This is a genomic window from Companilactobacillus kedongensis (genome assembly GCF_003946625.1).
Classification (GTDB): Bacteria; Bacillota; Bacilli; order Lactobacillales; family Lactobacillaceae; genus Companilactobacillus; species Companilactobacillus kedongensis.
The window spans coordinates 1-57,671 of sequence record NZ_RHOR01000010.1 but is presented as its reverse complement, the minus strand read 5'-3'; the positions used below and the strand labels follow the sequence as shown (position 1 = coordinate 57,671).

The following is a 57,671-nucleotide window of genomic DNA, read 5'->3' as shown; positions in this document are numbered from 1 at the left end:
ATAAAGAGCGGAACAGTCTCCAAACTGTGCTACTTCATTGGAACCGTCGGCGTTATTATGGCAATGTACATTGCCTGGCCCAAGTAGTCATTCCACAGCAATCAATTGAACATTACTGATGAATTCATAACCTTTGAGCTTATCGATCAAATCATTGATAGTTCCCGTCATGTGACTAATATCAAGTGAAATTGAAACACTAGCCATATTGTGAATCGGTATATCTTGATTGATGGTAAGTACGCTGGCATTTGATTCTGAGATGATCAATAAAACTTTGGACAATATCCCAGGTTCATGATCTAGGATCATTGAGAAGACAGCTTTACGATCACTGGTACTTTCATCAGGTAAGAAGACTAGGTCCTTATATTTATAGTAAGTACCACGACTAATGTTAACTAGCTTAACAGCGTCACTTACATTTGAAGCTTTACCCGTCTCTAACAACTTACGCGCCTGAATGACTTTATCAAAGGAATCCGGCAAAATAGAACGATCTACAATGTAATACTTTTCCACAATAATCCTCCTTTTAGTAATGAGTTTATATTTACTAAATTATATCACTTAAACGGTTACAACATTAGTCCAAAAACAAATACCTAGGGCAAATACAAATGCTCTAGGTTATTTTTTTATGAAAATTTCATTTAATTTTTCATTACAAAACTATAAATTAGAAAGAACCATTCTTTGGTATAATTTATCATATAAAATGACATACTTTTAAAACAGTAGGGGTAACTAATGGTTAAATGTAGAATTGTTTATGCAATATTGATGGTAATATTGTCGGCCTTCACAGCTACTCTGGTTGTAATTACTAGAACAAATAATTTAGCTAAGGCTGAGATAGATGACGATTATAAATATGCCATATCAACAGCACCCCAAGGACTTAAAATTGATAAAAATACTTTCTATATTAGCAAGTTTCCTGAAAATAGTGCTAAAGTAGTTGCTTCAACCAATCCCAATACACATGATACTGATATCGTTCAGATAACTAATAATAGAAATCAACTGGGAGCTATTTGGAGCAAAGTTGACAATAGAAATTATATTGATATAAATAATGAGCAAACATTTTCTATGTGGATGTATTTTGGAAAACAAAATAGTCAAGCTGGAGATGGTATGGCTTTAGTACTGCAAAATGATAGCAGAGAAGCTATTGCTAAGGGGCCTGATGGTAAGCCTCTGTTTGGACAAACATTGGGAGTTTGGGGTGGAGATTTTGATAATAACCTAACTGATCCTAATGTGATCGCAAATATGGCTATAAAAAACAGTTGGGCTGTGGAATTCGATACTTTTGAAGATAAAAATATTGACTACAAGTCGATCCTAGGATTGAATAATTCCTTTGACGCGACTCGCAACGGAGATCACATTGCGTATAATTATCCTGATTCACCAGAAACTTATATGTCAAAAACTGCTATTGCACCATCTTCGGGAGTTACACCGAGACACTATTTTGAGATGAAGCATAATGTTATACGAGATAATATGAATCTTAGTGATGGAAAATGGCATCATGTTACTATGTGCTGGGACCCAACCACAAGCACTATGCAATTAGCCTATGATGATAAGGAACCTGATGGAACTGACACTAGTTGGCCTATTATTTCCACAATGCCAATTGATGTATCTCATTTTAAATTAACTGATAATAAATTACGCTGGGGATTTACTGGTGCCACAGGAACAGAGTTTGAAAATAATATGGTGGTCTTTGAATCCATCCCTGCATATGTTAAAGGTAGGACTTCAACTCAGATATTTGATGTTACCCGTAATAAGTATCTAGATTCGACCATAAAAGGAAAAGCAGTTAATAATGGTGATGATTTAGAACTTATTTATAATTTGGAATATCTTAGTGGATCTAAGGAATGGGAAGGCATCACTGCTTCAATAGACCTGCCAACTAACTTAATTTATACAGGTGGATCTATTATCTATGAAGACGGAAGTATTGAGGATATTCCGCTGTCCAAATTGAAAGATAAGCAATTAGTATATAAATTACAACGTAATTTATCAGAGAATAATTTAACCGCACAGATAAAATTAGATGGAATTGCCAATTCTGATCATTCTATTAATATTGCTAAAACACATTCGTCCTTTAAAGGAGATAGTTTTATCACATATGATGATCTTCAAGCATTCAATATTAAAGTTAATAAGCAGATTTTGATTGATTCCAAAAAAGAAAATCCTATTAAATTGGATAAACCGGCAGATATTAATATCGAAGGTACGGCTAGGTATTTAGACAACAGTTATTTTTATAATCGAATTTTTCTTTTGCATACAGTATTGAACGGGGCCTCTGAAAAAACCACTAGTATGTCCAGTGATACATTAAAAGGTGTATTCAATACTTTAATAAAATCGGGAGATCTGCGGCCTGGTAAAAACACTTTAAAGATATTTGTTACTGATTTATATGGAAATTATTCTAATGAGTTAAATTTTGAGATTCAAATCGGAAAAGGTACGGTTGCATTTGGAAATGTACAAAAAACAGTTTCTTTTCATACGATACATGGACAACTACCAGGTTCAATAATTCCTCGACAAGGTTCCTGGCAAGTAGAGGTTGTAGATGATCGACCAGCTGGTGCTTCTTGGGAGATGCAAGTTTATGCCGATTCACTGTACAAAGGAAATGATAAATTTAATGGAAATATTGTTTATCGAGATCAAGAGGGTAAGATAAATCCCATCGCTGAACCATTGTCTATTTTTAAGCAAACCAAAGATGTAAATGACTCTCAAAAAATCAATATTTCTGACTTTTGGGATTCTGATAGAGGTGTGTTATTAAAAATGGATGGTTCAAATTTGATGGGTGAATATTCGGGCCAGATTCACTGGGTACTAATTGATGGTGTTTAATATTACAAAAATGCAATGTTTTTTGTTATGCTCATTGGTAAATAAGTAATTTGAATAATTGGAAGTGAGAACGATGAAAACTTTGATAATAGTTTCTCATCCTGAGATAGATAATTCCCAGACTCAACAGTTTTTATATGAAGGGTCTAAACAAAAAAACGTTGTTTGGCACCATGTTGAAGAACTTGATAACATTGATATTATTAATGAGCAAAAACTGCTAATTCAAGCGGATCGAATAATTTTTCAGTTTCCGCTCTATTGGTATTCAGCACCCAGTGGTTTGAAGGCTTGGGAAGATACAGTCTTAACTCGGAATTTTATATACGGCGATAGGACTTATCCATTGGAAGATAAGGAATTTGGTTTAGTTATAACAACTGGATTACCCTTAAAAGATTTCAAGAAGGGTGCTGCTGAAAACTTTTCATTAGATGAATTGATGACACCTTATCGAGCTATTGCTGATAAAGCCAAGATGAAGATACTGCCTATTTTTCCGGTCCCACAGTTCTGGTATAAAACTGAATTGATGCAAATGGATCTTTTAATGGATTATCAAAGATATTTAACTCAAAAAATGCCTGACTCATTGAAGAATAAGCAGACATGGTTTGAAAAAAAGCTGCAACAATTTGATTTAGATGCCAATATTGATGATAAAAAATCAATTGAGTTAATTTTGGATAACTTTACAGCTAGAATTGAAGAATTAGATCAATTAAATGACACTTTAGAGATGATTAAAGAGAATGATGAAAGTTGATTTCTCTTTAATCATCTTTTTCTGTAAATAAAATTATGGTTATATGATTTTTCTCATTTCTTGTAAGGAACCATTATTATTATTGGTAACGCCTATTCCTTTTATTAATGTATGCTTATGTTATCTTATTATATCGAGACATAAACGAATGGGTAAATGAGGGATGTTTTATGAGGAAAAACACTACACTGAGGTATATTTGGGTTATCTCGGCGATTGTTTTATTTGGGGTATTTTTTGAAAGTAATCAGAGCCTAAAAACAGTAATTGCTGATACAGATTATCCTGTTTCTAATGCTCCGGCTGGGTTGAAGTTTTCAGATTATTTTAAAAATGGTACGGTTCCAACTAATAATGCCAGTATTATTTCATCAAATGATGGTAATACCGGTATTGTTCAATTAACAAAAAGAGCTCAAAATCAGCAAAGTTATGTTTGGTCAAATCCTGATAGTATGAACTATTTTAACCTTAAAGCAAAACAGACACTGTCAATGTGGATTTATCTAGATAACAGAGCAAACCCTGGTGATGGGATGGCTTTTGTATTACAGAATTCTGGGTTTGATGCTGCTGCCAAGTTATCTAACGGTGAAACAGCCAAGGGACAAACGATGGGTGTCTGGGGATCAGATGATAGTTATAAGAGCAGTACTACTTCAGATGATGTAGCTGCGAAGGCCATTCAAAATAGTTGGGCTCTTGAATTTGATACATTTGAAAACAATAATAATTCTGGTGCAAGTATGTTTGATAATGGGATAGCAACGGATGCCAATTATAAAAATTACAATACTAGTTTTGATGGGCAGCTTGGAATAAATTCAATTTATTCTCATATTGCTTATAACTATCCTGGTGAGGCTACCACCTACATGCAGCATAGTGATAAGACCGCAAATGATGGCAACAGCTATTATCCGAATCCTGTACAAACATACTGGTATTCAATGGCTCATAAGGGATTAAAGTCGACATCTAATAATAAGGGACTTAGTTTAAGTGATGGTATGTGGCATCATGTGGTTATATCTTATCAACCACCAGTAGAGGGTAGTAATAAAGGTCACTTATCTTATACTTTTGACGATAAGATCAAGACTGCCGATCTCTTTGCACCTAAAAAACAGCAACCAGTTTCGGATTCAAATATAGAGATTAATACTGATAATTTTTACAAAAATTCAACACAACAATTTGGTAGAGACACAGGTAAGATCCTCTGGGGATTTACTGGTACAACCGGTGCATCATATGCCAGAAATATGGTAATCTTTGAATCAATCCCATCTCTAGTTGAAGGTACTGTCAGTTCTAATATTTATGATGATTCACAGGCTGGTAAAGAGCTTACTTCAACTGATGATAAAGTTTATAACGGCGATAATATGCGCTTTGTCTACAATTTGAAACGTGATAGTGGTGAGCTAGATTGGAAGGACATTAATGCAGTGATAAATTTGCCAGATAATATGGATTATACTGGTGGTACGATTGCATACAGTGATGGAACTATCGATAATATTTCTGCAAGTGATTTGTCCAGTGGGACCTTTACTAGAACATTAAAAAATCTATTAAAATCAGGTGATCCTAACAGTGCGACAGTCACTATTAATGGTGTAACAAATGCAACGAAACCGACTGCTGATACTAATGTTGCAGCGACAACAGCCAGTTTTAACGGATCTGATTTGCTCAAAAATGTTGATCTTCAGGGATTCACTATTAAGGCAACGACTATGAAACTAGTTCCGGACTCAACAAATTTGGACCTTGGTTCCAAGGAAAGTGTCGATGCAATGGCGACGGCTTCATATATTGATCCAAGTGTAGTTATGAATAATTCAAAAGTTACTGTACACTATAAGCTCAATGATGGTACTGAAAAAACACAAGCATTGGCTAGCGGATCTAACGGTAAGATTTCAATCAATGTTGTTAAAGCAGATTTGAATGATGGTGATAATAAACTTACTGCTTATGTAACCGACTCTGATGGTAATCGTTCCAATTCAGTTACATACTCGATAAATAAACCAACGATTGCACCCATTCTGATTGATGCTGATAGCAATATGTCATTTAGGACCGTCCACTCGAATGGTAAAGATCAGATGGTTAAGCGCAATGGCAGTTGGAAGATAAATGTGGTCGATAATACTGATCCTTCTGATTGGAAACTGACCGCTTCTGCAGTGCAAGATCCAAGTAGTGATACTTTTGATGGTGATTTATTGTATGTTGATAATACTGGGGTTACTCAATCGGTATTGAATGGATCAATTGTTCAAATAGCCGATAAGTCAACTTTCCCATCCAATTTTGTTAGCGATGGAAAAACTTATCAGGTAGCAAATACCTGGGATAACGACGACGGAATACTTTTAAAAGCAAATTCAACGGCTAAAAAGGGTAACTACAAATACGATGTGACATGGAATCTAACAGATTCTCTATAAAAATTAAGACTTTCGATAACTGAACTTTTTCAGTATTGAAAGTCTTTTTTTATCTATAAATTTTTAAATGGTTTTGATATATAAAATTTAATCAAAATTTGTAATGAAAAATTACGTATTTTGAGTTTTAATTATTACGTAAAGCGTGTAATATATATTTTGTAAAGAGAAAAGTTTTATATTTAGAAATGATTTGATTATATAAGTGAGGGATTATATGACCATAAATAAAATTATAAAGGGAATTACTGTATTTTTGTTCGTATTCTTATCCGGATTCATTTTATCTTATGATCAGATCAATACACTGGATGTGAAGGCGGCAGATATACCTGTTGATAATGCACCAAAAGGTTTGAATTTTGATGATTATTTTACTAGGGGAACATTTAAGGGTAATGGAGCCAATACTAATTTTAAAAATGGTGACACTAGTATCATCCAAGTTACACCTAAAGAAGGTATGTCAATTGGTGGTGTCTGGTCTAATGACAAGGCAAATAACTACATTAATCTAAACGTTAAGCAGACTTTATCAATGTGGATGTATTTTGGATATGAAAGTGATCCGGCTGATGGATTGGCATTCGTTCTACAGAATTCTGGATATGGTGCTATATCTATGGATGGAGCTTTACCTGCAAAAGGACAAACTATGGGAGTTTGGGGGATAGATAAAGATCCCTTTAGTGGGTCAGGGCAAACTTTAGCAGATAAGGCAATTCAGAATAGCTGGGCTATGGAATTTGATACTCATATGAATCCTAATAGAAATCATTCTAGTCTTTTTAGTAATGGTGGTTGGAGTGGTAGTCTTACTGGGGTAAATAACGGCTTTGATGGAGGATTCTCAACGGAGGCAACGTCACATATTGGGGATAATTATCCTGGTGAGGCCAGTTCGTACGTTGGTTTACCCGCTTCTATTTATCAAATACCTAATCAGGGAACAATGAAAACGGTATATATATATCAATTACTGCATAGAAATTTAAAGACTCAAAGTTCTAAGGGAGACCTTAGATTAAGTAATGGTCTCTGGCATCACTTGGTAATAACGTGGACTCCGGCAGATCCTGGAAGTACGGTTGGTCACTTAACATATGAATTGGATGGTAAAATTCATACGGGTGAAGTAACTGCGGGTAATAATTCCCAACCTGTTAAAGTAGCTGATATACCAATTGATACAAGTAATTTTTATAAAAACCCTACGCAACAATTTTCTCAAAATGAAGGGAAAGTTCTTTGGGGATTCACTGGTAGTACCGGTGATCAATATGCCAGAAATATGGTTGTTTTTGAGTCGATTCCATCTATCGTTGAAGGTACAGTTGGAACGCATATTTATAATATTTCTCAAGGTGGTAAGGAACTAACTTCGACTGATAAAAGTGTTTATAATCATGATCAATTACATTTTGTCTATAATGTTAAACGTGATAGTGGTGCGATGGATTGGCAAAATATTCTAGCTTCGATAAATTTGCCAGATAATATGATCTATATAAATGGAACGATTATATATAGTGATGGTACTAGTGAGAATATAACTAGTAATGAACTTAGAGTTTCTCCACTTAAACGGACATTAAAAAATCTTCTGAAAGACAAAGACCCTAATAGCGCAACGATTACATTAAACGGAGTGGCCAATTCTCTAAACCCTAAAGTAGATACTGATGTCGCTGCTACAGATGTTGCTTTTACTGGAGACAATTTGATTAAGTACACACAACTACAAGATTTTGTCATAAAGAGAGCAGGTATGTTGTTGGATGGGGGAAACCTGAATCTTGATATTGGGGATGCTGCATCGGTCGATGCCACGGGTAAAATTTGGTACGATGATACTAGTATAAATGTGGTCAACTCAGATTTAACGGTTCACTATTCACTTAATGGTAATAATGAAGTTACTACTGGTATGGGGTCCGACACTAATGCTGTTATGAAGTTAACCATACCTAGAACTAGTTTAAATGATGGTAAAAATACATTGATGGTGTATGTAACTGATAAAAGTGGAAATCGAACTAACTATGTTACCTATACAATTACCAAACCGACTTCAGCACCGATATTGATAGACGCTGATAAGCTTATGTACTTTAGAACAGTGAGATCTAATGGTAAGAATCAGACGGTTCCGCGCCAAGGTAATTGGAAGTTGGATATTGTTGATAATGCGGTTGATACTTCTAAATGGATCTTAACAGCTACCGCTAAACAACCCGATACAAGTGCTAAATTTGATGGAGATCTAGTGTATGTTGACGATGCCGGCATATCAAAATCCATTTTGAATGGATCTATTATAGAAATTGCTAATAAGAGTACTTTTCCCAGCAATAATATTATAGACGGTTCTACTTTTCAGGTTGCCAATACGTGGACTGAAAATGATGGCATTCTCTTGAAGGCAAATTCTACCGCTAAGGCTGGAAATTATGAGTATACAATTACCTGGGGCTTAACGGACTCAGTTCGCTAAAATATGTGTTATATTGATAAGCAGATTTAGATTCGAGGTAATAATTATGGATGAGAATACAAAATGGTTATTAAAACAAATTGATGAATTATCTGCTAGACAAAATGATTATGAAAAAAGGGCTTTACTGTTAGCTTTAAAGAAAGTTGTCAGTGAGCAACAAATTAGAATTGAACAGGCTCAAGGTGAGTTAGATGGCAGACTTTGGGATCACGATAATTGGTAAAATAAAATAAGCTGATTAATTGTATTAACGTTAATAAGTTCATATAATCGGTTTTGAAAAACATGATAATAATCATTGCTTTTTATCGAAACCGGAATTTAGCTTTAAAAATTATTTAAGGATAAGATTGAGAGATAAAAGGCAATTCTAATTAGAGTTGCCTTTTTGTGTGGGAATTGATGGTTTCACAGGAGATAGTAAATATGAAGAAACTATCAATAATGTTTTTTTTTTTGATTTTGCTAGTGGCAAGTTTCTTTACAACGGATCTAACTACGGCACAAGCGGCTAATTTAAGTTATACCGTTTCTGCGGATCATCCGGATAACCAGATAGATTCAAATATTAGTTATTACGATTTAAAAGTAAAACCAGGTGATAGTCAGAAATTAACTTTTCATATTAATAACAGTGACAGTAAAGAACATAAGTATTTGATTTCGATCAATCGTGCCAGTACCAATATTAACGGTGTTGTAGATTATAGTAAGCATGGATCAGAACCTGATCCATCCGTTAAGGCAGATATTGAAAAGATGGTTCCGGAACCTAAGACAGTTACAGTTCCTGCTGATACTAATAAAGCTGAATCCTTTGAATTGAAAGTTCCAAAAAAAGAATTTGACGGAATAGTTTTAGGCGGTGTTCAGATTAAATTATTGGATTCTGCTCAAAATGCAACTAATAAAAAAGGTGTAACGATCAATAATCAATATGCCTATGTGATTGGTTTACAATTACGGGAAAATTCTGAAAAAATCAAACCTAATATTAATTTGAATTACGCTAAAACAAAACAGTTCAACTATCAGAACTATATCGTTGCTAATCTCCAAAATGATCAACCAATGCTTATTAATAAGATAAAAGCAGATGCTAAGGTTACTAAAGAGGGCAGCGGTACAACAGTTTATAGACTTGAAAAAGACGGCTTAGATATGGCACCTAACAGTAATTTTGACCTTCCAGTAAGTACAAATAATGCTCCATTGAAATCTGGAAATTATACTTTACATCTGAAGTTGTCAACTAGTGATAAGACTTGGAGTTTCACTAAGAACTTCACAATTACCACAACTAAAGCAAAGCAGATGAACAAGACTGCAGTTGGTGAAACAAATACTAAAGAAAATTGGCCAATGCTCGCAGTAGTTGCTTTCTTGATCCTAATTATCGCAGCACTTTTGGCAATTATCATTAAGAGTAAAAATAAGAAATAATATTAAATAACCCAACAAAATTTATATTTTGTTAGGTTATTTATTTATGTGCTGTTATTTTGATTACTGGGCTAAAAAGATGTATATATTAGGGCGGATAAGGGATTACTTATCCGAGATAAATCATGAACTAACGAGGGGAGCTCATGGGAAAGTTTCTTTTATGTAAGAAGATAGAGGAAAATAGTCATGATTAAATTTGTAAAAGGTTTCGCAGCTTTAGGTGCTTTAGCATTAGCTTTACCGGCTGGATTGATTACGGCTAAGGCCGCAACGACAGATACAACGGTAACGGCAACAACGCCAACTTCTCCAAGTCCATTAACCAAATCCACTGATGTTGGATTGCAACAAACTGGTTCTTTAACTTTGGATAGTGCTCCAGATATTTCATTTGGTACACAACCATTGTCTGTTGGCAAAACAACTTATACATCAAGTGCTTTTGATAGCACATTGCACGTTACAAACCCTGGCTTCCCAAGCGGTTGGTCAGTAAGTGTAGCTGGTTCAGGATTCGCAGATGCAACAAGTAAGGCTCCTTTAAAGGGTGCAACATTATCACTTGAAGCACCAACGATTGCTGCTGATGATAGTACTAACCAATCAACACCACCTACAACGGTAAGTCCCGTTACAGTTTCTAGCGCTGCATCAACACTTGTAAACGCTACGGCTGGTGAAGGTATTGGTGCATATACTGGTACATTTACAGCTGGAGATGCTTCATTATACGTTCCAGCCGGCAATATTGGCGGTAGTTATACTTCAACATTGACATGGTCATTGTTAGACGCTCCTGCTTAAACTTAAAAAATGAATAGTAATATAATTTGGAGATCGCTCTATTTTTCAAGGTAGAGCGATTTTTGTTTACTGTAACTTAAATACTGGTTGACCAATATGGTGAATTATTTAATAATTCCTAGAAGCAAATATTATTTTATTACATTTTTCATGGCATAAATACAGTTTCTAAATACTAGTTTAACAGTAAAATAATGTCCTAAATGAATAAGTAGTATTCTATTGACATGTTTGCAACCGCTTTATTTATGAAGTATGATACCTTTATCAAATGAAAAGGGGGATTGAAAATGAAGTATTTGGTTACAGGGGCAACTGGACATCTTGGTTCTAAAATTTTGGCAGAGATTAGAAAATTGATTCCCGACAAAGAGATTGTTGCTGGTGTCCACACAATTTCTAAGGCTAATGATTTGAAACGTCATGGTTTAGAAGTGGTTAAAGTGGATTATTTTGACAGAGATTCATTGGTAAACGCTTTAAAAGGGATCGATGTTTTCATTTATGTTCCTAGTAAAAGCCATGACAGTTTCACACGAATAACTGAACTAGAGTACGTTATCGATGCCGCAAAAAAGTCACACGTTGGGCATATTTTAGCAATGGGGTTCATAGCAGATCAAGTTGATGATCCATTTGCCTTATCAGCGTTTTATGGATATTTACCGAGACGATTAGCTGAATCTGGTGTGCCATACACGATTATTCGTAATTCTTTGTACGCTGATCCGTTAGTTCCTTATTTACCAGAATTGATTGAGCGAAAAAATGTTATTTATCCAATGGGTGATAAAGCTTTATCATTTATTAGTTTAGAAGATAGTGCCAAAGCTTTTGCTAAAGTGGCTGTTACAAGACGATTACGCCAAAATGGTAAAATCTATACGCTAACGCAAGAAAGAAATTATACTATGCCAGAGTTAGCTGAAGTGTTGACCAAAGTTACAGGTCATGAGATTGGGTATAAACCAGTTAGTTTAGATGAATTTGGTTCACTCTATGATGAAAATGGTGAAGGTCATATGTTGAGCTCAATGTATGATGCTGGTTCTCGTGGGATGCTGCAAGAGTTATCTAATGACTATAAGACAATTATGGATCATGAAGCCACGCCGTTAATTGAATTTTTAAAGAGTAGATTATCATAAACCGGTTTTCCAAGTCTTAAAAGATAACTGTGATATAACTATTCTTGTCTTAAATATGTAGCATAAACGTATAATAAAATATAGCTTTTTACGTTCAAAATAAATGGCTCCAGTAATCCAAAGTTGGATTACTGGAGCCATTTGCCTTAATGTTTTAAAGTTGACCATGTTTTGGCGAACTTTCTTTTAGTATAAATTAAATTCTTGCAAGTGTTTCTTGAGATATTTACCAGTGATACTATTGCTGGCACAAATTTCTCTAGGGCTTCCAGATGCAACGATATGGCCACCGTTAATGCCACCTTCTGGACCTAGATCATTGATGTAATCACCGTTAGCGATGATATCAAGATCATGTTCAATGACAATAACTGTTGCGTGATTGTCGATCAGTTTGTTTAAGACTCCAATTAGGACAGAAACGTCTTTGGGGTGTAGTCCGACACTAGGTTCATCAAAAATGAATAGTTGATTTTTCTGACTTCGTTTCATATAAGTGACTAATTTCAATCTTTGAGCTTCACCACCAGAAAGGGTGGGTGTACTTTCACCAAGTTCCAGATAACTTAATCCAATTTCTGAAAGTGTCTGAATAACCGACTCGATATTTGATTCTTCTTTGAAGAATTCAGCCGCCTCAGTAACAGACATATCTAAAATTTCAGCAATGTTTTTACCGTGCCAAGTAATATCGAGGATTTCTTTTTTAAAACGATCACCATGACATACGGGGCAAGTTTCAACCATATCAGGCAAATATTGAATGTCCAAGGTAATGACACCAGTACCGCCACAATTTGGACAAGCGCCTTGCTTATTGTTGTATGAGAAGTAACTGGCAGTATAATGCTTCTCTTGGGCTTGATCGGTCGTCGCAAAAAGTTTTCTGACTTTGTCTAAAATTTTGGTGTAAGTGGCTACTGTTGAACGAACATTTTTGCCGATCGGAGTTGAATCAACAGTGATGACGCTTTTAATACCACCATTATCAAGTGATTTAACATAATTTGGTAAAGATTCATTAGATGCTTGATCCAGAAGAGAAGGAATCAGACTGTCAAAGACTAGGGTAGTCTTACCAGAACCTGACATTCCAGAAACAACATTTAGTGATTCCTTACTGAATTTGGCTTTCATATTATGAATGTTGAAGCGATCCCCAACTTCAATACTTAATTCACCCTTTTCAAATGGTTTAACTTGATGGTGCTTGATGATGTCTGCTTCACCAGTCAAGTAAGGCTTGATGACTGAATTATTGTTGGTCTTTATTTCGTCAACACTGCCTTTAGAAATAACCTGTCCACCATTTTCACCAGAAGAAGGGCCAATTTCGATGACGTAGTCAGCTGCAGCAATGATACTGGTATCGTGATCAACAACGATCAATGAATTTCCTAAACGAACTAGTTCACGTAAGATCTTGATCAAACCAGTTACATTTGCCGGATGCAGTCCAACACTAGGCTCATCCAAAACATAGAGCACACCAGTCATCTGATTGAGAATTGTTCTTGCCAATTGAATTCGTTGCAATTCGCCAGTGGATAAAGTATTTCCAGCACGCATGATAGTTAAGTAATTCAAACCTAGATCGTCGATCGGTTGTAATAATTCCAATAATTCATTGGTTAGATTTTTACCCAATTTTTTCATTTCGTCAGGTAACCAATCCATGATTTTTTGGCAAAAGTCTTGTAGTTGGTCGATACTCAATTGACAGACTTGAGCAATATTTTTTCCGACTAATTCGTTATTAAATAACTTAGGATCAAAACGACTACCTAAACAATTTGGACATTCCTTAATGGAATAAAATCTACTTAAACGATTTAAAGTATTCTCATTTTTAGCGCTGGCAAGGCTGTGCTTAACAGCATCGTAGGCGTTTTCGTAGAGAGCATTTAGTTTAAAAGTTTTACCAGTCGAAGTAGGGACAATAACTTCACGTTTGACACCTTTGCCATTGATGACGATATCTTTTTCTTTTTCGGTTAATTCTGAAAAAGGAACATCGATTCTGACACCCAATTGTTCGACTAATTCAACTTGTAAAGAGCGTCCCGGTAAACGCCATGAACTGATAGCTCCGTCTTTGATCGATAAACTCTTATCAGGGATGATCTTATCGAGTTCGATACTCTTCAAAAATCCTGTTCCCTGACAAGTTGGGCAGGCACCAGTTGAGTTAAAAGCAAAATCTTCGGCACCAAAGGCCATAAATTTGGTCTGACAGACAGGGCAAGTGATCATTCCCATTTCATCATCATTGCCAGGAAGATCCATAGCTTGAGAAATCTTTAGAGTGGGGTCGATTCTGTGTCCATTGGGGCAGACAACTGAAGCTAGTCTTGAAAACATCAATCTTAAAATATTGAGACTTTCAGTCATTGTACCGACAGTTGAGCGGACACCCGGGACAGTCGGACGTTGTCTTAAAGCAATCGTTGAAGGCAGATTTTTGATGTTTTCGACATTTGATCGTCCCATTTGTGTGATACGACGTCTTGTATATGTCGATAATGCGTTAAGATACTTTCTAGCGCCCTCAGAATAGATCGTATCCATAGCTAAGGATGATTTACCAGAACCGGAGACACCAGTTATGGCAACAAAAGAATTCAGAGGAATATTGACGTCAAGGTCTTTCAAGTTGTTAGCTTTAGCACCTCTGACTTCAATATCGTCTGGAATATAGTTTTTATGTCTTATTTCCATGTTTTCCCCCTCAAAATTGATACTTTTAATTATAGAACAAAGTTAGTGCTTAAAAAAATCTCAACACTTGGTTAGTGGGACGGCCTCCAGAAATAATAATATTTACCTGCTATGCGGACCGACCAGAGCCGAGGTCTCTGGTCTAGATTCAAAGCCTTGTGAAGTTCGACAAGTCTTTAAATACTCCCGGTGGAGTAAATGGCTTGCGCCATAACTCCACATTCATAGCTGGTAAATATTATTATTTCTTCCGACTGATTTGGTGTCTCTATAATGGTTGATAAGGAAATATAAGTTTTACTGCAAGGTTAGGTAATTAAATAGTTTTGTACTGATTTTTTCTTATTTAAAAGGATTATGTAAATTCAAAAAATATTTATTTACCATTTTGATGTTGAATTATTTCCATAATAAAACCCTTAAATTTGAATGTTATATCCAAAGTTAAGGGTTTATTTGTACTATTCTATATATCTTAAATCAAATACTAATCAAGTCGGGACGTTCCGCATAGCAGGAGATTATTCTCAGTCCTGGAGACTGCATACAAAACTACTTCTGACTATCTTTATATTTTTGCTTAACCAAAATAGTTTCGATCACATCTTTTAAAGTAGTTTCGTTGAGTTTTCGTTGAGCAGATATTTTAGCCTGTTCATAGTAATCACCCAAAACTTCTTGAATATTACCACCGACAATGCAATCAGGATTAGTTTTTTTATCCAATTCAAATAACGGTTTATTACCTTCTGTAGCAAAATAAACATCTAAAAGAGTTATCTGAGAAGGATCTTTAGCAAGTTTAGGTTCAGCTGATCCTTGTTTGGTGTCAAGCAATCCAGCTTCTCTGAGATTTCCCATCAATCGACGAACTACAACCGCAGATGTTTCTATGCTACTGGCGATGACTTCACTGGATACTTTAATGTCTTTATATATCTCAATGAACGCTAAAATATGGATCGAATCACTGAAACGTGTAGAAATTCTCATTCTATCACCTCCAAAGCTTCATGTAACTTCATTACTAACAACTAGTAGCATAAGGATTTATTGATGAATCGTCAATTATTTTAGCCTCAATGCGAATTATTTGACTAAAAATATAAAAAAGTTATATGATTCGTGTAACTTATTGAGTTACATAAATGAGGGGTTATTCATGATTGAATTCAAGAATGTTTACAAAAAATATCAGGGTAATCAAGCAATTTCTGATTTGAACTTAACAATCAATGATGGAGATTTTTTTGTTTTGGTTGGCCCCAGTGGTAGTGGAAAAACAACTACCCTAAAGATGATCAATCGACTTATCAAACAAACATCTGGAGAGATTTTGATCGATGGTAAGGATATTGATAGTTTGGACTTACAAGAAATGCGTCTAAATATGGGATATGTATTGCAGAATATTGCGTTATTTCCCAATATGACAATTGAAGAAAATATCACTATTCAGCCAGAATCACTCAAATGGTCAAAAGATGTACGTCATAAAGTAGCGATGGATCTTTTAGAAAAAGTTGGTTTAGCACCAGAATATGCACAAAGATTCCCTAGAGAGCTATCTGGCGGTGAACAGCAGCGAGTTGGTATTATTCGTGCGCTTTCATCTAATCCTAAAGTTGTTTTGATGGATGAGCCATTTAGTGCGTTAGACCCAATTTCTCGTAATCAATTACAAGAATTAGTTTTGAAATTACACAAGGAAATGAAAATGACTTTTATTTTTGTAACTCATGACATGAATGAGGCTTTGAGATTAGGGAATACGATTGCCATCATGCGTTTAGGACACCTAGAACAGGTTGGAACACGTGATGAGATAATTCATAATCCGAAAAATAATTTTGTGGATGGATTCTTTAAGAACCAACATAATGATGATAAAAAAATCAAGTTGATCATCGACAGTCAAAATTGTCAAGGAGTAGACAAACAAGATGCCGATTTAAGTGAAGAAGATAATGTTTCTGATTTGGCTCGAGTTTTGGAGAATAAGAAATTTGCATTGATCGAAAGTTCAGATGAAAAAGTTTGGAAGCTAACTACTCAAAATCTCTTAAGTTATCTAGCAAGGGATGGTGAGAGTAATGAATAGTATTATTCACATTTTACAAACTCAAGGTAACGATATTTTAAGTTCTATTGGTCAACACATTACTATTTCTTTGGTATCACTATTAATTGCAGCGGTTATTGCCATTCCTTTAGCGATTATTTTAATGAATCACAAACGTGCTGCTGAAGTTATCTTGCAGATCACCAGTGTTTTGCAGACAATTCCCAGTTTGGCATTGTTGGGTATTTTGATCCCGATAGTTGGTATCGGGACTGTCCCATCTGTTATTGCTTTAGTTCTATATGCGGTAATGCCGATTTTCCAAAATACTTATTCAGGATTGACCACGATCGATCCTAATTTAGAAGAGGCTGCCGAAGCCTTTGGATTATCTCGAACAAAGAAATTAGTTAAAATTGAAATTCCTTTAGCCATGCCGATGATAATTTCAGGGTTAAGGATTGCTATGGTTATGATCATTGGTACTGCGACTCTTGCTGCCTTGATCGGTGCAGGTGGCCTTGGTACGTATATTCTGTTAGGTATTGAAACGAATAATAATGCCTTATTGATCATTGGTGCGGTCTTCTCAGCCGTTTTAGCATTGATTTTCAGTGCAGCTATTAAAGGTATTTCAAAATTATCACTACGGAAAATTGGAATTATCTTTACTGCGGTAGTCGTTTTGATGGGTGGATATTTTGGGTATCGGACAGTTGCCCAACCAAAGGTTTCAATTACTATTGCCGGTAAAATGGGTAGTGAACCAGAGATTTTGATCAATATGTATAAAGACTTAATTGAAAATGATCATCCAAATATGAAAGTTTCTACTAAGCCTAATTTTGGTGGTACATCGTTCTTATTTAAAGCATTAAAATCAGGCTCAATCGATATTTACCCCGAGTTTACAGGAACAGTTTTGGAGTCCTTAGTTAAAACCAATAAGAGTGCCAGCCACGATCCTAAGGCGACATATCAATTAGCCAAAAAACTGTTAAAAGAACAAGAAGATTTGGATTACTTAAAACCAATGAAGTACGAGAATGGTTATGCTTTAGTAGTAAAGAAGAGCTTTGCTAAAAAGTATAATTTAAAGACTGTTTCCGATTTAGTAGGTGTTGAAGGTAAGATACATGCTGGATTTGATCCCGATTTTTATCAGTTAAAAGATGGATATCCCGGTATTAGCAAGGCCTATAACTTAGAATTTGCTAGTGCTAAGACAATGGAATCTTCAATTCGATATAAGGCGATTGCTAATGGCAAGGTCAATCTAGTTGATGGTTACACGACTGATCCCCAGATCAAGGAATATAATTTAGTAGCGCTGAAAGACAATAAAGAATTTTTCCCACCATATCAAGGTGCTCCGCTGGTTTCCGAAAAGTTGATCACTAAGTACCCAGAACTAAAGACAACTTTGAGTAAGCTAGCTGGTAAAATTAGTGAAGAAGATATGCAAAAGATGAATTATCAAGTAGCCGTTAAACATGAAAAAGCCTCTAAAGTGGCACATGATTATCTGGTCAAACATAATTTGCTAAAAGGTGATTAATATGAAAGCAGTTGTTGTTATTTAACCTCATTTTATTCTGGACAAATAGACAAACAATTATTGCAAAATCTGCTTGATCTTATTGAATCTAGACACGTTGATGTTGCACCAACAAAAGTCTTTAAACTTAGTGAAGTACAACAGGCACATGAGTTTTTGGAAAGTAAAGATAGTTTTGGAAAAGCTGTTGTCATAGTTTAATAAAAAAAACACTCTCAAAAAATGAGAGTGTTTTTTTGCTCTAGACCAATGTATCGAAAAATGAAATGATAAACGAAATGATTCGTGATAACATTTAAATAAGTTATAGGTACTATAACTATATTATTATATTGAAATATAAATCACGAAAGGAATCATTATGAAAAAATGCGTATTCTTTTTTATACTACTTTTATTGAATATGACTTTATTTGTCATTTTTTCAGAAGATAAAAGTAGTGCAGCCAGCGACTATAATGATACTGAACAGGTAACAAGTGAAACCATATCTGGAACAGATAACATTGCTATATGGGAAAATATTAAGCCAAGGAATCCGCCTACGCCCAAGCCAATAAATGTCTTAGGTGAGTTGATGAGCGCTGGGTATAAAAAACAGCCCCGGAGAGAAAATTATGCTGAAATTGGAGATTCTATCACGCTGTATACAGACGCTGATCGTTCAGTATTTTCAAAATCCTTAAATTGGTTAGCAAGGCCTACATATCAATGGTATTTTTTACCACATTTGGGAACTGAATGGATTAAAATACCCAAAGATGAAGGTGGTAACGATAAAAATATAAAAATAAGCTTATATGATGAGAAAAAGTGGAGATTTTATCAACAGCAAGTCACTTGGAACACACTTCCGTTTACGACGATATACTCTAACTTAGCGTTTGTGTCATTTGTTGCAAAACATATTTCTGCTACAAAGATAGAAGCAGGAATAGAAGATCCATACTTATATATCAATGGATCATCATATGCACATGTTGATGTAACGCCCTATAATTCTACTGGCAAAATAACCTGGTCTGGAAGTAATGATAGTTTGGCAAGAGTTGATCCAGAAACCGGATTGATAACGGCTAATAATAATGGCATGATTGGAAAATTGACTATTACGGCAACAATAAATAATACAACTGAGGATGGCAAGCAAGAAACATTGAGCGATTCTTTTGAAGTTGAGGTCGGTAAGGGATTGGATCCTCAGACTGTTAAATCAGGTCAGACTGCTACATTTAGGATAAGAGGAGATATAGATCCAGATCAGGCAACGATAACGTGGTACAAGGTTCAAGATTCTAAAACTACGCAGGTAGCCACTGGTGGAGTAACTTATACAACACCTAAGACTAAGTTGACTGATAATGGCAGTCAGTATTATGCAGTCGTAAAAATAAATGAGCGTTCAAATTCTAAATCTATTACTACTAATAATGCTGAATTGAAAGTTCAAGCAGTAGGTAGTCCTAAAATAGATATGATCGACACGATTCATAATCAAACATATTCTGATAATACTAATAATGATCTGAATACTAGTTTGGATAATGTATCAGGTGGGGATGTTATCAATATTGAAAGCACTATGAATAATAACAGTGAAGATTCTTCCTTGGATAATGGAAACTTTGTCATGCCTTTATACGAAAATATGACTGTCCAAAGGGTGCTTATAGATGATAAAATTGTCGACTTGTCACGATATAAAACAGAAAATAATACCTTAGAAATAGATCAGTTAAATTTTTTAGGTAAAGAATCACACACTGTCAAAATTACAGCCACAATGGGAAATACGAAAAAAGGCAGCTTTACAACTACACCTTTTATTAAAGGAACAGACTCAGATGGTAATTTTTATCTGAAAAATGGCACTCCATTATCGATGAATCTGATTGATAACTTTTTAACTATAACGGTTAATAATATTGACTATGGAGTTCATCATTTCGTACAAAGGGACCAGATAGTTGATCGAGTTAATCATAATGACGAAAAAGACCCGATTATTGAAGCGGATGATCAACGACGCAAAATAGGAGAGGCCTCTATTTCAGTTTCTCAAAATGAGTATTTTAGAAATACTAAGGATAAGAATATAATCCTACCAGCTAGTTTAAGATATTATTATGACGATGGTAGTTTTGTTGATTTATCAAATAATGATGCGTCTGTCGCTAGATTTGAAGAGGGGGAAAAGGTCAAGCCAATTTATTGGAAGAAGTCTGAAGGATTGAGGTTGTATTTCAACTCATCAGATATTCAGCCGGGACAGTATCACACAACTCTCAGTTGGACGGTTTCATATAGTCTTTAGTAGAGTATACTGTTTAGTATTGACTTTTGTTTGGAGTGATATGTATTAAAAATACAATGACAGTGCGGATATCAGGTTTGATAATCGGACTGATTTTGAATGCCTTCGGTAATGGGCTTTGCATCTCAGCTAATATGGGAAGTGGAATTTGGACCGCAGCCGCAGTTAACATCAATATGATGTCTGGTTTAAGTGTCGGAATGATACTTTTCATAGTTGGGGTATTGAATGCTATAACTAATCAATTCTTAATTAGAAGACTTGATATTAAAAGAATGGTTGGAGAGATACTCTATATTTTATTCTTCAGTTCTTTTGTGGATATCTTTACGGATATGTTAAACAATCTTGGAGTGCCCAATCTTCCAATGATCGTTAGAGCCGTACTATCATGTTTGGGAGTTGCTTGTTTCTGTGTAGCAATTTCGTTATATCAACGTGCCAATATCATCATGCATCCTAATGATGATACGACAAATATTTTAAGATTCTTTTATCTAAAGGGTAATTCAACAGCTGCACAGATCATTGATTTTGTGCCACCAATTATTATCGTGATCGTAGCTTTTGTTATGACAGGTAAGATATATTCAGTTAATGTCGGAACATTGTTCTCGATCATTTTTAATGGGGTATTGATCGCGACGGCTGATAAGTTGATCTGGCCCGGTTTGAAGCATAATTTTGTAGTAAAAGATATTGTTGAAAAGTAAAAAGTTGAAGTATCTCCACTAATATAGTGGGATATTTCAACTTTTTTTGTTAGGATATTGCTAATTAAATTAGTAATTTATTTGACTGTGATTTTAAAAGTGCTAATCTGTTCAACATACCCATAAAAACTTTACTTAACAGTCATTTTTAAGTCGAATACTTAATTAAAAATAACGAATTATGCAAAATGTAGACGCTATCATTTTAAAGATGTATGATGACTATAAATCAAAAATAATTTTATAAAAATTATTGAGACTGGCAGGTGAAGGTCATTGGAGTATGAAGATCTAACGGCATTGAAATCGGCCTTATCGGGTTTATATAGTACTTTGGATATGTCCCGAGAGTGCGACAAGATGGCGGCAGAAAAGATACGAGATACATATTTAAGGCTGAACGATACGGAATTTTTGAAAGACAATACAATTGCCTCTTTGAAGTCTTATTTGGATCAATTATCAATAACCGAGGGATTAGAGTTCAATAAAGAGGCAAGTCAGTACATTCAAAAAATAGAATATTGTGTAGCGGAATTAGAACGTTCTTTAGGTAAAATCTATTAAAATAGGCGGTGTAATTTATGAAATTAAATGACAATTCGGAAGCTAAGAAGGTTTTATCAGAATTATATACAGATATGAACAACACCAAGGATGTTGATCAAGACGGGTATTGCAAAGAATTAATTCTATCTACATATAAGTTACTTGATGAAAATTATTCATTAACACATCTGTTTGGCAAATTAAAAGATGACAATAAAGTTTCAAAAGCTTTAGCTGGAATGGAAACGGGAGAGGATTATACACAGAAAATTGATTGGATGTCACGTAATCCAGGTTTCGCAGTAGAGTAGGGTGCTTCGGCGCCTTTTTTATTTGTCTTAATTTTGAAAAATAATGAAAATTGTTAATCAGTTTTCGTGTGATATGTTACTATGAAGTTCAATGCAGATGAATTGTTTTCTGTAAATTCATGGTAGAGGATAGAGTTATGACTGAAACAGTATTAACGATAATTCATGAATTATTTAGTGGCTTAACCGATAATAACTCAAATGAATTTAAGCAAGTGTTGATGAATACATACGTACACCTGCAAAAGGGCGGAAACGAAACAAGCCTTGTCGATCAACTACTTACCTTTGTACAATCAAATAAAAGTGAACTTAATGAAAATCAAACAGAATTAATTTCAAAGCTTGAAAAAATCGAAGGAATCTAATAGTAATGCTATACTTATGAAACTATGAGTATAGGAGAATCAGTATGGATGTCTTTGAAGAATATTTAGCTAAAATTGACGATGCAGACCATCAAGAACGAGTTGTTGAAATTCTTAATTGGGTACATGAAACTTTTCCCGACTTAAGTACAAGAGTAGCCTGGAATCAACCAATGTTTACTGATCATGGAACTTTTATAATTGGTTTCAGTGTAGCAAAAAAGCATATGTCGATTGCGCCTGAAGGTCTAGCGATGGAACAATTCAATAAAGATTTTGAGCAAAATAATTATAGCTTTGGTAAGAAGATGTTTAGGATTCAGTTTGATCAAGAAGTAAATTATGATTTACTAAAAAAGATCATTGAATTTAATATAGAAGATAAAAAAGACTGTACTAGTTTTTGGCGCAAGTAAAAAAAGTCATGGAAAATTTTCCATGACTTTTTATTTGTGCCGGCGATAACCGATCAAAGGAAGCAATAGAGCTATCATTAAAAATATCTTAGGTATCTTGATTCTTGTATTCGGTATTTTCATAAGAACTCCTTTTTTAAAATCATATCAAGTTTGGCTATGAAAGACCATAGATTGACATATTGGCGATATTTAATAAGCGATGATTTGTTTACTATATAGATAGAACCATAAAACGAATTCAGGGAGAACATCTATGCAAGAAGCAACGTCACAACAAGTAGAAATTAAAGGAACACCAGACGAAATCAAAGGTTGGAATTGGGGAGCATTTGCTTTTAATGTATGGTGGGGGATCGGTAATAAGACTTACTTACCATTGTTATGTTTGATTCCACTTTTCAATATTATTTGGGCATTTGTTTGTGGATTTAAGGGAAATGAGTGGGCATGGAATAACAGTGATCATAACGATATCGAGGGCTTTAAGAAAACACAAAAGACTTGGAATCTAGCGGGATTAGTTTATTTTCTAGTCAATGTAGTTCTTAGTTTATTTGTAATATACTGGATGTATTCATTGATTAATGGTCTTAATAGTTTAGGTGAGATGTATTAATCAGATTAACTTTCAGACCCTGAAAAGGGTCTTTTTTTATTGATTATTTGTTAACATATATGAATGAGGTGAAAAATGGATATTAAAGAAATGATTCGACAGGATCGCCCCTATGCTATAAGTTACAAAGATATGCCTATGGGTTTGCAAGATAAATCAAAGGAATTGTGTTTTGAATACAATCAAACTAGACCGACAGAAATTGATAAACGTAAAAATATTATTAAGAAATTATTTGCGGAATCTACTGACTTGACTATGATCGAGCCTAGTTTTAGATGCGACTATGGATTTAACATTCACAGTACAGGAATGGCATTTATCAATTATAATTGTTCAATCCTTGATACTTCTCCAGTTTATTTAGGGGATGGTGTTTTTATTGCGCCGGGTGTTTGTATAGCTTGTGCCAGTCATCCACTAGATCCAGAACAGCGTGCTTCTGGAATGGAAACGAGTGCCCCGATTCATATTGGAAATAATGTTTGGTTGGGTGCCAATGTCAGTGTTCTTGGTGGTGTAACAATCGGTAATAACAGTGTAATTGGGGCTGGTAGTGTCGTTAATAAGGACATTCCAGCTGGAGTAGTTGCTGCAGGTGTACCTTGCAAAGTATTACGAAAAATCACTGAAAAAGATCGTATCTCATTAACTAAATAGGAGGAATCCGGTGATATACTTTTTAGTCGTTATTATTGCCTTATTCGGGGCTTTAATGAGAACAGTTTTTGGATTTGGAGAAGCGCTGGTCACCATGCCGTTGTTGGCATTGATATCATTTGATATCGAATCATCAACAGCTTTGATAGGTGCTTTAGGATTGATCGTAGCGATTCCAGTAGCCATAAGGTATAAAGGAAATATTGATTATCAAGTTTTAAAGCGTCTGGTGATTGGATCAATTCTAGGGATACCGATCGGTATATTGATCATCAAATTGGGTTCTCCCAAAATAATTATGAAATTCTTGGGTACATTCATTGTTATCTATGGAGGATATAATCTCTACTTTCTTAATAGGAAGAGTCCAATAAATATTAAAATAAATGACAAATATGACTATCTAGCAGGAATGATATCAGGTATTCTGGGGAGTTCCTTCAATAGCCATGGCGTTCCAATAGTAGTTTATGGAACAGCAAAAAAATGGGATGCCTTCAAATTGCGAGGTATCCTGCAAGGACACTTTGTCTGTGTTGGTAGTATCGTTGTGCTTAGCCAGATATCTTCGGGGATGTGGAGTTTAGAAGTAGTTAAATTACTTTTAATAATCGTTCCCTTGTTGATATTAGTGATACCATTGGGAAATTGGGTCGCATCAAAAATAAATAGTGCGGATTTTGTAAAGTATGTTTACATGATCTTAATATTATTTGGAGCGATACTTTTGATAAAATAACATAATCAATTCAAAAATAAGGAGATTTCTTTTTGGAAGACTACTTTAGATGGATTTTAGGTGTCTTGGTGACTTTTACTGTCGTACCGTATCTGACCGCAAGAATTGTGTCGTGGATCGGACACGTTGCCAAGAAAACTCTAGTAGATAATTTAGGAAATAATAGTCAGTTAGTTGTCGGGGGACTGGGCGTTATGATCCATGAATTGGGTCACGCTATGTTTGCATTTATCTTCGGACATAAGGTTACCAAAGTGCAATTGTTGAATGTTCACTACCAAAACTCCGGTGCATTAGGGTCAGTTCAACATTCTTGGAACGAAAATAATATTTATCAGCGTTTAGGGAACTTCTTTATTGGCTTAGCACCATATTATACTTGTTCTGTTGCATTATATTTGTTGCAGAAATTTTTACTGAATGCCCAATTCAACTTCAGTAGTATCGGTACGGAAACGACTTTAAATGCCACTAATCTGGTTGAGTCAGTTTTGAATAATCTAAAGACCGCGTTCGCTAATGGAACTTGGTCGATGATCATTCTGTATTTAGTTTTGACGATCATGATTGCCAGTACCGGATATGATTTAAGTGATGCCGATTTTAGTACAGTTCATAAGGGAATAATACCTTGGTTGATCGTACAATTTGTAATTGGCAATATTTTTATCATTGTTGGGAAAATCGATCTATTAAATAGTTATTTGTTGTACTTCACATCATTTTCAATTTTATTCATGGTTCATGCTATTATCAGTATGGTTTTAGCTATTATCGTTATTAAAATTTTAGGAATATTTTAGACAAAGTAAAAGCCGCCAGGTCGGGGAATCTGGTGGCTTTTTATGTTGAGTTATAAAAATCAACGGGGGTGGATACAAACAGTTGGGGGTGCTTGTATCTACCATGTATTTTGTCAGGTTTAGCTAAATATATCTAGATTTTTGCTCAAAAAACTATAAAATTATTTGCATTAATGAATCAGGAGTATCCAATTTGTATTCCGCTTGTTTAAATTCGGGGTTATATTTAGCGCCCCAACTAGCCAATGCAAAGGGAAGATTTGCACTATGAGCGCATTTCATATCGTAAATCGAATCGCCAATGTAGATTGAGTTTTCAGGTGCTGCATTTAACATATCCAAAGCTTTATATATTGGATCAGGCTCTGGCTTATGTTTCTCTGTGTCAGATGCCGTTACGAAAATGTCAAAGTATTTATTCAAATTGAAACGATCAAAATCATTTTTCAATTCCTGATGGGTTTTAGAAGTTATTATTCCTAGGTTCATGTTAGCCTTATTCAAATTTATGAAAAGCTTTTCCATACCGTCAAAAACAGTTGAGTATTTAGCATAGTCAGCAATAAGTAAGCGCCATTTCTCCAATAAATCATCAAGATCCGCTTGGTTGTCAGAAAATTGACGTACGCCATCTTCGCCGGGAATTCCTAAAATATAGTAGAGATCCTCATCTTTAACAGTTAGACCTTTTTCGCGAAGAAGTAAGGCCTGTAAGGATTTTATGATCGTGTATTCTGTATCAGTGATTGTTCCGTCGATGTCGAAGAGGATATTTTTTAGCATGATTTGCTCCTTGTTATTCAATTCTTTTTAATAAACGCCATAAGGTAGATCTGGATATACCTAATGATTTTGCAGTTTTTGTTTTATTAAAGTTATTCATTGCAAGTTCTTTTTGTACTATTAGGTCAATGCTGTCATCTAAATTGTTCTCAATTGGAATGCTTAATTTATTTCTCTGTACATGATTGATTTTGCTAGTTTTTGTAAGATTATATTCAATATTTTCTTGATTAAGTCCATATTTTAAACTACTTAGGTCGATATAGGGAGATTTGGTAGCTTTATAACTTTCTGTTAGAACAGTTATAAATTGCCAATAATTTCTTTCCCACGGTCCTCTCAGTATACGATCAAAAGTTATATCAGTTACTCCAAGTATTTCTCGACCGTAACTTATATTCAATTGATTTATCAGTAAAGATATTAATAACGATATTTGTTTACTATCTAGATAGTTAAAGGGTCTTAATTCAATATATTTAGGTTGCTTCAATAATATTCTAGTTAAATTTACTCCGTTTTGTGAATCTAGTTCATAACTGAAAATGAGTTTATTTCTTTTGAAAAGTAATGTTTCATTTATAAAATACATTAGTTTGCGCTGAAGGCCAACATTTATTTTGTCTAAGTGATCAAATATAATAATATTTTGAGTATCCAATAATGGGGAAGATAGCGAATTTTCCAGATCATTTAGTTTTAATTCAGTTAATTCGCTACAATTTATTCTAAAAGTTTTTTTAGCTTCAGATGAACTTATAATACTTATTAACTGATTTTTTCCAGAACCGTTTTCTCCCGCAATAAAGAGTATATCATCGTTATGTTTGTATATTTCTAGAGCATTTAAGAACTTTTGGGATAAATTGCTTTTCAAATAGGCATTGAATATTTCTTCGTTTTCATCTGTTGGTGTATTTATCGCTTTGTTAGGCAGATAATTGTTCAATTTGCTTATAATATATGTAGAATTCCTTATTTTGTTCATTTGATAATATTTATTCTGGCTCATAAATATACTGGTTTTGTTTTCCTCCCAATTTATATATCGGATTCTTTTTTTTATGTGTGGAATTAACTTTGGAGAGTGGTTTAAATTAGCAGTGTAGTTTATCATGTTATCTTCGTCAGTCACAACAAGACTTTCATTACGGTATCTTAATAAATCAAGAAGTATACGGCTAGATTCTTTTTCAGAATACTTGTTTTTTAAGATGGTTAAGCAATTTTGTAGAGCCGAAATAACACTCTCATCTCCTGATGAAATGAGAATACAGTTAATACCAATTTTATTTGCCAGGCGACTGGTTATCCTATCTCCAATAATGACATCATAGTTATCCTCCTTCAGTTGAAGGAGGATTTTTTGTGCATCATCCAAGGATTCAATTTTAAATACGGATAAGTTCTTGTTGAAATCTTTAATTACATGTTCGGCATTTATACTTAAGAAATCAAATCCAACAACCGCAATTTTATTAATATGTTTGAGACTTTGAATTGCTTGTAAGATATCGTATTTTGATACCCCAATATCAATGATTGGTAAATCAAATTTTTGTTCTAATGCTCTTTTGGTTCCACCACGTGAAATAATCGCATCATAATTGTTTTCTTTTAATTGCTTAGTTGCTATTTCAATTCCGTAACTTAAATCACCGACAAAATGATCGATCTTTAATTCTGAGAATTTTGGTAATTGATTTTTGATTGATTGTTCTAATCCTGCGTATGGATAAATACCTAAAATCCTAAATTTCAATATTTTATCTCCTTATGTTTCATTATGAAACATGGTTTATTAATATGCTTAGATAAATGGTTTCTATTGAAGAAACCTGTTTCAATATGAATCATATTATGTTAGCGCTTTTATTTCAACCCTTCTAAACTATGTTATGAAAGATAAAGAGAGGGGAGTGAAGGTATTCATAAGGAATACCGATAAAATGAAATTACCTATTATTGCTATTACTATGGGGGACCCAGCAAGTATTGGTCCCGAAATATCTTTAAAAGCTTTTAAACATGAAGAATTATTTGAGAAGTGCCATCCATTTATTGTTGGTGATGTTTCAGTTCTTGAGTACGTCATGAAAAAAATACCGGAATTAAAATTAAATTTGAATCCAATTCAGAAAGTAAGTGAAGCAAAATTTGAATTTGGTTCGATGGATGTTTTAGATATGAAAATGATTGATATCAATAATCTCAAATTTGGTCAAGTTAGTGCTATGGCGGGAGATGCTGCATATAAATATGTAACGACGGTTATTGATTTGGCGATGAATAAGGATGTTGATGCAACGGTAACTAATGCACTTAATAAAGAAGCCATGAATTTGGCTGGTCATCATTTCGCTGGTCACACCGAAATATATGCAACAAGAACGGGTACTAAAAATTACACAATGATGTTAGCACATGAAAATCTTAGGGTGGTTCATGTTAGTACACATGTTTCATTAAGACGTGCAACAGAACTGGTTAAAAAGGATCGTGTATTAGAGGTTATTGAAATTGCTAATAAGGCTATGAAACAATTGGGAATTCCAGAACCAAAGATTGGAGTTGCGGGGTTAAATCCACATAGCAGTGAAAACGGATTATTTGGTGATGAAGAAGAAAAAGAAATTATTCCTGCAATAAATGTTGCTAAAGATGAAGGAATTAATGTTACTGGTCCAGTTCCACCAGATACTGTATTTCCTAAGGCAGCAGGTGGTTGGTTTGACATTGTTGTAGCAATGTATCATGACCAAGGACATATTCCTATTAAATTGATCGGATTTAAGTATGATCAAAAGACTAAGACATGGGGCAATGTATCTGGTGTGAATATCACATTAGGATTACCAATCATTCGTACGTCAGTTGATCATGGGACAGCATTTGACCAAGTTTTGACTGGTAAGGCCAATGATATTAGTTTGTTAAATTCAATTGACTATGCAACTAAATTAGCTGTTAACAAATAGGGGGATTAGCAATGAAGATTCTTAAAGGAATAAATAAAGTTCCTGGAGGACTAATGGTTGTTCCACTTTTACTAGGGACCACTTTTAACACCTTCTTACCACATTCACTAGAAATTGGTGGATTTACTACTGCGCTTTTCAAAACAGGTACTTTAACTTTACTATCATTATTCTGCTTTTGTAATGGTGCACAAATTTCAATTAAACAAGCAGGACAACCAGTTATTAGGGGTGCTGCATTAACATTCTTTAGATTATTATTAGGTCTTATTTTTGGATGGATCATTGGCTCACTTTTTGGAAACGGAACATTTCTAGGGATTCTACCATTAGCCTTGATATCATCAATGACTAATGCGAATGGTGGTTTGTATGGTGCACTTGCCGGAGAATATGGTGATGCAAGTGACGTTGGAGCAATTTCCATTACTACGTTAATGGATGGACCATTTTTTACTATGATTGCTTTAGGTGCAACTGGAACAGCAAAATTACCAGTTATGTTGTTTGTTGCAGCATTAGTACCAATCGTATTGGGATTTATTTTTGGTAATTTAGATCCAGATCTTAAAGATTTCTTTAAAGCAGGTACCGTTATGCCTATTCCATTCTTCGCATTTACTCTTGGAGCAGCCTTAAACTTTTCACAAATAATTAAGGCCGGTCTACCAGGTATTGTCTTAGGTATTTTAGTAACATTAATTGCCGGATTCGGTGGTTATTTAATTATGAAATATATTCTTCGTACAGAGCATCCAGCGGTAGGAGCTGCTATTGGTACTACTGCTGGTAACGCGGCCGCAACTCCAGCTGCAATTGCTGCGGTTGTTCCTTCATTTGCAAAAACGACAGCTGTTGCTACTGCACAGGTTGCTGCTTCAGTTATTATTACAGCAATTCTTTGTCCTTTGCTAGTTTCATGGTTAGTAAAACATGAGAATAAGGCAAAAAGTAATAGTGATGTTGAGAAAAAAGGTGTTATTGCAAATGGATAAAAAATATTTAATTATGGCTGATGATTTCACTGGTTCAACAGATACAGGAGTTCAACTAGCAAAACGTGGTATTCCTGTTCAGGTTAGACTTCATGACGAAGAGGGTACATATTCATCATTAGTCGTGGACACTGAGTCACGTAATTTAAGTCCTAGTGATGCTAGAGATAAAATTTCAAGAGCGGTATTGCAAACGGATATGAAACAATTTGATTACACAATAAAAAAAGTCGATTCTACTTTACGCGGTAATATTCCTGATGAGTTAAATGAACTAAATCGTCTTTATGAGAGTGACATTTTAGTATTTGCTCCATCACTACCATCTATCGGCCGTCAAGTTAAAGATAGTGTTCTTACTATTAATGGAGTGAAAGGATTAGATACACAATTTGCAAAAGATCCAGTTAAGCCTCTAAATGACGATAATATCTTTAGTATTTTAAAAAAAGCATTTCCTGGTGAGAATGTTGATGCAATTTCATTGGATGAAATAAGAAGTGGCAACATCAATATAGACTCACAAACTAAATTTTATGCAGCAGATGCTATGAGTGATTTAGATTTACAATTGCTAGTTAAAGATATTTTAAAATCTAAATTGAAGGTACTATGGGTTGGATCGTCAGGAATAATGGATGCAATTTTAAGTATTGAGAATCCTGTAGTACCAGCATTGGCTATTGTGGGAAGCGTAAGTGAAGTTACATCCAAGCAGGTTAAATTTGCTAGAGAAAATAATGTCAAAGTTATTTCAATTCCTATTTATGATGTATATAAAGATGAATCGTATTATAACTATGTTGATGAGGCCGTTAATGCCATGAAGGATGGACAAGATGTAATTGTTACGTCTTCTGCGACTATTAATAGAAATGAATTAAAGTATACTCAAGATAAATTAAAAGCAGACGGTCTTTCCATGGACGAAATAGGTTTAATAGTTCAGTCAATTTTAGGTGGATTGGGTAGACGGATAATTAAAAATATTAAGCCATCAGGGCTATTCATTACAGGTGGAGATACTGCCAAGGGCTTCTTTGATGTAGTTAAAGCAAATAGCGTTGATATTATTACCGAAGTTGCAACTGGGACACCAATGATGAAAATTACAGGTGGAGATTATGATAATCTACGGGTTATAACAAAAGCAGGTGCATTTGGAAATGATGATTTGATTTCTTTCTCCTTTAAAAAGTTAAAAGAATCAAATATGTAACATTTAGTTAAAAAGTTCATATCAACTTTTGATATGAACTTTTTTCTATTTTGAAAGATAATAATACAAAAAACATATTGAAATATTTTAAAGTATTTGGTTGATCCTAAATGACTTTTAAATTTTAATTTACCTACTATCAAAAGGGTTAAGTTAGTAAATCAAATTTTAGGGTTCATATGAATGATATCCATAATCTTAGTTTTCAAAATGATAACAACTGATTTATAAAAAATTTGCATAAATTCTTTGATAGAAAATTTAAATTTACTATTAAAGATGATTTTTGTTAGAGGAGAGTGCAATTAAGATTTATTCTATTTTTTTGTTGTTTTGAGATATATATTTCAAATATGACTATTCTAGAAAACTAGAATTACGATAAAGCAAATTTCAGCAAATGTATTAATGTAAGAGAAAACTATTAACAATATTTAAAAACTAAAATTTCATTTCCAAACTAACTAAAATTATTCAATAAAAATAAAATATCAAAAGATAAGAGAGTACAAAGATGAATCAAAATTTGTATTCTCTATTTTTATTGTCGAAATATTATAAATTAATTTTGATATTGTGAAATTAAACCGATATACTTTGTACTTGCAAACGCTTACTTATGTAGCCCATAGGCGTTTTCTAATTCACTAACGAGTGAAAGGAAGTGAGCAAGCAATGAAAAAGGTAGTATTATTGGGTTCTTTAATTTTGATATGGACTTTGTTATTTTTAGCCAGTATGATCTCCAGTTCTTCGAGTGTTAATGCCGATGAGGTAGGAGTAAATGAAGAGCAGATAGTTGGGTCTGAAGTTAAAAAAAATTCAAATAAGGATCAAGAAAAATCATCTTTTGAAGAAATGATAGCGGAGAATAAGGCATCAGATGACATTGATGATATTGACGGAGATGGTGAGGAAGGTGCTTCTCAAGGGAAGGGGAAGTACGTTCATCCTAGTCATCGGCCAGTAAAAGCGTTAGGGATGATTATTAAAGCCGGATTTTTTGTTCAACCAAATAAAGCATATTATGTACAAAAGGGTCGGTCAGTAATAATTAAATCCAAATTCAAAGAATCAATTTGGAATCGATTGTCTGGTTTATTAATTTTGAAAGATCCAACACCAAATTATCGGTGGCGTTATTCGGAAGATATGACGCATTGGTTGAGATTCAAAAAGAAAGTCGCCCATTCAAAAAATTATGAATTCAAGGCGAAAAAGGTTGGAACGTATTATATGCAGTCAAGAGCTTCATCAGGGGTGCTTTTGGGCTTGGGTGTAATACATTATTATTCGGATGTAACGACTATCCATGTAGTTGAAGATCCTAAGAATATTATTCATTTGAGTGTTGATACAGATGAAGATTATCTTTTCAATTTAAAAGGTTTAGATAATATAACTAATGCACACGAAACGGTAGATCCAATAGATGCGTCAGGGCAGATGACTTGGAGTGGGGACAATAAATCGTTGGCTAAAATAGACCCGATCAGTGGAGAAATTGAGGCTAATCAAAAAGGTATATCTGGGGAGTACACAATAACGGGAACCTTCATTAACAATGATGGTACGCAAATTAGCGCCAACAAGACGATTGAGATCGGCGGTGGTCTTGATGACGAAACAGTAGATGTCGGAGATGATGCAACCTTTGAAATAAAAGGTATTTATCAAGCACATATGATGGATGACTGGCATGTGGAATGGTATGAATCAAAAAAGGGAAAAGATATTAAACTGAAAACTGAAAAACAAGATCTTTCTTATACGATAAAAAATACAACTATGAATGATCACCAAAGACATTTTTACGCTAAGATTTATGCCAAAACTAACGGCGAAGGTAATCAAAAAGAGCACAGCTTTGTTACCAGGACAGCAGTATTAAATGTCTTGAATAATGTTGATCCAGAAATAAGTTTTGATGTAGAAGTTGAGAACTTAACTTACACGAAGGAAAATCATAAACATAATACGGATAAAGTTGTTAAAGGAGATCGAATCAAAGTTACTAGTATTTTAAATAATGAAAATCCATTAGGTGTTTTAAAGTATGGAGTTTTTGAATTACCGTTGCAGAATAATATAGAAGCAAAACATATTAAGAAAGTTGTTTTAGATGGAAAAGTTTTAAGGGAAGAAGAGTTTTCTATCTCTAATGACGATGAGTGTCCACATATCAGAATTGAGAATCTCGACTTTATCGTCCGCGGCACTGGGGAAGGACTGTTGCATAAAATTGAAGTTGAGTTTGATGCCAGAGAGCCGGACACAACTATGCAATTTATGACGAAGCCGAGAATTCATGGTAATACAAAATTTGAGTCAGATGATTCTTCTGATCAAGCACATAACTATAGAGCATATAGTGATAAAACATTATTGATTAATTATACAAATGATAAGCTAGTGATTAAACCAAACGATATTTCGTTTGGCAAAGTGTCAAACTTAACTTCCGGAGAACTATTGAATCGAACCAATTTTAATGATAAATCTAAGTCAGTGGTTATTATCGATGACCATAGAAGAAAAAACTGCAAACATAATTTGTTTGTCTGTCAAAAGAGTGACTTTAAGTGCGAAAGGAATGGTGACACACTGCCAGTTTCATTGCGTTACTACGATGAGGACGGCGGTTTTACACCGTTGACCAACACTAATTCACCCATTCCAGATGAGGATATCAACAGTGATAATGAGTCCGATACGGATGCTGTTGTCTGGGAAAAGAATTGCGGATTGTTAATGCACGTCGATGAAACTAACGGAAAAAACATAGCTTCAGGAATATACAAAGCTAAGCTTGAATGGACGGCAATGGATGTTTTGTAAAAGGGTCGGATTATCTCCTGACTTATTGAATGGTTAAGGTATAATACCTTTAGGGAGATGATGGCATGAATCAAACACCATATACTTTTCAGGATACTGATGCTTTTAAAAGTACGGAACAGTTAATCATAAAGGGACGTTACTTTGCTACGATGGTTCCAGACGATTTCAATTCGTTTGAACCACAAAAGAGGAATATTCATAAGATTCTGAATATTAAGAACAAACTACTTGTACCGGAGCTATTAGCGGTCAAAAGAGAACGTATGTCTAAGTCATTATTTGCTTTTTTTAGAGGAACAGCAGATGTGATGCATTACGATCTAGCCAAACATTCTGACAGTGAGATCAAAGTTTTGATCGGTGGGGATGCACATTTAGGAAACTTTGGTTTCTATGGTTCATCTGAAGGTCAATTATTATTCGATATGAATGATTTTGATGAGGCTCATTTGGGATATTGGGAATACGATTTAAAGCGTTTTTTGGTCAGTTCATTATTAGTGGCTAGATCACATAATTTTGAAGAGACTGATATACAAGAATTTTTATTGAGTGTTATTCATACCTACTTCGATACTTTAAAACATATGACTAAAATTTCAGAAATGAAACGTTTTATTTTACCGAATACGTTGCAAAATATTACCGAGATCTTTGGTAATTTAAAGGATAATGAGGAATATTTTCAAAATTCATTCGCTAAGATGATCACTAAGAGTATCAAGAAAGCTCAAAGGAGCAATTCTAAATTAGTGATCGAGAAATACACTACGTTGAATGAAAAAGGCGAAAGACGATTTGAAGAAAATAAGCCGGTCACGCAACACATAACTAAAGAAGATTTTGATTCCTTGGTTAATGGATATAAGGAATATAAAGCACGTCAGAGAAGCGATGTGAGATTATTTCTTGAGGACTTTAACATTATTGATGTCGTTAGACACAGTGTCGGCGTGGGGAGCGTTGGAACGCTGTGCTATCTGATTCTTTTACAGGATTTAGACAAAAACTATTTGGTTTTACAAGCTAAACAAGCTTTACCCATCTATAATGTTGAAGGATTATATTCCGACAAAAAAGTCAGCCAAGGTCAAAATATTGTAGACAGTCAATTGATCCTACAGAGTGCTTCCGATCCTTTCTTGGGTGCTTTTGACACTGATAAGTACAGTTTCTATATGCGTCAATTTAAAGATATGAAGACTTCGATCAATTTGGATAAATTGGACTATGCCTCTTTTGAAGATTATGTGACAGTTTGTGTGATCCTGCTTGCCAGAGCTCACTCACATTCACCAAACTATCCATTAATAATTGGATTTGGTGCAGAGTATCAAGATCTGGACAATTCTTTGATGAATTTTGCTAACAGCTATGCAAAGCAAGTAGAATACGACTACGATTCATTTAAGAAGGAACTGGAAAATGAAAATTAAATATTATAATAGGGATTTAAGCTGGTTATTATTCGACAATCGAGTTATTGACCAAGCTTATAACGACAAGGTTCCATTGCTTGAAAAACTGCGTTTCTTGTCGATTGCATCAAATAACTTAGATGAGTTTTTCAGAGTAAGAATGCACAATGTTTACAGCATGATAACTCGAAAAAAACGTGATCGCAGAACAGGGTTAGATGGGGTGGACCTGTTAAGTTTTATCTATGATTTCAATTCACGAAATATTTCAAAGCAGTATCAAGCTTTAGGAATTGTTCTGGATGACATCAAAGACAAAGGTATTTTTGAAATTTCTTACTTTAAAGATACTAGTGAGAAAGAAAAAGAATACCTCAAGAAATATTACACTGAAAATATTTCAAAAAGGCTCAAGGTAGTTGAATTTAGTGCGTCCAAAAAATCACATACTAATTTGAATGTCTTGTTATGCTCCAAGGATCAAATATTTACAGCTGAAATACCTGATGATTTAGATCGACTGGTCGAAACGGGAGTGCCTAATCATTTTGTTTTGCTAGAAGATTTGATCATGAATGCAGCTGAAGATCACTTTAAAAAACACAAGATCATTACCAGTTATGTTTATCGACTGACTTTTGATAAGAATAAGCATTATGACTTTTTGGATGAAGATCTTAGTGATGAAGAATATTTAGATAATATGACTGATTATTTGACCAATAAAGGTCACAGAAAGACCACTCGAGTAGAATTTATGAGTCATGATGGTGCGCGAGATCGAGTGTTTTTCAGTTCATTATTTGGTATCAGTAAGAAAAGTGTCTACGAAATTTGTGGACCATTGGATCTGAAATTCTTAGATAAGCTGTTTAAGAAATATCGGGATGATCCAAAATTAGTGTTTGCTCCATTTACAGGGTTAACATGGAATGATTCAAAAGATATTTTGAAATATTTGGATACTAAATCGTTATTGGTCAATTATCCATATGCATCATTTGATATCTTTTTGAAGTTTTTGAAGGCAGCGGTTAATGATAGTCGAACAACGGCTATTAAAATGTCGATTTATCGGACTGAGAAAAAATCACAAGTAGTTAATTTGCTCAGAACAGCTGCCGGCAAGGGAATTAAAGTTACCGTTATCGTGGAATTACGAGCAAGATTTGATGAGCAACATAATTTGATCGTAGCTGATGAGCTTGAGAAAGCTGGATGTAAAATTCTTTATGGTGATCGTGTCAATAAAGTACATGCTAAGATTTGTTTGGTTGAACAGGGTAAATCGGGTTATGTACAAATTGGGACAGGTAACTATAATGCAATCACTTCTAAGATATTCTCTGATGTGAGTTTCTTTACCAGTAATCCGCAGTATGTAAATGATGCTAAATCGTTTTTCGACTCGGTTGCTGGAAATTCAGCAAGTGATTTTAATCTATTGGTAACATCGCCTAATAGTATTAAGCAAATGGTTTTACATAAAATCAGAAAAGCAACTAGAAATTACCTACGAACTGGTAAGGGTAAAGTGTTCATCAAAGTTAATGGCTTGACGGATATTGATATCATTAATGGTATCTATGGTGCTGCCAGACTGGGACTACCTTTTAGAATTATCGTTCGTGGACCTTGTTCATTAAAGCTAGGACTATGTGGTGAAAAAGAAGATATTGTGGTCAAAAGTATCGTTGGAGAACTTCTAGAACACAGTCGTATTTATAATTTTGATTATGGAAATGGCGAGGACGAGATTTGGATCTCTTCAGCCGATCTGATGACTAGAAACTTAGATCGTCGTGTAGAAATTGCCGCACCAATGGTTGAAGAACCTACTAAGAAGAAACTTAGAAAAATGATCAAGATGTACATGAAAGATTCTGCTAATTCATACTATCTAAATGCAGATGGAGAATATGGCAAAATTAAGAGATTTTGGAATATTTCCGCTCAACAAACATGGTTGAAACGGATAAAATATAGAAAGTATGTTAAATAATAAAAACTTGTAGTGTAATGCTGCAAGTTTTTTTATATGGAAAGGTAAATACAATGAAATTCGACTTAGCAGAATTAAGTGATTTAGATGAGATCATGACAATAGAAAAGCAAGGATTTAATGAGGCAGAGGCTGGTAGTATTGAAAGCTATCGAGAACGTATTCAAAAATTGTATAAAACTTTTTTAGTTGTCAGAAATGACGAAAATAAAGTTATTGGATTTATTTGCGGTCCAGCAGTATCAGCCCGTTTTGTGGAAGATGATATGTATGAGAAGACTCCAGATAATCTTTTGGTTGGCGGACATCAATTAGTTTTCACAATTGCGATTAGTCCAAACTTTCGTGGACAGGGTATCGGTAGTAAATTGTTAAAAAAATTGGAGGAGAATGCTAAAGAAGATAAACGTGAGAGTATTGCCCTGACTTGTTTAGAGGATCGAATTCCATTTTATGAGAAAAATGGTTTCAAAAATATGGGACAAGCTAATTCTAATCATGGTAATGAGGTCTGGTTCAATATGGAAAAAATTATTTAAGTAAACGTATTCAAAAGTTTTACAATGCTTACTTTTTTGATGGGATAGCTGTTTAATAAAAGTAGTGATTTTATTGGGGGACTTCTGGTGAAAGAAAATAAGCGAACATTAGTTACTATTGCACTATTATTGTCAAATATCATGACAGGTATGGATGCAACAATTGTCAATACGGCTTTGCCAGCTATTACTGGCGATCTACATGGATTAGCCTATATGGGATGGATCGTGGCAACTTTTCTGTTGGGATTAGCCGTGTCGACACCGTTATGGAGTAAGTTTGGTGAACACCGGGGTAATAAACGGGGATATATTTATTCAACGATTTTGTTTATGATTGGGGCAATTTTTCAAGGTATAGCCCCAAATATCCAGTGGTTTATTATTGCTCGTACAGTAATGGGTATTGGTGGTGGCGGTATGAATACAATTCCATTTATTGTATTTGCCGATATCTATACTGATCTAAAAAAGCGTTCGCAAATTATTGGATTGGCAACAGCTTTGTTTAGTACGGCCTCGATCATTGGACCTCTACTTGGTGGCTGGATCGTCGATGTTTTGACATGGCGTTGGGTATTTTATTTGAATGTTCCAGTTGCTTTATTGTCAGTTACTATTTTGATGTTATTTTATAAAGATACTAAACGCAACGCTGCAGGTAAATCGGTTGATTATTTGGGTGCAACGTTGTTAGTTATTGGATTAGTATCAATTTTGACCGGTATTCAGATGATTGGAGTTACATCCATTTTTGTCATTGTCACTCTATTAGTTGTTGGAATTGTTCTGATAGCTTGGATGATGAAAGTTGACAGCAAGGCGGAAGATCCAATCGTACCGAGTCGCTTGTTGACTAATCGTGATCTGGTGGTCGACTTTAGTCTATTCGTTATTATTTGGGGTTCATTTATAGCCTTTATCACATATATTCCCATGTGGGCACAAGGAATCTTAGGATTGAGTGCCTTAATGGGAGGTATGACCCAGATCCCCGGTGCAGCAACTAATATTATTGGATCAGAATTGGTTCCTTTTTTGCAGACTAAATGGAGTAAATATCTGATTGTTACGGTTGGTACGATAACTATTTTTATATCATTTGTGATTATTCTTTTATTTGGACAAAAAACTCCCTTTTGGTTATTGTTAACAGCAGGAGGGTTTGAAGGTTTTGGTGTTGGAATTATCTTTAATATTTTGCAGGTAAATGTTCAAACTGATGCAGAAAGTAGAGATATTCCAACAGCCACATCTTTGGGCTATCTATTGAGAATTCTTAGTCAAACGTTGATGTCATCAGTTTATGGTGTTATTTTGAATCATGCTTTGATGAAAGGTGTCAGTGAATCAAACCATACGATAACCATGAGAATGTTGAATAAGCTAAGCGATGCCAGTGCCGCTAAGCAGCTACCGCAGAATTTAGTGCCAGAAATGAGGAATATTTTGTATAGTGGTTATCGAAATATTATGATCACTGGATTGTTACTGATCATTATCTCAATGATAATTGTCATTACTATGCTGGTGTATTATCACAAACAAAGTTTGGCTAAAAAAGTTAATTTGAATTAGGGGGATGTCATATGCAAACAAATGCAATTGTTATTGATAATTATGGAGATAGCAGTAAATTTAGAGATCAGATGATTGATATTCCGGAGTTGAAACCTAAACAGTTATTGATAAAAGTAGCTGGAAGTTCAGTAGCTCCATTTGATATTGCTGTTCGTGAAGGTGTTTTTAAAAATGATTTTGCTCTAGATATGCCAGCCATAACAGGAACTGATGTAGTTGGTAAAGTCATTGATATGGGTTCGGAAGTTGAAAAATTCAATATTGGTGATACCGTTTGTGGAATGGTCGGTGTCAAAGGATTCGGAGCTTATTCTGATTATGCGATCTTGGGACAAAGTAAGGCTGCTAAAGTAGCAGATAATATTCCAGTAGAGGTTGCAGCAGCTTTACCGATGACTTCTATTCCAGCTTACAATGCCTTATTTGATTTGGGACAATTGAAGGCAGGTCAAAAAGTACTTATTCATGGTGGCGCTGGAGGAGTAGGTTCGATGGCTATTCAATTGGCCAAAAACAGTGGTGCAACCGTGTATACGACTGCCAGTGACCGTAATACTAAAGCTTTGAAACAATTAGGTGCCAGTCGGGTAATTGATTATCATACAGAGAAATTTGAAGAAGAATTATCTGATTTAGATTTAGTCATTGATACAGTGGGACACTACACTTATAAAAATAGTTTTGAAGTGTTAAAGAAAAATGGTCGTCTAGTATCACTTGTAGAAGAACCAGATGATCGATTAGCTGCTAAGTATCAAGTCAACGCCATGTATTTAAGTGGAAAATTTGATAATCCGCTGAGCAAAGTAGTTAAATTAGTCGCCGATGGAAAGGTTAAATTAAATGTGCAACAGACATATCCATTAACTGCGGCAGGTGTTAAAGATGCCCAGGATTACTATGAAGATAATCATGTCTTTGGAAAAGTTGTGTTGTTGAAGTAGTATTTTGGATGCCACCTTGTGTACTCCGGCTGAATTGAAATTTAATTTAAAATAAAAATCCCCTCAATATACGTATTTGAAAATGTATATTGAAGGGATTTTTTATGTTATTAAAGGAAATCTTCAGCGACATCCAATGAACACTATTTGACCTTACTATCCAACCAATGAATCAACAAACTGGCTACGACTTTTTGTTGGTCAATATTTTTGATGCTAGATTTATTGTCACCTTTTTGTTTGCCATAACTACCAAATCCTGCATGATTACCACCGTTTATTACTAAATATTTAGTAGATGCAGGTAGTAGTTTCTTAGCTTTTTTATAGCTAGATTCATTTAAGACACCGTCTTGACTGGCAGTTATTGAGAGAACCGGTTCTTTGAGATGTCTAAGGTTAATTTTCTTTTCAGGATAACTGGCCAAGAAAAAGAGACCTTTTAATTCCTTAGTATTGTTATGCGCATAGCGAGCAGCCATAGTACCGCCAAGTGAATGTCCGCCGATAACATATGGTTTATTTGCCTGAATCTTTGACGCCGCATTTGCATTCATAACTGCTAGGTCCAAAGGAAATCTGACAATATAGACTGAATAACCAGCTTTTGCAACCTCATTAGCCCAAATGCTGTAACTCTTTGGTTCCACTAAAGCTCCTGGATAAAAAATTATGGCGGGTCTAGTATCGTCACCTTGAAATTTGATACTATTTTCAACTGTAGTAGTGGTTGTCGCTGCATTCATGGCAGCCGTTGAAGGCTCGTACTCTTTACTTTTTACTACCAAATAAGTAGATATTGTAATGATAAATAATCCAAGAATAATAGCAATTATCCACTTGGTAAATTTCTTCATATTAACTCCTCAATAAATAAAACTAATTAATCAGTAATGACAGCATTTCTGTGAATCCACTTATCATCATGAGCGGCGGTGCATAAGAAATCAGCGACATCACTACGACTGATCATGGGGATACCATGCATTTTAATATGATCGTCTGCTTTGAATTTACCCTTGGCACTTCCATTTGTTAGAGCAGAAGGGTAAACAATCGTCCAATTTAATTTGCTAGCATGAATGATCTGTTCAGAGGCTTTTTTATTAGCATAAATATTTCGCAAAAATGTTCTATAAGCGATTTTTTGAGTAGGAGTAGCATCTTTGAATGTATCGCCAACTCCAAAAGATGATAACCAGATCAAGCGTGGAACTTCAGTGTGATTACAGGAATTGACTACTGAAACAGCTGCGCGCGTAAATAGATTATGAGCATGGATCGATCCGCCACGTCCTAAAGTTGAAATAACAGCATCTTGTCCGATCATGGCCTTTTCCAAATCAGCAGTTAAAATAGCATCTCCAGGGATAATGTTGATCTTATCCTTGATGTCATTTAAAGATTCAGTATGTCTGGCAAATGCTGTTACTGTATCTCCTAAGTCGAGTGCGGATTCAATGACTTTTCTACCAGTCGGTCCGGTTGCACCAATAATTAATAATTTCATTTCATTCGCCTTTTTCCTAATAATTTCTTACTGTAAACCTGTTACTCATATTCTATTTTTTTGAGTAGTCTTTAGCAACTAAATACTGCTATAAATTAAAAAACAATCATCTATTTAAGATGATTGAATTAATATTCAAAATCATTGTTCTGATCATAATCTTGGTCAGATTGATCGTCAGTATGATTTTCCCATTGCATACCTTTGTCAGTCATATTTCCATTATGGTCCATTAGACCGCGATCCATTTGACTCTCTGACTGTTGTTCACCAAAAGTTTCCAGATAATTTGGAGTACTTTTAAGTGCTTCATAGGCTGACATACCACTGTTTTGCATCTTATAAGCAGCAGGTGACATACCATATTTATTAACAAAACCGCTCAAAGTATTTTCATCATAAGAGATACCATTACTTTGTTGAGTTGGTTGGGATTGTTGACTCGATTGGTTAGTTTGAGTCTGCTGATTAGCCGCTAATTGGTCAGTGGTTTGATTGTTAGTGGATGACGCTGTTTCTCCAGTATTTTTCTTCGTAGACTTTTTTGCTTTCTTCTTATGTGTCGACTTCTTCTTGACCGCAGTAGTTGTGTCCTTCTTATGCGTATCAGCTGATTGTTTGTTGCCGTTAGAACATCCGACTAACGAGAAGGTCACTGCTAAAAGCAATCCGGTGCTGATTAATTTTTTCATAGTTACCCCCATAACATATGTTTTATGTATAGCATAAATTATCAAAATATGAATGTAAATTGTTATATAATTTATTTTAAACAAGAATAGGGAATAGTGTGATTGGATGAAAATATATTTTGCAGGTTCGATTCGTGGTGGTAGAAAAGATGTCGATGTCTATAGAAAAATAATCGACTATTTAAAAATTGATAATGAAGTTCTAACAGAACATATTGGCGACTATAAATTATCCGTTAACGGCCAGGATAAATTGGATAATAGCCACATTAGAAATAGAGATATCGCTTGGCTAAAAGAGAGTGATCTAGTAGTAGCAGAGACCAGTAATCCAAGTTTGGGTGTTGGATACGAATTAGCATATGCCGAAAAGATCGAAAAATCGGTTATAATTTTACACAATAAAAATAAGAGTCAACTATCGGCAATGATAGCAGGCTCTAGTTATTTTGGAGATATTAATTATTATAGCGACGTAGCGGAAGCAATAAGTATATTGAAAAAGAAATTGCAATAGAGAATCGGTTATTTATTCCACTTAAATTCCTTATAGTTGGACATTTTGGAATGGCCGACATTTTCGCCATCACAAAAGATAATAGTGTAGACTCCTTCTTTATAGGTTTTCTGTTTTACTTTTTCGTGTTTTGCAAGTCCTATCAGCGCTATGTTTTGTGCTTTGAGAGCAACTTCATTTTTGTTAGCAGCGGGCAAATCTTTAAATTCAGTCACGACATGAACATTGATTCGATCTTTATCTACCATTTTTACTTTAACAACTCCGTTTGACCATGCAAAAGCATTGTTGGGAGTCCCGTTATCAGTTGGCTTACCATTTTCATCAAGAGTTCCATTCGCAAATCCTTTGTCCATCTTCAACTTTGAGGCTATCGATTTGTTTATTTTGGAATAATTCTTAGTAGTTTGTTCGGTTTTTGTTTCAGAAGTTTTACTGTTATTTTTTGGTTTAACAAGGCTGATAACAATAAATAGTCCAATGATTACGATTAAAATAATGAACCATATTCGTTTATAAAATGGTTTTGGAGGTTTACGCCTTCTATGCATTTCTGACCTGGAACGTATCCTTTGATTATCCATATTTTAAATCCTCCAGTAATAGTTCAATTATATCAGAGGTAAATAGAATATCTTCTATAGAATAACCAAAATAGTTGCGATCAAGTTATTTAGGAAATGTAAAAAGATACTGTAACGAATGTTTCCAAATCTGACATAGGCCAAAGATAGAACAACACCCATTAAGATGTATGGAATGATAGTCAAACTAAGACTTGTCACGTGAGCAAATCCAAAGGCCAACGAAGAAACCAGAATATACCAAAATGCAGTTTTATAATCAGTTATTTTAGGAAAAAATAATTTAGCAATCAATCCTCGAAATATTAATTCTTCAGCTATTGGTCCAAGAAATACCGACGTTAAAACAGCATTGATCGTATTATTATGCAATTGATCCAGAACCATTTTTTGATTACCGGATTCTGGAAAGAATTCGCTAGCATATCCAATCACAATAATAGCAACAATGAAGATAGCCAATTCTAAAGGAATCTTTTTAGTCACATTGACTTTAAAAGAGAAATCCTTTTTAAAATACTTCCAGAGTGAATAAAGAAAGAATCCAAAAATCACCAATGATATTGCAGTTATAATTAGATAACCGATGTGATTACTGATTGCCATACCCACGATAAAAGGAATGGTACATAATTGATAAACAAATAGATAAAAAATGATTGTTAATCCTTTACTAACTGAGTGCTTTTTCATAGGGGACCTCCTACAAAACAAATATTTTCAAGGAAGTTATACAACTTTTTTTATTGTTAGGGTTAGTTAACTGTTTTTGATAATTAATACAAATAAGGTGCTGTGACATAACTATTTTCACTTTAAACGTAACTTTTTCCGCTTAAGACAAATGGCTCCAGTAATCCAAAATCGGATTACTGGAGCCATTTGTCTTAATGCTCGAAAGCTGACCATGTTTTGTTACACTTTTTTATACTAATTTACTTTTTCTTTTATCTAAAAGTTCTCGTAGAGCTTCAATATCATCGAGAGTAGCTCGATTATTTATAAAACTCTTAGCTGATGACCGAGAATGTAAGTATCTTATACGTTCTTTATGATTTTCGTCCCATTTTTTATTTGCCTTGATCCTTGCAGTGGTTAATTTTTCTGACAATTTTACTACCCCCTAGATATTTATTCCCGAATAAAAAGCAATCTCCCAATCGGATGCCAAGAAGATTGCCTTAATAAATATTAATCAGAATCTTTAGAGATATGATTATGTTTTCTCGCATATGCGTAAACAGGCAATCCTAACAAAGTGATACCAAGTCCAAGTAATGCCAAGGATGTTTGAGTGAAGATCGTTGAAACGACAATGAAGACACCACCCAAAATGGCAACGATTGGAGTGAATGGATAGAGAAGAGCTTTATAAGGACGTTTTAGTTCAGGTTCACGTTTTCTTAAAATAATTGTTGCAGCAAATGTCATAGTATAGAAGATCCAAATTACGAAGACTAGCATATCTGTTAGTGTATTGAAATCTCCTAAGAATACCATGATAAAGGCAATGAATAATTGAACTAATGCAGCGGCAGTTGGAATACCGAATTTAGACAACTTAGATAGTTGTTTACTAAATGGTAAAGTCTTATCCAAGGCCATGGCATAAGGAATTCTTAATCCTGTCATTGTATAACCATTGATGGCACCATATACAGAAATCAAAATTCCGATTGTAACCAATCTACCACCGAAGTCACCAAAAATTACTTTAGCAGCATCAGCAGCAGTATTTTCGTTACCAACGATGCTACCAATAGGTAATGATTTCAAAAAGACAAAGTTAATAAATAGATAAATAACAGTAATTCCTAGTAATCCAAAGATGATGGCTCTTGGAAGATCCTTTTTAGGATTCTTTAGCTCTCCAGCAATATTACCTACTTGAATCCATCCATCATAGGCAAACATTGTGGCAAGAAGTCCATGACCAAGACCAGTTAAGAAATTGATATCTGTTCCGGCTTTAACTGGAAATAGAGGAACTGGACCACCATTTTTTGAGAATAATCCAAAAACAATTATAAGTGCGATAGGAATTAATTTAAAAACAGTAGTAAATGTTTGGAATCCACCACCGTATTTTGATCCGCATAAGTTGATCAAGGTGATTGATAATGCAACTACTAATGCCATAGGTATCAAATATTTAAGGTCCATACCTAATAGGTGGATCAGCTGTGTACTAAAAATAATTGATAAAGCAGAGATATTAGCAGGGAAGTAGATAACCATTTCTGCCCAACCGAGCATAAATGACGGTGTCTTCCCATAAGTGTGGTTGATGTATTCAACCATACCACCTGTTTCTGGAATAGCAGCAGATAGTTCTGCAGTAGTAAGTCCAGCGGCAATCGTTATTAGTCCCCCTAGTAACCAACTGAATAATGTAAGACTAGAAGAACCAGTTACTTCTGTAACAACAGGTGTTTTAAAAAATACCCCTCCACCTATTGCTGTTCCGATAACCGTTGAAAGAGCAGCCCAAAAGCCAATATTTCTTTTGAGCTGAGCATCTTCATTCATTATGTTGTACCTCCTTATTTCCGAAAACCGTTTGATAATGTTTTCACAATCATTCTAACAGATAATGAAAATATTGAAAGGGAAATTTAGACTTTCCCTTCATGAAATTCATTTTTTAGGTTTGAATACCTAATAAAATACTCTTTGAATGTAGCAATAGCAATGCTTATTTATCAAAAAGAGTGATGTTTTATTGCTAAAAATGCTCTGAAATGACTAAAATATTGTTCTTTTGAAATTTTTTATCGTTGATTTGACAGTGTTTACGAAGTTGATACACTGCTTATACACTGTACGTCGATGAACACTCTTAATTGTGACAAAAGCTAGCTGTTTCAGTGGATCTGCGTGATTATTTAACAAATACGAGTGTTCATTAATTATAAACATTATCATAAAGCAAAATCCAAATTTCAGAAAATGTTTGTTAAAACATTCACAAAATTTTGGTTAACATTTAAAAACCGTGCTATGATAAAAGAGATTTCAATTATAAAAAAGCTTGAGATAGGGTGATATTATGCGACGAAAGCCAATTGAAGATTTAATAAACGTTTCACAGGATAAACCCAAAACACTAGGGCTTTTTGATCTCACAATTATGGGGATCGGAGCCATCATTGGTACTGGTATTTTAGTTTTGACAGGTATCGTTGCCGCAACGGATGCCGGTCCGGGTGTAGTATTTTCATTTTTAATAGCAGCTTTAGCTAGTGCATTGATTGGATTGTGTTATTCAGAGTTAACAACAACAATCCCAAGTTCAGGTAGTGCCTACGTTTATTCATGGATAACGATGGGTGAACAAATTGCCTTCTTTTCTGGTTGGACACTACTTGGTGTTTATATTACAACGACAGCGACGGTTGCTACAGGTTGGACAGGATATGTAACGTCATTTTTGAAAGAAGTAAATATCTTCTTGCCAGAAAGTTTAGTGCAGTCTCCATTTAACGGTGGATTAATTAATTTGCCGGCCGTTATAGTTGTACTATTAATAACCTTATTACTAACTCGCGGTATGAGTGAAAGTAAAGTCGTTAATGATGTATTAGTTTTAGTAAAGATCGGTATTATCTTACTATTCGTGGTTGTTGGCGCATTTCATGTCAGGACTTCTAACTGGAAACCATTCTTACCATTTGGGGTAAAGGGAATTTTTACAGGAGCTTCAACGGTATTCTTTTCTTTCTTAGGATTTGATGCTTTAGCAACATCAGCTGAGGATTGTAAGAAAGTTCAAAGAAACTTGCCAATTGCTATTATTGCTTCATTAACTATTTCTACTATCTTATATATTATTGTCAGTTTAGTAATGACTGGAGACGTTAAGTATAATCTACTGAACGTTCCCGAAGCAATGTCATTTGTTTTGATTACTTTAAAACATCCAATCGTAGCAGAAATTGTTTCGTTTGGGGCTATATTAGGTATTCTTGCCGTAATTTTGGCATTTATTTATGCTTCTTCAAACATTGCTATGTCAATGAGTCGGGGGGGATTCTTACCTGCTAGATTTAGTAAGTTAAATTCTAAGACACAAACACCTAATGAAGCACTCTGGATCATCGGAATTATCACTGCAACATGTTCAGGATTATTAGACATCAAAAAACTGGCCACATTCGCCAATGTCGGCTCATTATGTATTTTCTTCCTGATTTCTGTCGCAGTTCTACTATTAAGAAAACAGCATCCAGAATTGAAACGTGCATTTAGGGTTCCATTTGGATCAATTATTCCAACGTTATCAGCATTGGTATGTATCTTGCTATTGTTTAATCTACCAGGCTCCGCATGGTTAAACTACCTAGGCTGGCTAGCCATTGGAGTAATCTTATACTTTGCTTATTCTAAGTCTCATGTAATCTATTGATTTTTTTATCATCAATTGTGAACTAAATCACTATATGAGTAGAAAAATCCTTTTTTAACCTTAGATGTGTTAATGCTCGATGAACACACCGATTGACGATCATTGATCATCAGATTATAAGAAGATTATAGATAGTTTTAGAAAATTGACAAAAAGTTTAATGTGTAAAGTAGGAAAAGAGGTTATGGTTCATATAAAACACTGCATGTGTAAATGCTGATATATTGGTATTTAATTACCATTAATTGGATTTTTTTAGACAATTGTTGTTGTACTGTAAAAGAATCAGTTCTCCAATTAATAAAATGGATTTTAATGATCTTTAATATAAAATAATTGATGGTTTTTTTGTAAAAACGCTTGCAAATCAATCGTTAATACGATATATTGCAGTTGTAAGAGAAAGTGAAAAAGTTAACAAAGGGGGTCTGAAGAATGGCAAATTTCCATATCTTGACTAATAATCCAATGGTTAAAGATAAGTATTCAGAATTTACCGAATTTGACCAGAACTTAACCGTTGCAGATATTTTTGCTCATAGTAGAGATTCCATTCATTTAGGAGCCAATTTGATTAATCATCCACTTGCTGGGAGCATCAAGCCTAATCAGAGTCCATATAAGAGTTTAGTTTTAAGCAATCAAAAAGGTGATCTTGATATGACTTCACTAAAACTAATAGAAGGATCAATTCAAGTACTTAGAAAGTTTCCTCCTTTAAACAGAAAATATGACGAGAGCGTTTTAGAGGATTTTCAAGTAATTGACTTAGACTTATTAGATTCCGCGATTGATAGTTTGCCTTACAAATACCATGAATAATTAAATTAATAATTGTCTTATGTATGGGAGGAGAGTTTTATGTCAAAGCTATATGATCTTTTAATTATCGGTGCTGGTCCTGGTGGACTAGCCGCAGGTATCTATGGTAGCCGTGCTAAATTGAGTACAGCTGTTCTAGATAAGAATGCTGAACCTGGTGGACAAGCCTCAACAACAGATGAAATGGAAAATTATCCTGGTTTTTATAACGGTACTACTGGTCCCGGTATTATGAAGGAATTTGCTGACCATGCTAAGTCATTCGGAACAGAATTTTTAAGGGGAACAGTTGATGAAGTTGACTTCACTGGACCTGTAAAGAAGGTTCACACACAACAAGGTGATACATATGAATCAAAGGTTGTTGTTTTATCACCTGGAGCTACACCAAGAAAAATCAATGTTAAAGGTGAAGCTGAGTTAAGAGGTAAAGGTGTAAGTTATTGTGCAACTTGTGACGCTGACTTCTTTGTAGATTTGGATGTTGTGGTTGTTGGTAACGGGGATGCTGCTATTGAAGAAGCAATGTACTTAACCAAATTTGCTGAGACAGTAACGATCATCGTTATTCATGAAGAAGGAAATCTTGATTGTAATAAGGCTAGTGCTGAAAAGGCCATGAAGAATCCAAAACTCAAATGGGTTTGGAACTCAACTGTTGAAGAAATTGCTGGTGATGAATTAGTAGAAAAAGTTGTTTTGAAGAATATCAACACTGGCGAGTTAACTGATCTTGAAACAAACGGTGTCTTCGTATTTATCGGAACAGAACCTCACACAGATTTCCTTAAAGGAAAGGTTGAATTAGATGATCGCGGCTACTTAGTTGCTAACGATATGATGGAAACAAATGTACCTGGTGTTTATGCTGTTGGAGATGCAAGAGTTAAATATCTTCGTCAAGTTGTTACAGCTGCAGCTGATGGTGCAATTGCCGCATCAGCCGCTGAAAAGTACTTGTCAGAACTCGAAACACTTCAAAATGATGTCCTAGATGTAAGCAACAAGAAACCAGTTATCTTAGCATTCTGGGCACCACAAGTTGAAGAAAGTATCGACTCGATTGCCGCAGTAGATAAAATTGTTGAAGAGAAAAATGGTGCAGTTGAATTAGTAAAACTCGATACATATAGAGCCAAAAAGACAGCTACACAATATAAAGTTACAGAAATTCCTACTATTGTATTGTTCAAAGATGGCAAAGATGTTGCTCGAATTGAAGGAGCAAAGAATATTACATCTGATGCCGTTGAAGATTTATTGAAAGAATCTGTTGAAGTTTAGACAGATCAAATAAAAAGTTTAGATTGATTTCTAAATTTTTTATCTTTGAAATTTAGTCCAGTATTAGATTTCAAAGATAAAAAAATTGAAGGGAGGCGAAAATTATGATGGAACATCTTACAAAAGAAAATTTTGAAGATACAATCAGTAATTCGAAAGGTTTAGTTATGGTGGATTTCTTTAGTCCAAAATGCGTACCATGTATGGCACTTATGCCAGATGTTGAAAAACTATCAGATGACAAATCTGATGTAGCAACATTCTATGCATTCGACACTACAGGAAATATGAGAATGGCCATGAAACAAAAAGTCATGGGAATTCCAGCATATTTATTCTATAAAGATGGTGAAAAAGTTGCTACTCTTGGCAAAGAAATCTTGGAAGATCAAGGTATGGCAGCCGTAACAGCTAAACTAGATGAATTAACAGTTTAGTTTCATCATTTAGAATAACTGCAAATATGCAAAGAATGGAGGGATATTATGCGATTAGAAATTGGCAATATCCTAATTAAAGATATTGCCTTCGGTGAAAAAACCGAAGTTAAAGATGGCACATTATTCGTTGATAAAGACGAATTGATCGAAGCTGCGACAGGTGGAGATGAAAGAATCAAGTCTCTTGATGTGTATTTAGCTAAACCAGGTGACAAGACTCGTATCATTCCAGTTAAAGACGTTATCGAACCACGTTGCAAAGTTGACGGCAAAGGAAATATTTTCCCAGGTGTTATTGGTGATGTTGAGCAAGTTGGATCTGGACGTACACACGTACTTAAAGGTGCAGCAATTGTAACAACTGGTAAGATTGTTGGATTCCAAGAAGGAATCATTGATATGAGTGGTGAAGGTGCTAAATATACACCATTCTCAAAATTAAATAATATTGTAATTAAAATGGAACCAATCGACAGCATCAAGCAACACGAACACGAAGAAGTTATTCGTTTAGCTGGTTTCAGAGCTGCCAATTATATTGGTGAAGCAGGAAGAAATGTTGAACCTGATGAAGAAAAGGTATATGAAACAAAACCTCTTCTTGAACAAGTTAAAGAATATCCTGATCTACCAAAAGTAGTTTATGTATATGCACTACAAACACAAGGATTGATGCATAATACCTTCTTCTATGGTGCAGATGCCAAGAAGATCGTTCCAACATTTATGTATCCAACAGAAGTATTTGACGGAGCCATTACAAGTGGTAACTGTGTTTCGGCTTGTGACAAGAATCCATCATATGTACATTTGAACAGTCCAGTTATTGACGATTTATATGAAAAGAATGGTAAAGAAATTAACTTTATCGGATGTGTTATTACCAATGAGAACGTAACATTGCAAGACAAGAAACGTTCATCAAATATGACCGCTAAATTGGTTGAATTACTTGGCGCTGACGCAGCAATCATCTCAGAAGAAGGCTTTGGTAACCCTGATGCCGACTTGGTTATGAACTGTAACAACCTTGAAAATAAAGGTATCAAGACAGTTCTTGTAACAGATGAGTATGCTGGACAAGATGGTGCCAGTCAATCATTAGCTGATTCAACTCCTAAAGGTGATGCTGTTGTAACTGCAGGTAACGCTAACGAAGTTATCGACCTTCCAGCTATGGATACAGTTATCGGTCATCCAGAAGTTGCCAATATTATTGCTGGTGCTTGGGATGGAAGCCTTCGTGAAGATGGATCAATTGAAGCTGAACTTCAAGTAATCACTGGTTCAACAAATGAATTAGGATTCTTCAATCTATCAGCTAAAACAATATAGTATAACGAAATTATTTAGTAAACATTAAATTTAATAAAATTGAAGGAGAGCACATTATGGGTATTCTTGAAAACAAAAAGATCGCCATTTTAGGCGACCGTGATGGAATTCCTGGCATGGCTATCGAAGCTTGTGTAAAAACAGCAGGCGCAGAAGTTGTCTTTTCAACAACTGAATGCTTTGTTTGAACGAGCGCGGGAGCTATGGACCTGGAAAACCAACAAAGAATTAAAGATCTTACAGACAAATACGGTAAAGACAATCTAGTAGTAGTACTAGGTGGTGGGGAAGCTGAAGCTTGTGGTTTGGCTGCCGAAACCGTATCAACTGGTGATCCAACATTCGCTGGTCCATTAGCAGGAGTCCAGTTAGGACTCAAAGCATATCATATGTTTGAACTAAAAGATGAAGTAGATCCAGCAGTTTATGACGAACAAATATCAATGATGGAAATGGTATTGGATAAAGATGCCATTAATAAAGAAGTACAAGAATATCGTGGATAGTTTTCACTACTTCCCAAACCTTTTGTAAAGGAGGAAATAAAATGACCAAAAAAAGAATTGTGCATTACATAAACCAATTCTTTGCCGGGATCGGTGGTGAAGAGAAGGCTGATGTTAAGCCTGAAAAGAGAGACGGTGTTGTTGGACCTGGTATGGCTTTTAAAGGTCAACTTACTGATGTAGCAGAAATCGTTGGTACCGTCATCTGTGGTGATAGTTACTTTAATGAAAATGAAGCAGAAGCTTCAGAAACTGTTCTTGAAATGATTAAAAGCTACGATCCAGATATCGTCATCGTAGGACCAAGTTTTAACGCCGGTCGTTATGGTGTCGCAGCTGGTGCAGTTGCCAAATTGGTTGATGAGAATTTACATTTACCAGTTGTTGGTGGTATGTATCCAGAGAACCCTGGTTTCGAGCTATACAGAAAACACGGATATTTTGTAGAGGTTGGTAATAGTGCCGCTACAATGAGAAAAGCAATTCCTGCAATGTCTGCCGTTGTTAAACAAATTATTGACGGTAATGAAGAAGTTACAGGTTATATGCCAAAAGGTCTCCGTGAAAATGTATTCAGAGAAGAACGTGGTTCAAAACGTGCTGTTGAAATGCTCGTAAACAAAATTCAAGGCAAGGAATTCACAACTGAATATCCAATGCCTACCTTCGACCGTGTTGACCCAGCTCCAGCCGTTAAAGATATTACAAAGGCAAGAATCGCTTTGGTATCTTCTGGTGGTCCAGTTCCAAAAGGAAATCCTGACCACATCGAATCTTCAAGTGCATCTAAGTATGGTAAATATAGCTTGAAAGATATCGATGACTTTACTCCAGAAAACGGACAAACAGCTCACGGTGGTTATGACCCAGTCTACGCAAATGAAGACTTGGATCGTGTCCTACCAGTCGACGTGATTAAAGAAATGCTTGCTAACGGTGAAATCGGTTCGTTACATGATTATTGGTACGCTACCGTTGGTAATGGTACATCTGTAGCAAATGCTAAAAAGTTTGGTACAGAAATTGCAGCACAACTTAAAGAAGACGGCGTAGATGCTGTTATTCTAACATCCACTTGAGGAACTTGTACTCGTTGCGGTGCAACGATGGTTAAGGCTATTGAAGCCACAGGACTACCAATTGTTCATATGTGTACAATTGTTCCTATTTCTAAGACAGTTGGAGCTAACAGAATTGTTCCTACAGTCGCAATTCCATATCCATTAGGTAATCCAGAATTGGATCCTAAAGATGAAAAAGAATTACGTAGAAAATTAGTAAGAAAAGCTCTTAAAGCGCTTGAAACACCTGTTACTGAACAGACAGTATTCAACTAGTAAGGGAGCTCAAGAGTTTCAACTAGGAGCCGAAAACAACTTTTCGACTCCTTTTTTTATAAGATAGTTTCAAATAATTATTTTGGGGGTGCAAAGTATGACTTTTCCAGTGCTTAAAGGAACCGCTTATACATTAGTTCATACACCAGATATCTTAGTTCATGAAGGTAAATTGCAAGAAAGTGAAATGAGAAATAGCCCGGATTCAGATTATCTCAAAGCTATTCCAGATCACTTGCGTTCATTTGAAGATGTTGTTGGGTATGGTCCTAATCAAGCTTATATAGGTAATATTCATCCACGTGATTTAAATAATATTGAGAAACCTTGGTACGAACATCCATTAGAAAACGCTTCAACCGAAGGAAAATTCGGTTCAATTATGTCAGAAGATATGTTTTATGGCTGCTTAAAGGCCGTTGATATGTTTGAATTAGTAGTTTTAGATGCAAGTTTTCAAGAGAAGATCGCTAAAAAAGTTAAAGAAGACCCAGTCATTGGTAAATATTGGGTAACTTTAGATAAGTTAACTGAGAATCCCAGCTCAGTTGATGAGATTAAATCTTTAATTGAAGAAAAAGATGCAAAACCATTGTATCTTGATAATGAATTAGTTGGTTGCATCAAGAGAGCTCATGAATTTGACGCCGCTTTGACAAGTGATGTCATGTTTGAAAACTTAGTAAGTAAGGCTTCTGGTGCCTATGCATTAGCTGAATTATTTGCTAAGAATGATCTCGAACCAGATGATGTTGATTATTTGATCGAATGTAGTGAAGAAGGTTGTGGTGACATGTTCCAACGTGCCGGTGGTAACTATGCCAAATCTATCGGTGAAATTTGTGGATGTGTCAACGCTACTGGATCAGATACACGTAGTTTCTGTGCCGCTCCTGCTCACTCTATGGTAGAAGCTTCAGCACTAGTACAAGCGGGCGTATATTCAAATGTCGTAGTCCTTGCCGGAGGTTCATCAGCCAAACTTGGAATGAATGGTAAAGATCACGTTAAAAAAGATCAACCCCTCATTGAAGACTGTTTAGGTGCCTTTGCTATTCACGTTGGTGAAAATGATGGCAAGTCCCCAGTGATCCGTACAGATATTGTCGGTAAACATAAAATTGGTAGTGGTGCCGCTCCACAAGCTATTATGCAAGCTATAGTTGCCGATCCACTCGAACATGCAGGTTTATCGATCAAGGATGTTGATGTATTTTCTGCCGAAATGCAAAATCCTGAAATTACTGTCCCAGCTGGTGCTGGTGATATACCTTCTGCCAATTACAAGATGATTGCCGCTTTGGGTATTATGAAAAAAGTATTTGCTAGAAGTGAATTAAATGAAGTTGTTGAAAGAATTGGTATGCCTGGATTTGTACCTACACAGGGCCACATCCCATCAGGTGTTCCATTCTTAGGACACGCTATCGAGATGATCGAAAATGGTGATATTCATCGTACAATGATCATTGGTAAAGGTAGTTTATTCTTAGGAAGATTAACAAACCTCTTTGATGGTATTTCATTTATTGTAGAAGCAAATGATGGACATGTTGAAGACGATTCAGTCGACAAAGATACAATTCGTCAAATGATCGCCGAATCAATGAAACAATTTGCTGATTCTCTAAAATAAAGAATAATCATCCTTAAAGGGGGGAGAAAAATGGAAAATAACGTACAAAACACGATTGCCGAAGTGTTTGACGAAATTGCTCAAGGTTTAGAGGATGGTAATTTTGGCTCTAGACCTCGTGTAGGTGTAACACTACTTGGTAGTGAACATGGTGAAGAAGAAGTTCTTCGTGGTGCTGAACTGGCTCAAGCTAACGATCCCTCCATTGAAGTTGTAGTTATTGGTACCTTAACTGATACAAAACTAGAGACCGTTGCTGCGTCTACCCCAGAAGATGCACATGATAGAATGGATGAATTGTTGGCTGCGGGCAAATTAGATGCCGCGGTAACGATGCATTATACATTCCCAATTGGTGTGTCGACCGTTGGCCGTTCAACTACACCAGGTGTCGGTAAAACCATGTTTATCGCTAATACAACTGGTACTTCAGATATGGATAGAACAAGTGCTATGGTTAAAAATGCCATTTCAGGTATTGCCGTAGCTAAAGCAAATGGTAACGAAAATCCAACAGTTGGAATTTTAAATATTGATGGCGCACACCAAGTTGAAAAGTCATTAAATAAATTAAAAGATAAAGGTTATAAAATAAACTTTACCCAAAGTCATCGTGCAGATGGCGGTATAGAAATGCGTGGTAATGATTTACTACAAGGTGTTCCTGATATTATGATCATGGATAGTTTGACAGGTAATATTATTACTAAAGTAATGAGTTCCTTCTTAACTGGCGGAAGCTATGAATCCGTTGGTGAAGGATATGGTCCCGGTGCTGGTAAAGGGTACGATAAGATTATTAATATCGTTAGTCGTGCCTCAGGTGCCAATGTTATTGCCGGTGCATTAAGTTATGCCGGTAGATGTGTCAAAGGTAATTTAGTAGATAAAGTAAATTCTGAGTATAAAGCTGCTGAAAAGGCTGGATTGTCTGACGTTCTGGCTAGTTTAACAGCCCCTCCAAAGAAAGATGACTCATCTCAAGAAGTCAAAGAACCAGCCAAAAAAGCTGTTTCAGAAGCTATCTTAGGTATTGATATCCTAGTCTTAGAAGAAGCTGTTACAGAGCTTTGGAAAGCTGATATCTATGCTACAAGCGGAATGGGATGTACAGGCCCCGTTGTTATGGTTGCTCCAGATGATGAGGATCACGCACGCGAGGTTCTCAAAGCCGCTGATTATCTCTAAAAAGTATTTAACTCTGGTGAAAGAATTTTAGTAATCAATGTGATAAGCACCTCCAAATATGAAACGATTCGTTGACGTTAAATCAAATAAGCCCTCAATGAAGTGAACCCCTTAGTTTGGACATAAAATCCAAACTAAGGGGCTTTTTTATGGTTAAATTCAATTTAGATTTAAAAACTAAAATAGTAACTGAATATTTCAATGGATGTGGTTCCACAACTCTAGCAAAGAAATATGGAATAGCTA

53 protein-coding genes (1 of these 53 running past the window's edge) are annotated in these 57,671 nt (G+C 35.0%); 41 read left to right on the top strand and 12 right to left on the bottom strand.

The features are described 5' to 3' along the window. Positions 1–87 carry the 3' portion of a hypothetical protein gene (locus EKM60_RS11125; protein ID WP_164505312.1) on the top strand. 66 nt of this gene lie to the left of the window's left edge, so 87 of the gene's 153 nt are visible here — the last part of the coding sequence; the start codon falls outside the window, past its left edge; it ends in the stop codon at positions 85–87. On the opposite strand, the gene EKM60_RS07165 is transcribed toward EKM60_RS11125, so the two are convergent. Next, complete coding sequence (locus tag EKM60_RS07165; protein WP_125713923.1) at positions 88–522, bottom strand: ACT domain-containing protein; 435 nt, start codon at positions 520–522, stop codon at positions 88–90. A 228-nt stretch (positions 523–750) separates the two neighbouring features. Between EKM60_RS07165 and EKM60_RS07160 the strand changes: the two genes are divergently transcribed. The 8 genes from EKM60_RS07160 to EKM60_RS07125 all read left to right on the top strand — a co-directional run bounded on the left by EKM60_RS07160 (position 751) and on the right by EKM60_RS07125 (position 12,039). Then, the gene (locus EKM60_RS07160) at positions 751–2,916 is read left to right on the top strand and encodes a lectin-like domain-containing protein (protein ID WP_125713921.1); all 2,166 of its coding nucleotides are present in this window, start codon (positions 751–753) and stop codon (positions 2,914–2,916) included. Positions 2,917–2,989: 73 nt separating this feature from the next. Next, positions 2,990–3,682, top strand: a complete 693-nt coding sequence (locus tag EKM60_RS07155) for an NAD(P)H-dependent oxidoreductase (RefSeq protein WP_125713919.1) — start codon at positions 2,990–2,992, stop codon at positions 3,680–3,682. A gap of 170 nt (positions 3,683–3,852) precedes the next feature. After that, positions 3,853–6,144, top strand: a complete 2,292-nt coding sequence (locus EKM60_RS07150) for an L-type lectin family protein (RefSeq protein ID WP_125713917.1) — start codon at positions 3,853–3,855, stop codon at positions 6,142–6,144. Between the two features lie 217 nt (positions 6,145–6,361). Continuing rightward, positions 6,362–8,638, top strand: coding sequence for an L-type lectin family protein (locus EKM60_RS07145; protein ID WP_125713915.1), 2,277 nt, complete (start codon positions 6,362–6,364; stop codon positions 8,636–8,638). Between the two features lie 46 nt (positions 8,639–8,684). Further along, a complete protein-coding gene (locus EKM60_RS07140) occupies positions 8,685–8,864 on the top strand; it encodes a hypothetical protein (RefSeq protein ID WP_125713913.1) in 180 nt (59 codons plus the stop codon). A gap of 203 nt (positions 8,865–9,067) precedes the next feature. Further along, a complete protein-coding gene (locus EKM60_RS07135) occupies positions 9,068–10,084 on the top strand; it encodes a DUF916 and DUF3324 domain-containing protein (RefSeq protein ID WP_164508356.1) in 1,017 nt (338 codons plus the stop codon). Positions 10,085–10,273: 189 nt separating this feature from the next. Further along, on the top strand, positions 10,274–10,891 hold the full coding sequence (locus EKM60_RS07130; RefSeq protein ID WP_125713910.1) for a WxL domain-containing protein: 618 nt from the start codon (positions 10,274–10,276) through the stop codon (positions 10,889–10,891). Positions 10,892–11,181: 290 nt separating this feature from the next. Beyond that, positions 11,182–12,039 (top strand): SDR family oxidoreductase, encoded by an 858-nt coding sequence (locus EKM60_RS07125; protein ID WP_125713908.1) that lies wholly within the window; start codon positions 11,182–11,184, stop codon positions 12,037–12,039. 186 nt (positions 12,040–12,225) lie between these two features. On the opposite strand, the gene EKM60_RS07120 is transcribed toward EKM60_RS07125, so the two are convergent. Beyond that, a complete protein-coding gene (locus EKM60_RS07120; RefSeq protein WP_125713906.1) occupies positions 12,226–14,757 on the bottom strand; it encodes an ATP-binding cassette domain-containing protein in 2,532 nt (843 codons plus the stop codon). A gap of 552 nt (positions 14,758–15,309) precedes the next feature. After that, the gene (locus EKM60_RS07115) at positions 15,310–15,750 is read right to left on the bottom strand and encodes an Rrf2 family transcriptional regulator (protein ID WP_125713904.1); all 441 of its coding nucleotides are present in this window, start codon (positions 15,748–15,750) and stop codon (positions 15,310–15,312) included. 169 nt (positions 15,751–15,919) lie between these two features. Between EKM60_RS07115 and EKM60_RS07110 the strand changes: the two genes are divergently transcribed. The 13 genes from EKM60_RS07110 to EKM60_RS07050 all read left to right on the top strand — a co-directional run bounded on the left by EKM60_RS07110 (position 15,920) and on the right by EKM60_RS07050 (position 25,869). Further along, positions 15,920–16,858, top strand: coding sequence for an ABC transporter ATP-binding protein (locus tag EKM60_RS07110; RefSeq protein ID WP_125713902.1), 939 nt, complete (start codon positions 15,920–15,922; stop codon positions 16,856–16,858). After that, positions 16,851–18,377 (top strand): ABC transporter permease/substrate-binding protein, encoded by a 1,527-nt coding sequence (locus EKM60_RS07105; protein WP_125713900.1) that lies wholly within the window; start codon positions 16,851–16,853, stop codon positions 18,375–18,377. The genes EKM60_RS07110 and EKM60_RS07105 overlap by 8 nt, the downstream gene beginning before the upstream one ends. A gap of 45 nt (positions 18,378–18,422) precedes the next feature. Then, positions 18,423–18,578 carry a zinc-binding dehydrogenase gene (locus EKM60_RS07100; RefSeq protein WP_125713898.1) on the top strand — a complete coding sequence of 52 codons (156 nt, stop codon included), beginning with the start codon at positions 18,423–18,425 and terminating at the stop codon, positions 18,576–18,578. Positions 18,579–18,780: 202 nt separating this feature from the next. Next, the gene (locus EKM60_RS07095) at positions 18,781–20,691 is read left to right on the top strand and encodes an Ig-like domain-containing protein (protein ID WP_164508354.1); all 1,911 of its coding nucleotides are present in this window, start codon (positions 18,781–18,783) and stop codon (positions 20,689–20,691) included. Positions 20,692–20,771: 80 nt separating this feature from the next. Beyond that, positions 20,772–21,404, top strand: a complete 633-nt coding sequence (locus EKM60_RS07090) for a hypothetical protein (RefSeq protein WP_125713958.1) — start codon at positions 20,772–20,774, stop codon at positions 21,402–21,404. Between the two features lie 276 nt (positions 21,405–21,680). Beyond that, positions 21,681–21,971 (top strand): hypothetical protein, encoded by a 291-nt coding sequence (locus EKM60_RS07085; RefSeq protein ID WP_125713894.1) that lies wholly within the window; start codon positions 21,681–21,683, stop codon positions 21,969–21,971. 17 nt (positions 21,972–21,988) lie between these two features. Next, positions 21,989–22,264: a hypothetical protein gene (locus tag EKM60_RS07080; protein WP_125713892.1), complete on the top strand. Its 276-nt coding sequence runs from the start codon at positions 21,989–21,991 to the stop codon at positions 22,262–22,264. Between the two features lie 137 nt (positions 22,265–22,401). Beyond that, entirely contained in the window at positions 22,402–22,632 is a 231-nt protein-coding gene (locus EKM60_RS07075; RefSeq protein WP_125713890.1) for a hypothetical protein, read from the top strand. 44 nt (positions 22,633–22,676) lie between these two features. Next, on the top strand, positions 22,677–23,048 hold the full coding sequence (locus EKM60_RS07070) for an iron chaperone (RefSeq protein WP_125713888.1): 372 nt from the start codon (positions 22,677–22,679) through the stop codon (positions 23,046–23,048). A 256-nt stretch (positions 23,049–23,304) separates the two neighbouring features. Continuing rightward, on the top strand, positions 23,305–23,667 hold the full coding sequence (locus EKM60_RS07065) for a ribonuclease G (protein ID WP_125713886.1): 363 nt from the start codon (positions 23,305–23,307) through the stop codon (positions 23,665–23,667). Between the two features lie 75 nt (positions 23,668–23,742). Further along, complete coding sequence (locus EKM60_RS07060; RefSeq protein WP_125713884.1) at positions 23,743–24,327, top strand: sugar O-acetyltransferase; 585 nt, start codon at positions 23,743–23,745, stop codon at positions 24,325–24,327. A gap of 10 nt (positions 24,328–24,337) precedes the next feature. Further along, positions 24,338–25,066, top strand: a complete 729-nt coding sequence (locus EKM60_RS07055) for a sulfite exporter TauE/SafE family protein (protein ID WP_125713882.1) — start codon at positions 24,338–24,340, stop codon at positions 25,064–25,066. A gap of 32 nt (positions 25,067–25,098) precedes the next feature. After that, positions 25,099–25,869, top strand: coding sequence for a hypothetical protein (locus tag EKM60_RS07050; RefSeq protein ID WP_125713880.1), 771 nt, complete (start codon positions 25,099–25,101; stop codon positions 25,867–25,869). 153 nt (positions 25,870–26,022) lie between these two features. Here the strand turns inward: EKM60_RS07050 and EKM60_RS07045 are convergent, their stop codons facing one another. Then, entirely contained in the window at positions 26,023–26,652 is a 630-nt protein-coding gene (locus tag EKM60_RS07045) for an HAD family hydrolase (protein WP_125713878.1), read from the bottom strand. 13 nt (positions 26,653–26,665) lie between these two features. Continuing rightward, positions 26,666–28,414: a sigma-54-dependent Fis family transcriptional regulator gene (locus EKM60_RS07040; protein ID WP_164508352.1), complete on the bottom strand. Its 1,749-nt coding sequence runs from the start codon at positions 28,412–28,414 to the stop codon at positions 26,666–26,668. 187 nt (positions 28,415–28,601) lie between these two features. Between EKM60_RS07040 and pdxA the strand changes: the two genes are divergently transcribed. From pdxA to EKM60_RS06995, 9 genes are all read left to right on the top strand, one after another. Continuing rightward, a complete protein-coding gene (gene pdxA, locus EKM60_RS07035) occupies positions 28,602–29,630 on the top strand; it encodes a 4-hydroxythreonine-4-phosphate dehydrogenase PdxA (RefSeq protein ID WP_225427020.1) in 1,029 nt (342 codons plus the stop codon). An 11-nt stretch (positions 29,631–29,641) separates the two neighbouring features. Further along, positions 29,642–30,625 carry a 2-keto-3-deoxygluconate permease gene (locus tag EKM60_RS07030; RefSeq protein WP_125713873.1) on the top strand — a complete coding sequence of 328 codons (984 nt, stop codon included), beginning with the start codon at positions 29,642–29,644 and terminating at the stop codon, positions 30,623–30,625. Further along, complete coding sequence (locus tag EKM60_RS07025) at positions 30,618–31,844, top strand: four-carbon acid sugar kinase family protein (RefSeq protein WP_164508351.1); 1,227 nt, start codon at positions 30,618–30,620, stop codon at positions 31,842–31,844. The genes EKM60_RS07030 and EKM60_RS07025 overlap by 8 nt, the downstream gene beginning before the upstream one ends. A 675-nt stretch (positions 31,845–32,519) precedes the next feature. Continuing rightward, entirely contained in the window at positions 32,520–34,682 is a 2,163-nt protein-coding gene (locus EKM60_RS07020; RefSeq protein ID WP_125713870.1) for a hypothetical protein, read from the top strand. A 65-nt stretch (positions 34,683–34,747) separates the two neighbouring features. After that, a complete protein-coding gene (locus EKM60_RS07015; protein WP_125713868.1) occupies positions 34,748–36,121 on the top strand; it encodes a DUF2252 domain-containing protein in 1,374 nt (457 codons plus the stop codon). Further along, positions 36,111–38,105 carry a polyphosphate kinase 1 gene (gene ppk1 / locus EKM60_RS07010; RefSeq protein WP_125713866.1) on the top strand — a complete coding sequence of 665 codons (1,995 nt, stop codon included), beginning with the start codon at positions 36,111–36,113 and terminating at the stop codon, positions 38,103–38,105. The genes EKM60_RS07015 and ppk1 overlap by 11 nt, the downstream gene beginning before the upstream one ends. Before the next feature lie 53 nt (positions 38,106–38,158). Next, positions 38,159–38,644 carry a GNAT family N-acetyltransferase gene (locus EKM60_RS07005; protein ID WP_125713864.1) on the top strand — a complete coding sequence of 162 codons (486 nt, stop codon included), beginning with the start codon at positions 38,159–38,161 and terminating at the stop codon, positions 38,642–38,644. Between the two features lie 84 nt (positions 38,645–38,728). Continuing rightward, on the top strand, positions 38,729–40,222 hold the full coding sequence (locus tag EKM60_RS07000) for an MFS transporter (RefSeq protein WP_125713862.1): 1,494 nt from the start codon (positions 38,729–38,731) through the stop codon (positions 40,220–40,222). A gap of 11 nt (positions 40,223–40,233) precedes the next feature. Then, positions 40,234–41,169 carry an NADP-dependent oxidoreductase gene (locus tag EKM60_RS06995; RefSeq protein ID WP_125713860.1) on the top strand — a complete coding sequence of 312 codons (936 nt, stop codon included), beginning with the start codon at positions 40,234–40,236 and terminating at the stop codon, positions 41,167–41,169. Positions 41,170–41,312: 143 nt separating this feature from the next. On the opposite strand, the gene EKM60_RS06990 is transcribed toward EKM60_RS06995, so the two are convergent. The 3 genes from EKM60_RS06990 to EKM60_RS06980 all read right to left on the bottom strand — a co-directional run bounded on the left by EKM60_RS06990 (position 41,313) and on the right by EKM60_RS06980 (position 43,371). Beyond that, positions 41,313–42,026, bottom strand: coding sequence for an alpha/beta hydrolase (locus tag EKM60_RS06990; RefSeq protein WP_125713858.1), 714 nt, complete (start codon positions 42,024–42,026; stop codon positions 41,313–41,315). A 26-nt stretch (positions 42,027–42,052) separates the two neighbouring features. Next, the gene (locus tag EKM60_RS06985) at positions 42,053–42,679 is read right to left on the bottom strand and encodes an NAD(P)-dependent oxidoreductase (protein ID WP_125713856.1); all 627 of its coding nucleotides are present in this window, start codon (positions 42,677–42,679) and stop codon (positions 42,053–42,055) included. 128 nt (positions 42,680–42,807) lie between these two features. Further along, positions 42,808–43,371: a hypothetical protein gene (locus tag EKM60_RS06980; protein ID WP_125713854.1), complete on the bottom strand. Its 564-nt coding sequence runs from the start codon at positions 43,369–43,371 to the stop codon at positions 42,808–42,810. Between the two features lie 106 nt (positions 43,372–43,477). Between EKM60_RS06980 and EKM60_RS06975 the strand changes: the two genes are divergently transcribed. Next, positions 43,478–43,888 carry a nucleoside 2-deoxyribosyltransferase gene (locus EKM60_RS06975; RefSeq protein ID WP_125713852.1) on the top strand — a complete coding sequence of 137 codons (411 nt, stop codon included), beginning with the start codon at positions 43,478–43,480 and terminating at the stop codon, positions 43,886–43,888. Between the two features lie 8 nt (positions 43,889–43,896). On the opposite strand, the gene EKM60_RS06970 is transcribed toward EKM60_RS06975, so the two are convergent. The 4 genes from EKM60_RS06970 to EKM60_RS06955 all read right to left on the bottom strand — a co-directional run bounded on the left by EKM60_RS06970 (position 43,897) and on the right by EKM60_RS06955 (position 47,001). Then, the gene (locus tag EKM60_RS06970; RefSeq protein WP_125713850.1) at positions 43,897–44,472 is read right to left on the bottom strand and encodes a hypothetical protein; all 576 of its coding nucleotides are present in this window, start codon (positions 44,470–44,472) and stop codon (positions 43,897–43,899) included. A gap of 54 nt (positions 44,473–44,526) precedes the next feature. Beyond that, a complete protein-coding gene (locus EKM60_RS06965; RefSeq protein WP_125713848.1) occupies positions 44,527–45,165 on the bottom strand; it encodes a CPBP family intramembrane glutamic endopeptidase in 639 nt (212 codons plus the stop codon). A gap of 232 nt (positions 45,166–45,397) precedes the next feature. Continuing rightward, positions 45,398–45,583 (bottom strand): hypothetical protein, encoded by a 186-nt coding sequence (locus tag EKM60_RS06960; RefSeq protein WP_125713846.1) that lies wholly within the window; start codon positions 45,581–45,583, stop codon positions 45,398–45,400. An 80-nt stretch (positions 45,584–45,663) separates the two neighbouring features. Beyond that, positions 45,664–47,001 (bottom strand): APC family permease, encoded by a 1,338-nt coding sequence (locus tag EKM60_RS06955; protein WP_125713844.1) that lies wholly within the window; start codon positions 46,999–47,001, stop codon positions 45,664–45,666. Between the two features lie 520 nt (positions 47,002–47,521). Between EKM60_RS06955 and EKM60_RS06950 the strand changes: the two genes are divergently transcribed. From EKM60_RS06950 to grdD, 9 genes are all read left to right on the top strand, one after another. Beyond that, positions 47,522–48,877, top strand: coding sequence for an APC family permease (locus EKM60_RS06950; RefSeq protein ID WP_125713842.1), 1,356 nt, complete (start codon positions 47,522–47,524; stop codon positions 48,875–48,877). A gap of 435 nt (positions 48,878–49,312) precedes the next feature. Next, positions 49,313–49,699: a GrdX family protein gene (locus tag EKM60_RS06945; RefSeq protein ID WP_125713840.1), complete on the top strand. Its 387-nt coding sequence runs from the start codon at positions 49,313–49,315 to the stop codon at positions 49,697–49,699. A 39-nt stretch (positions 49,700–49,738) separates the two neighbouring features. After that, positions 49,739–50,983: a thioredoxin-disulfide reductase gene (trxB, locus tag EKM60_RS06940; RefSeq protein ID WP_125713838.1), complete on the top strand. Its 1,245-nt coding sequence runs from the start codon at positions 49,739–49,741 to the stop codon at positions 50,981–50,983. A 104-nt stretch (positions 50,984–51,087) separates the two neighbouring features. Further along, entirely contained in the window at positions 51,088–51,420 is a 333-nt protein-coding gene (locus EKM60_RS06935) for a thioredoxin family protein (RefSeq protein ID WP_125713836.1), read from the top strand. A gap of 48 nt (positions 51,421–51,468) precedes the next feature. Further along, positions 51,469–52,758, top strand: a complete 1,290-nt coding sequence (locus tag EKM60_RS06930; RefSeq protein ID WP_125713834.1) for a glycine/sarcosine/betaine reductase component B subunit — start codon at positions 51,469–51,471, stop codon at positions 52,756–52,758. A gap of 56 nt (positions 52,759–52,814) precedes the next feature. Beyond that, complete coding sequence (gene grdA / locus EKM60_RS06925; protein WP_125713832.1) at positions 52,815–53,264, top strand: glycine/sarcosine/betaine reductase complex selenoprotein A; 450 nt, start codon at positions 52,815–52,817, stop codon at positions 53,262–53,264. A 41-nt stretch (positions 53,265–53,305) separates the two neighbouring features. Next, positions 53,306–54,601 carry a glycine reductase complex selenoprotein B gene (grdB, locus tag EKM60_RS06920; RefSeq protein WP_125713830.1) on the top strand — a complete coding sequence of 432 codons (1,296 nt, stop codon included), beginning with the start codon at positions 53,306–53,308 and terminating at the stop codon, positions 54,599–54,601. A 97-nt stretch (positions 54,602–54,698) separates the two neighbouring features. Continuing rightward, on the top strand, positions 54,699–56,237 hold the full coding sequence (gene grdC, locus EKM60_RS06915) for a glycine/sarcosine/betaine reductase complex component C subunit beta (protein WP_125713828.1): 1,539 nt from the start codon (positions 54,699–54,701) through the stop codon (positions 56,235–56,237). A gap of 30 nt (positions 56,238–56,267) precedes the next feature. After that, positions 56,268–57,425 (top strand): glycine/sarcosine/betaine reductase complex component C subunit alpha, encoded by a 1,158-nt coding sequence (gene grdD / locus EKM60_RS06910; protein WP_125713826.1) that lies wholly within the window; start codon positions 56,268–56,270, stop codon positions 57,423–57,425. Positions 57,426–57,671 lie beyond the last annotated feature (246 nt).

Bases quoted from the DNA above. Each gene is read 5' to 3' on its own strand.
- grdC (WP_125713828.1), top strand. From the start codon at position 54,699: ATGACTTTTCCAGTGCTTAAAGGAACCGCTTATACATTAGTTCATACA.
- EKM60_RS06935 (WP_125713836.1), top strand. From the start codon at position 51,088: ATGATGGAACATCTTACAAAAGAAAATTTTGAAGATACAATCAGTAAT.
- EKM60_RS06950 (WP_125713842.1), top strand. From the start codon at position 47,522: ATGCGACGAAAGCCAATTGAAGATTTAATAAACGTTTCACAGGATAAA.
- EKM60_RS07130 (WP_125713910.1), top strand. From the start codon at position 10,274: ATGATTAAATTTGTAAAAGGTTTCGCAGCTTTAGGTGCTTTAGCATTA.
- EKM60_RS06975 (WP_125713852.1), top strand. From the start codon at position 43,478: ATGAAAATATATTTTGCAGGTTCGATTCGTGGTGGTAGAAAAGATGTC.
- EKM60_RS07145 (WP_125713915.1), top strand. From the start codon at position 6,362: ATGACCATAAATAAAATTATAAAGGGAATTACTGTATTTTTGTTCGTA.
- EKM60_RS07020 (WP_125713870.1), top strand. From the start codon at position 32,520: ATGAAAAAGGTAGTATTATTGGGTTCTTTAATTTTGATATGGACTTTG.
- EKM60_RS07155 (WP_125713919.1), top strand. From the start codon at position 2,990: ATGAAAACTTTGATAATAGTTTCTCATCCTGAGATAGATAATTCCCAG.
- EKM60_RS06990 (WP_125713858.1), bottom strand. From the start codon at position 42,026: ATGAAGAAATTTACCAAGTGGATAATTGCTATTATTCTTGGATTATTT.
- EKM60_RS06945 (WP_125713840.1), top strand. From the start codon at position 49,313: ATGGCAAATTTCCATATCTTGACTAATAATCCAATGGTTAAAGATAAG.
- EKM60_RS07025 (WP_164508351.1), top strand. From the start codon at position 30,618: ATGGATAAAAAATATTTAATTATGGCTGATGATTTCACTGGTTCAACA.
- EKM60_RS07115 (WP_125713904.1), bottom strand. From the start codon at position 15,750: ATGAGAATTTCTACACGTTTCAGTGATTCGATCCATATTTTAGCGTTC.
- EKM60_RS06970 (WP_125713850.1), bottom strand. From the start codon at position 44,472: ATGGATAATCAAAGGATACGTTCCAGGTCAGAAATGCATAGAAGGCGT.
- EKM60_RS06995 (WP_125713860.1), top strand. From the start codon at position 40,234: ATGCAAACAAATGCAATTGTTATTGATAATTATGGAGATAGCAGTAAA.
- EKM60_RS07080 (WP_125713892.1), top strand. From the start codon at position 21,989: ATGAAATTAAATGACAATTCGGAAGCTAAGAAGGTTTTATCAGAATTA.
- EKM60_RS06985 (WP_125713856.1), bottom strand. From the start codon at position 42,679: ATGAAATTATTAATTATTGGTGCAACCGGACCGACTGGTAGAAAAGTC.
- EKM60_RS07125 (WP_125713908.1), top strand. From the start codon at position 11,182: ATGAAGTATTTGGTTACAGGGGCAACTGGACATCTTGGTTCTAAAATT.
- trxB (WP_125713838.1), top strand. From the start codon at position 49,739: ATGTCAAAGCTATATGATCTTTTAATTATCGGTGCTGGTCCTGGTGGA.
- EKM60_RS07150 (WP_125713917.1), top strand. From the start codon at position 3,853: ATGAGGAAAAACACTACACTGAGGTATATTTGGGTTATCTCGGCGATT.
- EKM60_RS06930 (WP_125713834.1), top strand. From the start codon at position 51,469: ATGCGATTAGAAATTGGCAATATCCTAATTAAAGATATTGCCTTCGGT.
- EKM60_RS07015 (WP_125713868.1), top strand. From the start codon at position 34,748: ATGAATCAAACACCATATACTTTTCAGGATACTGATGCTTTTAAAAGT.
- EKM60_RS07005 (WP_125713864.1), top strand. From the start codon at position 38,159: ATGAAATTCGACTTAGCAGAATTAAGTGATTTAGATGAGATCATGACA.
- grdD (WP_125713826.1), top strand. From the start codon at position 56,268: ATGGAAAATAACGTACAAAACACGATTGCCGAAGTGTTTGACGAAATT.
- EKM60_RS07160 (WP_125713921.1), top strand. From the start codon at position 751: ATGGTTAAATGTAGAATTGTTTATGCAATATTGATGGTAATATTGTCG.
- EKM60_RS07095 (WP_164508354.1), top strand. From the start codon at position 18,781: ATGACTTTATTTGTCATTTTTTCAGAAGATAAAAGTAGTGCAGCCAGC.
- EKM60_RS07070 (WP_125713888.1), top strand. From the start codon at position 22,677: ATGGATGTCTTTGAAGAATATTTAGCTAAAATTGACGATGCAGACCAT.
- EKM60_RS07045 (WP_125713878.1), bottom strand. From the start codon at position 26,652: ATGCTAAAAAATATCCTCTTCGACATCGACGGAACAATCACTGATACA.
- EKM60_RS07075 (WP_125713890.1), top strand. From the start codon at position 22,402: ATGACTGAAACAGTATTAACGATAATTCATGAATTATTTAGTGGCTTA.
- EKM60_RS07135 (WP_164508356.1), top strand. From the start codon at position 9,068: ATGAAGAAACTATCAATAATGTTTTTTTTTTTGATTTTGCTAGTGGCA.
- EKM60_RS07030 (WP_125713873.1), top strand. From the start codon at position 29,642: ATGAAGATTCTTAAAGGAATAAATAAAGTTCCTGGAGGACTAATGGTT.
- EKM60_RS07140 (WP_125713913.1), top strand. From the start codon at position 8,685: ATGGATGAGAATACAAAATGGTTATTAAAACAAATTGATGAATTATCT.
- EKM60_RS07105 (WP_125713900.1), top strand. From the start codon at position 16,851: ATGAATAGTATTATTCACATTTTACAAACTCAAGGTAACGATATTTTA.
- EKM60_RS07110 (WP_125713902.1), top strand. From the start codon at position 15,920: ATGATTGAATTCAAGAATGTTTACAAAAAATATCAGGGTAATCAAGCA.
- EKM60_RS06980 (WP_125713854.1), bottom strand. From the start codon at position 43,371: ATGAAAAAATTAATCAGCACCGGATTGCTTTTAGCAGTGACCTTCTCG.
- pdxA (WP_225427020.1), top strand. From the start codon at position 28,602: ATGAAATTACCTATTATTGCTATTACTATGGGGGACCCAGCAAGTATT.
- EKM60_RS07120 (WP_125713906.1), bottom strand. From the start codon at position 14,757: ATGGAAATAAGACATAAAAACTATATTCCAGACGATATTGAAGTCAGA.
- EKM60_RS06955 (WP_125713844.1), bottom strand. From the start codon at position 47,001: ATGAATGAAGATGCTCAGCTCAAAAGAAATATTGGCTTTTGGGCTGCT.
- ppk1 (WP_125713866.1), top strand. From the start codon at position 36,111: ATGAAAATTAAATATTATAATAGGGATTTAAGCTGGTTATTATTCGAC.
- EKM60_RS07060 (WP_125713884.1), top strand. From the start codon at position 23,743: ATGGATATTAAAGAAATGATTCGACAGGATCGCCCCTATGCTATAAGT.
- EKM60_RS06965 (WP_125713848.1), bottom strand. From the start codon at position 45,165: ATGAAAAAGCACTCAGTTAGTAAAGGATTAACAATCATTTTTTATCTA.
- EKM60_RS07065 (WP_125713886.1), top strand. From the start codon at position 23,305: ATGCAAGAAGCAACGTCACAACAAGTAGAAATTAAAGGAACACCAGAC.